41 protein-coding genes and 6 pseudogenes are annotated in these 42,873 nt (G+C 69.2%); 28 read left to right on the top strand and 19 right to left on the bottom strand.

Annotation, left to right across the window (positions count from 1 at the left end):
• The 3 genes and pseudogenes from GNX96_RS42710 to GNX96_RS42720 form a co-directional block, all read left to right on the top strand.
• Nucleotides 1-1,156: substrate-binding domain-containing protein (locus tag GNX96_RS42710; protein ID WP_279583003.1), on the top strand; the 1,156-nt coding region annotated here is incomplete at its 5' end.
• 239 nt (nucleotides 1,157-1,395) lie between these two features.
• A pseudogene (locus tag GNX96_RS66415) lies at nucleotides 1,396-1,866 on the top strand (MFS transporter); the annotation flags it as partial.
• An 88-nt stretch (nucleotides 1,867-1,954) separates the two neighbouring features.
• Complete coding sequence (locus GNX96_RS42720; RefSeq protein ID WP_163573245.1) at nucleotides 1,955-3,211, top strand: MFS transporter; 1,257 nt, start codon at nucleotides 1,955-1,957, stop codon at nucleotides 3,209-3,211.
• On the opposite strand, the gene GNX96_RS42725 is transcribed toward GNX96_RS42720, so the two are convergent.
• On the bottom strand, nucleotides 3,208-3,477 hold the full coding sequence (locus GNX96_RS42725; RefSeq protein WP_163573246.1) for a helix-turn-helix domain-containing protein: 270 nt from the start codon (nucleotides 3,475-3,477) through the stop codon (nucleotides 3,208-3,210). The two genes, GNX96_RS42720 and GNX96_RS42725, sit on opposite strands and share 4 nt — an antisense overlap.
• Nucleotides 3,478-3,542: 65 nt before the next feature.
• On the opposite strand from GNX96_RS42725, the pseudogene map reads away from it, so the two are divergent.
• The 3 genes and pseudogenes from map to GNX96_RS66420 form a co-directional block, all read left to right on the top strand.
• Nucleotides 3,543-4,309: pseudogene (gene map, locus GNX96_RS42730) on the top strand (type I methionyl aminopeptidase).
• Nucleotides 4,310-4,391: 82 nt separating this feature from the next.
• The gene (locus tag GNX96_RS42735) at nucleotides 4,392-4,769 is read left to right on the top strand and encodes a VOC family protein (protein WP_163573247.1); all 378 of its coding nucleotides are present in this window, start codon (nucleotides 4,392-4,394) and stop codon (nucleotides 4,767-4,769) included.
• A gap of 16 nt (nucleotides 4,770-4,785) precedes the next feature.
• Nucleotides 4,786-5,559 (top strand): annotated as a pseudogene (locus tag GNX96_RS66420) (helix-turn-helix transcriptional regulator); the annotation flags it as partial.
• A 151-nt stretch (nucleotides 5,560-5,710) separates the two neighbouring features.
• On the opposite strand, the gene GNX96_RS42750 reads toward GNX96_RS66420, so the two are convergent.
• Complete coding sequence (locus GNX96_RS42750) at nucleotides 5,711-6,034, bottom strand: ArsR/SmtB family transcription factor (RefSeq protein WP_163573249.1); 324 nt, start codon at nucleotides 6,032-6,034, stop codon at nucleotides 5,711-5,713.
• A gap of 98 nt (nucleotides 6,035-6,132) precedes the next feature.
• Here GNX96_RS42750 and GNX96_RS59600 point away from each other — a divergent pair, with 98 nt between their 5' ends.
• The 4 genes from GNX96_RS59600 to GNX96_RS42765 all read left to right on the top strand — a co-directional run bounded on the left by GNX96_RS59600 (nucleotide 6,133) and on the right by GNX96_RS42765 (nucleotide 8,459).
• Nucleotides 6,133-6,381, top strand: coding sequence for a hypothetical protein (locus GNX96_RS59600; RefSeq protein ID WP_279583006.1), 249 nt, complete (start codon nucleotides 6,133-6,135; stop codon nucleotides 6,379-6,381).
• Nucleotides 6,345-7,571: an MFS transporter gene (locus GNX96_RS42755; RefSeq protein WP_279583007.1), complete on the top strand. Its 1,227-nt coding sequence runs from the start codon at nucleotides 6,345-6,347 to the stop codon at nucleotides 7,569-7,571. Before GNX96_RS59600 ends, GNX96_RS42755 begins: the two co-directional genes overlap by 37 nt.
• A gap of 70 nt (nucleotides 7,572-7,641) precedes the next feature.
• Nucleotides 7,642-7,815, top strand: coding sequence for a hypothetical protein (locus tag GNX96_RS42760; protein ID WP_163573250.1), 174 nt, complete (start codon nucleotides 7,642-7,644; stop codon nucleotides 7,813-7,815).
• 131 nt (nucleotides 7,816-7,946) lie between these two features.
• Complete coding sequence (locus GNX96_RS42765; protein WP_163573251.1) at nucleotides 7,947-8,459, top strand: hypothetical protein; 513 nt, start codon at nucleotides 7,947-7,949, stop codon at nucleotides 8,457-8,459.
• Here GNX96_RS42765 and GNX96_RS42770 read toward each other — a convergent pair.
• Both GNX96_RS42770 and GNX96_RS42775 read right to left on the bottom strand, forming a co-directional pair.
• On the bottom strand, nucleotides 8,456-8,893 hold the full coding sequence (locus tag GNX96_RS42770; protein ID WP_279583008.1) for a hypothetical protein: 438 nt from the start codon (nucleotides 8,891-8,893) through the stop codon (nucleotides 8,456-8,458). The two genes, GNX96_RS42765 and GNX96_RS42770, sit on opposite strands and share 4 nt — an antisense overlap.
• Nucleotides 8,835-11,531, bottom strand: coding sequence for a helix-turn-helix transcriptional regulator (locus GNX96_RS42775; protein ID WP_163573252.1), 2,697 nt, complete (start codon nucleotides 11,529-11,531; stop codon nucleotides 8,835-8,837). The genes GNX96_RS42770 and GNX96_RS42775 overlap by 59 nt, the downstream gene beginning before the upstream one ends.
• Before the next feature lie 317 nt (nucleotides 11,532-11,848).
• Here GNX96_RS42775 and GNX96_RS42780 point away from each other — a divergent pair, with 317 nt between their 5' ends.
• The 9 genes from GNX96_RS42780 to GNX96_RS42815 are packed head-to-tail and all read left to right on the top strand — an operon-like array spanning nucleotide 11,849 to nucleotide 17,571.
• Nucleotides 11,849-13,168: a dynamin family protein gene (locus GNX96_RS42780; RefSeq protein ID WP_279583009.1), complete on the top strand. Its 1,320-nt coding sequence runs from the start codon at nucleotides 11,849-11,851 to the stop codon at nucleotides 13,166-13,168.
• Entirely contained in the window at nucleotides 13,153-13,407 is a 255-nt protein-coding gene (locus GNX96_RS59605; RefSeq protein ID WP_279583010.1) for a hypothetical protein, read from the top strand. Before GNX96_RS42780 ends, GNX96_RS59605 begins: the two co-directional genes overlap by 16 nt.
• A gap of 18 nt (nucleotides 13,408-13,425) precedes the next feature.
• Nucleotides 13,426-13,704 (top strand): hypothetical protein, encoded by a 279-nt coding sequence (locus tag GNX96_RS42785; RefSeq protein ID WP_163573253.1) that lies wholly within the window; start codon nucleotides 13,426-13,428, stop codon nucleotides 13,702-13,704.
• Nucleotides 13,631-14,080 carry a hypothetical protein gene (locus GNX96_RS42790; protein ID WP_163573254.1) on the top strand — a complete coding sequence of 150 codons (450 nt, stop codon included), beginning with the start codon at nucleotides 13,631-13,633 and terminating at the stop codon, nucleotides 14,078-14,080. Before GNX96_RS42785 ends, GNX96_RS42790 begins: the two co-directional genes overlap by 74 nt.
• Nucleotides 14,077-14,259 (top strand): nucleotide exchange factor GrpE, encoded by a 183-nt coding sequence (gene grpE / locus GNX96_RS42795; protein WP_163573255.1) that lies wholly within the window; start codon nucleotides 14,077-14,079, stop codon nucleotides 14,257-14,259. The genes GNX96_RS42790 and grpE overlap by 4 nt, the downstream gene beginning before the upstream one ends.
• Nucleotides 14,256-15,860 carry a dynamin family protein gene (locus tag GNX96_RS42800; RefSeq protein WP_163573256.1) on the top strand — a complete coding sequence of 535 codons (1,605 nt, stop codon included), beginning with the start codon at nucleotides 14,256-14,258 and terminating at the stop codon, nucleotides 15,858-15,860. The genes grpE and GNX96_RS42800 overlap by 4 nt, the downstream gene beginning before the upstream one ends.
• A complete protein-coding gene (locus tag GNX96_RS42805) occupies nucleotides 15,850-16,152 on the top strand; it encodes a hypothetical protein (protein ID WP_279583011.1) in 303 nt (100 codons plus the stop codon). Before GNX96_RS42800 ends, GNX96_RS42805 begins: the two co-directional genes overlap by 11 nt.
• 4 nt (nucleotides 16,153-16,156) lie before the next feature.
• Nucleotides 16,157-16,795, top strand: a complete 639-nt coding sequence (locus tag GNX96_RS42810) for a hypothetical protein (protein WP_163573258.1) — start codon at nucleotides 16,157-16,159, stop codon at nucleotides 16,793-16,795.
• Between the two features lie 17 nt (nucleotides 16,796-16,812).
• Nucleotides 16,813-17,571, top strand: a complete 759-nt coding sequence (locus GNX96_RS42815; protein WP_279583012.1) for an alpha/beta fold hydrolase — start codon at nucleotides 16,813-16,815, stop codon at nucleotides 17,569-17,571.
• On the opposite strand, the gene GNX96_RS42820 is transcribed toward GNX96_RS42815, so the two are convergent.
• Together GNX96_RS42820 and GNX96_RS42825 are read right to left on the bottom strand one after the other, a co-directional pair.
• Nucleotides 17,568-18,968 (bottom strand): Hsp70 family protein, encoded by a 1,401-nt coding sequence (locus GNX96_RS42820; protein ID WP_163573259.1) that lies wholly within the window; start codon nucleotides 18,966-18,968, stop codon nucleotides 17,568-17,570. The genes GNX96_RS42815 and GNX96_RS42820 overlap by 4 nt on opposite strands.
• A gap of 27 nt (nucleotides 18,969-18,995) precedes the next feature.
• Nucleotides 18,996-19,325: an Hsp70 family protein gene (locus tag GNX96_RS42825; RefSeq protein WP_279583013.1), complete on the bottom strand. Its 330-nt coding sequence runs from the start codon at nucleotides 19,323-19,325 to the stop codon at nucleotides 18,996-18,998.
• A gap of 34 nt (nucleotides 19,326-19,359) precedes the next feature.
• On the opposite strand from GNX96_RS42825, the gene GNX96_RS42830 reads away from it, so the two are divergent.
• Nucleotides 19,360-20,283, top strand: coding sequence for a glycerophosphodiester phosphodiesterase (locus GNX96_RS42830; protein WP_279583014.1), 924 nt, complete (start codon nucleotides 19,360-19,362; stop codon nucleotides 20,281-20,283).
• A gap of 13 nt (nucleotides 20,284-20,296) precedes the next feature.
• Here the strand turns inward: GNX96_RS42830 and GNX96_RS42835 are convergent, their stop codons facing one another.
• Nucleotides 20,297-21,157, bottom strand: a complete 861-nt coding sequence (locus tag GNX96_RS42835; protein ID WP_163573261.1) for an SDR family oxidoreductase — start codon at nucleotides 21,155-21,157, stop codon at nucleotides 20,297-20,299.
• 1,065 nt (nucleotides 21,158-22,222) lie between these two features.
• Between GNX96_RS42835 and GNX96_RS42840 the strand changes: the two genes are divergently transcribed.
• Together GNX96_RS42840 and GNX96_RS59610 are read left to right on the top strand one after the other, a co-directional pair.
• On the top strand, nucleotides 22,223-23,422 hold the full coding sequence (locus GNX96_RS42840; RefSeq protein WP_279583015.1) for an MFS transporter: 1,200 nt from the start codon (nucleotides 22,223-22,225) through the stop codon (nucleotides 23,420-23,422).
• Nucleotides 23,344-23,574 carry an MFS transporter gene (locus GNX96_RS59610; protein ID WP_279583023.1) on the top strand — a complete coding sequence of 77 codons (231 nt, stop codon included), beginning with the start codon at nucleotides 23,344-23,346 and terminating at the stop codon, nucleotides 23,572-23,574. The genes GNX96_RS42840 and GNX96_RS59610 overlap by 79 nt, the downstream gene beginning before the upstream one ends.
• Nucleotides 23,575-23,641: 67 nt before the next feature.
• Here GNX96_RS59610 and GNX96_RS42845 read toward each other — a convergent pair whose 3' ends face one another.
• Complete coding sequence (locus GNX96_RS42845; protein WP_163573262.1) at nucleotides 23,642-24,859, bottom strand: cytochrome P450; 1,218 nt, start codon at nucleotides 24,857-24,859, stop codon at nucleotides 23,642-23,644.
• A gap of 124 nt (nucleotides 24,860-24,983) precedes the next feature.
• Here GNX96_RS42845 and GNX96_RS42850 point away from each other — a divergent pair, with 124 nt between their 5' ends.
• From GNX96_RS42850 to GNX96_RS42860, 3 genes are all read left to right on the top strand, one after another.
• A complete protein-coding gene (locus GNX96_RS42850) occupies nucleotides 24,984-25,625 on the top strand; it encodes an acyl-CoA-like ligand-binding transcription factor (protein ID WP_163573263.1) in 642 nt (213 codons plus the stop codon).
• Between the two features lie 550 nt (nucleotides 25,626-26,175).
• Nucleotides 26,176-26,520: an RNA polymerase-binding protein RbpA gene (locus GNX96_RS42855; RefSeq protein ID WP_163573264.1), complete on the top strand. Its 345-nt coding sequence runs from the start codon at nucleotides 26,176-26,178 to the stop codon at nucleotides 26,518-26,520.
• 567 nt (nucleotides 26,521-27,087) lie between these two features.
• Complete coding sequence (locus GNX96_RS42860) at nucleotides 27,088-28,239, top strand: N(5)-(carboxyethyl)ornithine synthase (RefSeq protein ID WP_163573265.1); 1,152 nt, start codon at nucleotides 27,088-27,090, stop codon at nucleotides 28,237-28,239.
• A 42-nt stretch (nucleotides 28,240-28,281) separates the two neighbouring features.
• On the opposite strand, the gene GNX96_RS42865 is transcribed toward GNX96_RS42860, so the two are convergent.
• The 9 genes and pseudogenes from GNX96_RS42865 to GNX96_RS42900 form a co-directional block, all read right to left on the bottom strand.
• Nucleotides 28,282-28,428 (bottom strand): DUF6307 family protein, encoded by a 147-nt coding sequence (locus tag GNX96_RS42865; protein ID WP_163573266.1) that lies wholly within the window; start codon nucleotides 28,426-28,428, stop codon nucleotides 28,282-28,284.
• Nucleotides 28,425-29,501 carry a fatty acid desaturase family protein gene (locus tag GNX96_RS42870; protein ID WP_279583016.1) on the bottom strand — a complete coding sequence of 359 codons (1,077 nt, stop codon included), beginning with the start codon at nucleotides 29,499-29,501 and terminating at the stop codon, nucleotides 28,425-28,427. Before GNX96_RS42870 ends, GNX96_RS42865 begins: the two co-directional genes overlap by 4 nt.
• Before the next feature lie 196 nt (nucleotides 29,502-29,697).
• The gene (locus tag GNX96_RS42875; protein ID WP_163573267.1) at nucleotides 29,698-30,189 is read right to left on the bottom strand and encodes an FxsA family protein; all 492 of its coding nucleotides are present in this window, start codon (nucleotides 30,187-30,189) and stop codon (nucleotides 29,698-29,700) included.
• Nucleotides 30,150-30,455, bottom strand: a complete 306-nt coding sequence (locus tag GNX96_RS61880; protein ID WP_163573274.1) for a glycosyltransferase — start codon at nucleotides 30,453-30,455, stop codon at nucleotides 30,150-30,152. Before GNX96_RS61880 ends, GNX96_RS42875 begins: the two co-directional genes overlap by 40 nt.
• 48 nt (nucleotides 30,456-30,503) lie before the next feature.
• Nucleotides 30,504-32,099 carry an apolipoprotein N-acyltransferase gene (lnt, locus tag GNX96_RS42885; RefSeq protein WP_313885931.1) on the bottom strand — a complete coding sequence of 532 codons (1,596 nt, stop codon included), beginning with the start codon at nucleotides 32,097-32,099 and terminating at the stop codon, nucleotides 30,504-30,506.
• A 778-nt stretch (nucleotides 32,100-32,877) separates the two neighbouring features.
• The gene (locus GNX96_RS42890) at nucleotides 32,878-34,047 is read right to left on the bottom strand and encodes an amidohydrolase family protein (protein ID WP_279583017.1); all 1,170 of its coding nucleotides are present in this window, start codon (nucleotides 34,045-34,047) and stop codon (nucleotides 32,878-32,880) included.
• Nucleotides 34,025-34,408, bottom strand: a pseudogene (locus GNX96_RS59620) (amidohydrolase family protein); the annotation flags it as partial. The pseudogene GNX96_RS59620 and the gene GNX96_RS42890, both read right to left, overlap by 23 nt.
• Before the next feature lie 4 nt (nucleotides 34,409-34,412).
• On the bottom strand, nucleotides 34,413-34,853 hold the full coding sequence (locus GNX96_RS42895) for an Lrp/AsnC family transcriptional regulator (RefSeq protein WP_163573269.1): 441 nt from the start codon (nucleotides 34,851-34,853) through the stop codon (nucleotides 34,413-34,415).
• A gap of 159 nt (nucleotides 34,854-35,012) precedes the next feature.
• Entirely contained in the window at nucleotides 35,013-35,783 is a 771-nt protein-coding gene (locus GNX96_RS42900) for an LLM class flavin-dependent oxidoreductase (protein WP_279583018.1), read from the bottom strand.
• A gap of 184 nt (nucleotides 35,784-35,967) precedes the next feature.
• Between GNX96_RS42900 and GNX96_RS42905 the strand changes: the two genes are divergently transcribed.
• The gene (locus tag GNX96_RS42905) at nucleotides 35,968-36,894 is read left to right on the top strand and encodes a 5'-3' exonuclease (protein WP_279583019.1); all 927 of its coding nucleotides are present in this window, start codon (nucleotides 35,968-35,970) and stop codon (nucleotides 36,892-36,894) included.
• Between the two features lie 1,029 nt (nucleotides 36,895-37,923).
• On the opposite strand, the pseudogene GNX96_RS42910 reads toward GNX96_RS42905, so the two are convergent.
• Nucleotides 37,924-40,735, bottom strand: a pseudogene (locus GNX96_RS42910) (DEAD/DEAH box helicase).
• A 90-nt stretch (nucleotides 40,736-40,825) separates the two neighbouring features.
• Complete coding sequence (locus GNX96_RS42915) at nucleotides 40,826-41,335, bottom strand: MarR family winged helix-turn-helix transcriptional regulator (protein WP_279583020.1); 510 nt, start codon at nucleotides 41,333-41,335, stop codon at nucleotides 40,826-40,828.
• Nucleotides 41,336-41,774: 439 nt separating this feature from the next.
• Here GNX96_RS42915 and GNX96_RS66425 point away from each other — a divergent pair.
• Nucleotides 41,775-41,906, top strand: a pseudogene (locus GNX96_RS66425) (FAD-dependent monooxygenase); the annotation flags it as partial.
• A gap of 145 nt (nucleotides 41,907-42,051) precedes the next feature.
• Nucleotides 42,052-42,873, top strand: an 822-nt coding sequence (locus tag GNX96_RS42925; RefSeq protein WP_279583022.1) for an FAD-dependent monooxygenase, incomplete at its 3' end; no start/stop codon positions are given.

Genomic DNA, 42,873 nt, shown 5'->3' on the forward strand with positions numbered 1-42,873 from the left:
GGACAACGTCGTCGCGGTCGTGCTGCAGCGGGCCGGACCTGATCACCAGCTTCGCCGGCTTCATCCGGCGAACATTCGCCGCGGTGGGCGGGGAGCTAGCCACCGCCGCGGTTTCCACAGCGGCGCCCGGTCCGTCGGGCGGCAAGAACACTGGGAGAAAGTCGTGATCCGTATCAGCATCGGTCGCCTCGCCGTCGCGGCGACCGCCCTCGTGCTCGTGGCCGGTTGTGCGTCCACCACGGGCAGCAGTGGCGCACCCGCCAGCAACGGCGCCGGGCAGCAGTTCGTCGTCGGCTATTCCCAGTCGAACAACGCCGAGCCGTACCGGGCCCAGCTGAACCTGCAGCTGGAGCACTACATCAAGCAGTATCCGAACCTGAAGCTGCTGCCGATCGCGGACGCGGCACAAGACTCCGGCCGGCAGGTGTCGCAGGTGCAGCAGTTCATCCAGCAGAAGGTGAACGCGCTGATCATCTCGCCGAACGAGCCGGCCCCGCTCGCGGCGGCCGTCCAGCAGGCCTGCGCGGCGAAGATCCCGGTGATCGTGCTGGACCGTTCGGTCAACTCCGACTGCTACTCCGCGTTCATCGGCGGCGACAACTTCGCCGCCGGGCAGAAGGCCGGTCAGCTGGCCGCGCAACTGCTGCCCAACGGCGGCAATGTGGTGGAGCTGCAGGGCATCCTGTCCGACCAGCCGCAGATCGACCGCGACCGCGGCTTCCGGGACGGCATCAAGAGCAACCCGAAGGTCAAGATCCTCGCCAACCGGGAAGCCAAGTGGCTCAAGGACAACGCCACCACGATCACCAACCAGTGGCTGGCCCAGGGCCTGAAGGTCGACCTGGTGTACGGGCAGAACGACCCGATGGCGCTCGGCGCGTACCTGGCGGCCGCGTCCGCCGGCAAGCAGAAGTCCATCAAGTTCATCGGCACCGACGGCCTCGCGATCCCGGACGGCGGCATCCGCGCGGTCCAGCTCGGCCAGCTGTCCGGCACCTTCATCTACCCGACCTGCGCCAAGGAAGCCGCTGACACCGTCGAGGCGCTGATGACCGGCAAGAAGGTCGAGAAGAAGACCACCCTGTCCATCGAGGCGGTCACGCCGGCCAACGCGGCCACGCTCTACCAGCAGTACGACTTCTCCAACAAGAAGTAGGTTTCCCGTTCGCCCGAGGGTTGGCCGAGATGAGGCATCGCGGCCAACCCGGGACGTTGGGCGGCACTGTTAGGTTTCCTCTGTGAATTTCGTTGAGCCTGGCCGTACGACGTGCTGACAGCGGTTGTACGCAATACCCGGCCCATCCGGGATGTGCTGCGTACGGCCGGGGTGCCGCGGCTGCTGGCGGCCGACCTGATCGGGCGGCTGCCGACCGGAACCGCCGCGCGCTCGCGTTGGTGCTGCTGGCCCGCTACCGAGGCGCTGACTACACCCTCGCCGGGCTGCTGGCTGGCGGTTTCGCGGTCGGACAGGCGATCGGTGGTCCGGTGCTGGCGCGGCTGGTCGACGACCGTACGCGGCAGCCGCCGGTGCTGGTCGGGGCCGCGTTCGTGGCGGCGATCGCGTTCGGGGCGTTGGCATTCATCGATCTCGCCGGCCAGCCCATCGTCGCGATCGCGCTGGTGGTGGTGCTCGCTGGGGCCGCGACACCGCCGCTGGAGCCGTGCCTGCGTGCCCTTTGGTCGCTGCTGCTCCCGGACCAGCGAGCCGTGCACGCCGCGTACTCACTCGACGCAGCCGCCCAGGAGTTGCTGTTCGTCGGGGGCCCACTGGTCGTGGTCGCCTCGGTCTCGGTTTTCGGTGGTACGGCGGGGATCCTGGTCGCCGCCGCGGTCGGCCTGGTCGGTGCGGCCTGGTTCGCCACCGCGGGTCCGGCGCGGCGGTGGCGAGGCGCGCCGGGCGAGCGGCACTGGGCCGCGCGCGCTCCGGTCGGGCCGGCTCGCGCGGCTGCTGGTCATGCTGGTGTTCGCCGGCGGCGCGGTCGGCACCTTCACCGTCGCGGTCACTGCCTTCGCCGAGCAGGCCGGCGTACGGCCGGCCGCCGGTTGGCTGGTCACCGCGAACGGCCTCGGCGCCCTGATCGGCGGCCTGGTCTATACGGCGGTCCCGGCCGGCCGGGATCCGTCCGCTCGGTTGCGCCTCCTCGCTGGCTGCCTGGCGCTGGGCTTCCTGCCACTGGCGCTGACCCCGAACGTCTGGATCGGCCTGCCTCTGGCGGTCCTCAGCGGCCTGTTCCTGCCGCCGGTACTGGCCTGCGCATTCATCCTGGTGGATCAGCTCGCGCCGCCGGGTACGGTCACCGAGGCCTTCGCCTGGGTGGTGACGGCGTTCTCGGTCGGCTACGCCACCGGCTCGGCCGTCGCCGGTTATCTCGCCGACCACGTGGGCGCCGCGGCTGGCCTCTGGGCGGCGTCGTCGCCGGCGGCGTACTCGCCACCCTGGTCTCCGTCCCCCGGTTCGCCCCCGCGATGTCCCAGGAAGGCTAAACACGTGCATCTGTCCGAGATTCGAGCCAGGTCAACAGCGCTGCGACAGGCGGTCGCGGCAGCACCCGACCTGCAGGCGAGAGTGCCGGGCTGTCCCGACTGGTCACTGCGCAACCTGGTCGATCATCTGGGCCAAGTGCAGCGATTCTGGGCTGTGGTGGTCCAGCAGGGTACGAGCGACAGGCGCCCCACGGAGGACGCGGTGGACCGCCGTGAGCCTCACGGCGACCTCGTCGAGTGGTCCGCAGAGTCCACCGAGCTGCTCGTCGCGGCGCTCAGTACGGCCGAACCGGACCAGCCCTGCTGGTCCTGGTGGCCGGCCGAGGCCGCTCCGTTGACGGCCGGCGCGATAGCCCGCCATCAAGTCGTCGAAGCCGCGGTGCACGCGTACGACGCCCAGGAGACCATCGGCAAGCCGGAGCCGATCCCGGACGCGGTCGATCTGGTGGCCGAGTTCCTGGAGGTCTCGTACGGCTCGGCCGGCGAATGGCCGCATGAGCCGACGCGGGTTGCTGTTCGTACGACGCAAGGCCCGTCCTGGCAGGTCGGCCTAACCGCGACGGGCTCAGCGATCACCACCGACGATCACGAGTCCGCGAAGATGACGCTCAGCGGTTCGGCGAGCGACCTGCTTTTGGCTCTGCATCTCAGGATTCCAGCGGATCGGCTAAAAGTCGAGGGCGACGGTCAGGTGGTACGTGACCTGCTCGCCTGGCCCTCACTTTAGGCCGGAACCTGTCGTACGGGTGCGGGCTCGGCGCAGTGCTCGGCGAGGGTGTCCAGCGGGATGTCCAGGGCGGTCGCCAGCGCGGCCACGGTGAAGAACGCCGGTGTCGGCACCCGGCCGGTCTCGATCTTGCGGAGTGTTTCGGCGGACAGCCCGGCGGCCGCCGCGACCTCCGGCATACTGCGGTCTCCGCGAGCTTGCCGGAGCAGCGCTCCCAACCGCTCGCCGCGCTGCCAGTCGAGCCGGGTGAGGGGTGCGCGAACCATGACCGTGATACTAATACCGGTATAGTATTGGGTCCAGTGGTGACGGGTAGAAGGAGTGCGGCGACGTGGTCGAGCAGAAGACCGAGGCTGAGTTGGCGGCGATGCGCGAGGCCGGCCGGGTGGTGGCCAACGCGCTGGCCGCGGCCCGGGAGGCGGCCAGCATCGGCGTCAGCCTGAAGGAGTTGGACGAGGTCGCCCATGCCGTCATCAAGGACGCCGGCGCCACCTCGCCGTTCCTGAACTACCACCCGCAGTGGGCGCCGACGCCCTTCTCCGGGGTCATCTGCGCGTCTGTCAACGACGCCATCGTGCACGGCATCCCCGGCCACTACCGGCTGGCCGACGGTGACCTCGTCAGCATCGACTGCGGCGCGACCCTCAACGGCTGGACCGGTGACGCCGCGATCAGCTTCCTGGTCGGTACGCCCCGACCCGGCGACGCCGAACTGCTGGCCACCACCGAGCGCGGCCTCGCGGCCGGCATCGAGGCCGCGGTGGCCGGCGGCCGGCTCGGGGACATCCACACGCGATTGGGCAGGTCGGCCGGTCCGCCGGCTACGGCATCCCCTCCAACTTCGGCGGTCACGGGATCGGCCGGGAGATGCATGAGGACCCGTTCATCGCCAACGAAGGCCGCGTCGGCCGCGGTCTGCGTCTGCAGGTCGGGCAGGCCTTCGCGATCGAGCCGATGTTCATCGCCGGTGGCGTCGACGACTACACGATGGCCCCGGACGGCTGGGCGCTACACACCTCGGACCGCAGCCGCGCGGCCCACTTCGAGCACTCCATCGCCATCACCAAGGACGGCCCGGTCATCCTCACCCTTCCCTGACCCGACGAAGCGCTGGTAAGTGTTATCCATCTCGGATAGTATCCGCATGCGATAGTATCCACGATGGTTCTAGGAGCGACAAATGATCACGAGCATTGGCGTGCATGTCCACTACGTCTCCGACCAGGAGGTCGCCCGCGACTTCTTCGTCGACAAGCTCGGCTTCACTCCGCACACCGACGCGGAGATGAGCCCGGGCCGACGCTGGATCGAGGTGGCCACCCCGGCCGGCGACCGGATCAACCTGTTCCCGGTCCAGGACGGCTTCGAACACTTCCTCGGCAAGAGCTCCACCTTCACCCTGCTGTGCGACGATGCCCAGAAGACGTATGACGAACTCAAGGCCGCCGGGGTGCCGGTCGAAGGGCCGTTCAAGGAGCCGTGGAGCACGTGGGTGAAGGTCACCGACCCGGACGGGAACGACTTCGTCATCGGCGAGGTCTCCCAACAGAACAACTGACCCACGTGGGCCGGGGATGACGCCGGCGATCTTCGCCCTGCTGCTCGCCCTCGCTGGCGGCGAGCAGCACGGGTACGCGCTGATGTCGGACGTGGAGGCCTTGACCGGCGGCCTGATCCGGCTGGGCCCGGGCACGGGCACGCTCTACCGGTCGCTGCAGCGGATGCGGGTAGACGGGCTGATCGTGGAGATCGAGGACACCAACGACTCCGGGCATATCGACGGCGACTCGTACGACCGTCGCGCGGCGAGCGGCGCCGGTCATACCGACTCACGGACCGCGGCCGGGAAGCCGCCGCCGAAGAAGCCGGCCGGCTGTCCGTGCTGGTCGCGGCGGCCGAGTCCCGTGGCATCAGGGCGTTGGAGACCCGTACGGACCACACCGAAAGGCACGCCGGATGACCGCGCCGCCGACCTCGCGCCGGAGGAGTTCCCCGGCGTCACCCCGCACCTGGTCGTGCGTGCGCAGCGTCGCCGAGGCGGTCGCGTTCTACCAGCGCGCTTTCGGGGGGCGGACGAGCTGCAGCGCCAGTCCGGCCCGGACGGCCGGATCTGGCACTGCGAGCTGTTGGTGGCCGGCGGCCGACTGCTGTTGGTTGAGGAGTTCCCGGACATGGGGATGCTGGCTCCGGAATCGATCGGCGGCACCCCGGTCATGCTGCACATCTTCGTCACCGACGTGGACGGCACCTTCGACCGGGCTGTCGAGGCCGGCGCGGAGCCGGCGATGAAGCCGCTCGACACCTTCTGGGGCGACCGGTACGCGCAGGTCATCGACCCACTGGGACACCGCTGGTCCTTCGGTCGGCGTACTGACGACCTGTCCACCGAGGACACGCGGCCCCAAGCGCGCGCGCGGCCCAAGCGCGCCGGTGGAGCGCCGAGCGCGGTCACCCGGCGAGTCCCGCCGACGTGCCGGAATCCGACCGTCCCTGGAGCCGTTAAGCAGGCTCATCCCCGTCGGGCATGGCGTCAAGGTGCTGCTCGAGGGCGTCCAGGCGGTCCGACCAGAGCCGCCGGTACGGCGACAGCCACGCGTCGATCTCCTGCAGCGGCTCCGGACGAAGCTCGTACCAACGGCGTTGGGCCTCCTGCCGCACCCGTACGAACCCGGAGTCGCGGAGCACCTTCAGGTGCTTGGAGGTCCCCGGCTGGGTCAGCCCCAGCTGGTCCACCAGCTCGTTCACCGAGCGCGGACGCTCCAGCAGCAGATCCAGGATGCGTCGCCGGCTGGGCTCGGCGAGTACGTCGATTGTTGTCGGCACGACCAAAATATACTCTAGGGGAAATATATCCTCAAGGTCATGTTCCGGCGTGACGGGTTCATGCGCGTACGCGCAACCCCACCTGCCAAGCTGTCGCCATGACCTCGCTGCGCCTGTCTGACCGCGCCGGTCGCGGTGTGCTGTTGGCCACCGTGCTCGCGTCCGGCATGGCCTTCCTGGACAGCACGATCGTCAACGTGGCACTCCCCCGGATCGGCCACGACCTGACCGCCAGTCTGGCCGATCTCCAGTGGACGATCAACGCGTACACGCTGACGCTGGCCGCCCTGGTGCTGATCGGCGGGGGGTGTTGGGCGACCGGTATGGCCGACGGAAAGTCTTCCTGATCGGGGTCGTCTGGTTCACGCTCTCGTCCATGCTGTGCGGCATCGCCCCATCGGTGCCCCTGCTGATCGCCGGACGGGCCCTGCAGGGCATCGGCGCGGCCCTGCTCACGCCCGGCTCGCTCTCGCTGATCCAGTCGTCCTTCGTGCCGGAGGAGCGGGCCAAGGCGATCGGCGCCTGGGCGGGCCTGGGCGGGGTCGCCGGCGCGATCGGGCCGTTCATCGGCGGCTACCTGGTCGACACCTGGTCGTGGCGGTTCGCCTTCTACCTGAACGTGCCGCTCGCCGCGTTGGTCATCTTCGCGACCCTTCGGTGGGTGCCGGAAAGCCGCGCCGACGAGGTCGAACCAGGCGCTGGCGGCCGGTTCGACGTCGGCGGCGCGTTGCTCGGCGCGATTGGGCTGGGCGGCGTCACGTACGCGCTGGTGGAGGCACCGGGGCAAGCGGGAACGGTAGCCGTCTGGGCGGCCGCCGTCATGGGGGTGGCGGCGCTCGCCGGTTTCGTCTGGGTGGAACACCGCGAACGCCATCCGATGCTGCCGCCGCAGGTGTTCGCCTCCGCGCAGTTCTCCGCGATCAACGTGGTCACGCTGTTCGTCTACGCCGGCCTGTCCGGGGTGTTCTTCTTCCTGGTCCTGCAGTTGCAGGTGGTGGCCCGGTTCTCCGCATTGCAAGCGGGCGTCTCGCTGTTGCCGATGACCGTGGTGATGCTCGCTTTCTCGTCCCTGTCCGGCTCCCTCGCGCAGAAGATCGGACCACGGATCCCGCTGGTCGCCGGGCCGCTGATGGGCGCCGCCGCGGTGCTGCTGATGCTCCGGATCGGCCCCGGCGCCTCGTACGTCTGGGACGTGCTGCCGGCCGTGACGCTGATGGGCTTGGGCATGACCACGGTCGTGCCACCGCTGACCTCGACCGTGCTGGCGGTGGTCGCGGACCGCTACTCGGGCGTTGCCAGCGGGGTCAACAACGCCGTTTCGCGGGCCGGCGGGTTGTTGGCCGTGGCCGCGTTGCCGCTGGTCGTCGGGTTGTCCGGCGCCTCTTACCAGAACGCGGGAGCGCTCAACGGCGGCTTCCGGACGGCGATGATGGTGTGCGCCGCACTGTTCGCCCTCGGCGCGGTTATCGCGCTTGTTTTCGTCCGCGGAAAAAAGCCGCCCCCCCGCCGCCGGAGCGGCATCGCTGTTCGGTGCTGACACCGATGGAGCCGGGGGTACGTACCCAGCACTGACCGGTGGCACGCTGCCGGCCTCCGAGACATACCAGGTGGTCCGGGGCCTGATCGGCCGGCCGGTGCGCTCGGGCCGCCGGCCGGACTGGTCGCCGTTGGTCAGCCGGGCGTCCGGCGAGGCGATGAAGTCGATCACCGAGAGCAGCCCGGACATGGTCCGTTCGAAGCTGGGGCTCACCGTACCCACCGCACTCGCGACCTCGCCATAGTCGGCGAGCGCGGACGCCAGCGACACCTCGTCCAGCCGTACGGTCACCGGGAGCAGCCGCTCCAGGCCGCCCTGGCCGAAGTCGATCAGCAGCCGCAGCTCCGGTCGGTCACTGCGGAAGTTGTACTCGAGGTGGGCGTACGCGGCGTCAGCGCCGAGGTGCTCACGCAGGCCGGTGACGTGCACGCACCACTCGGGCAGGTTCATGAACCGGTCGAGCGTGGGCAGGTCGGCCCGCGCCGAGGTCCAGAGCTGGTCGACCAGCCGCGGTTCCAGCGTGTACACCGTGCGAGCGAACCGCCAGGAGTAGTACGCGGCTACCGCGCCAACCGGAGGCGGCGGGGCGTTGCGGCCATCGAAGTCGGCCGCTGGCTGCGCCACCACCCGGGCAGCCCCGCGAGCGATCGGCAGCAGGCACCATTTCGGCCAGTGACCGGAGTCCTCCAGCCGTACCAGGTCCAGGTCCCGCCACGCCCGCGGCCAGGCCGACACCACGTCGGCTTCCAGCTCGTCCGCGCGTTGGAGAGCAGTCTGCGTGTCCGGGTAGCCCATCGCCGAAATCTTGCCATCGCTACTCACCGTCCCCGCCCCACCCCATCGCGAACCGGACGTTTTCGCTGTGGTTCGCCGCGTGTCGACAGCTAAAACGTCCGGTTAGTAGGGGTGTTCAGTCGCGGCGGCGGACGTATTCGACGACGGCGGCGCGGTGCTGGCCACGTTGAAGACCTTGCGGGTGTGCGCGATCCGGCGGTTGGCCGTACGCAGGGGGACAGGAACTCGGCCTCGGCGGCGGCGGCGATCGACTCACCGTCGGCGAGGCGGTCCAGCAGAGCGCACTCCTCGACGGTGAGGCCGGGCACGGACGGCGTGTCGTCCTCGGTGGGCGCGTCGCCGACCGGGCCAACCCGGCGCAGGTCGTCGAGCAGGGCCCGGCCGGTGGTACTGCGCGGATCGACGATGGCGACCACGCCAACGCCCCGGGCGGCGGCCAGTACGACCGCGCCGACGTCGTCGGAGTCCTCAACCGGGCCGGAAAAGACCAGCTTCTTGCGAGTCAGGTCCCACGGCTCGGGCGGCATCACGAAGCCCGTACCGACTGTCCAGCCCTGCTTGGTGAGCCGGCGCAGCACGCCGGCCGCGGCCGACTGGGTCTCCACCACGTGTAGCGGTTGCGTCATGGCCGCTCGTCACCCAGTTCGGCGGCGACCAGCGCGGCGCGGCCGCCTCGGTGCGGGTACGGGCGCCGAGCTTGCGCATGCCGGACCGTACGTGCGTCTCCACGGTCTCCCGGGACAGTCCCAGCCGGGTAGCGATCCGGCGGGTCGACTCGCCCTGAGCGACCAGCTGCAGCACCTCGGTCTCGCGGGCCGAAAGCGGACTGCTGCGCGGGCCGAGCCGGGGACGTTCGTCCAGGTTGCGCTGTGCGACCCGGCCATGCGCGACATAGCGGCGAAGGGCCTTGCGGACCCGCCCCAGCAACACCACCAGGCCAGCCGTCTCGGCCGCGATCTCGGCGGCCAGCAGGGCTGGTACGGCCGCGTCCGGCGGGTCGGGAGCGACCATCACCCCCAGCAGCGCCCGGATCTCCTCCCGGACCACCCGCTGGTGCCAGGCGCTCGCAGCCTGGTTGAACTCCGACGACGACGGCCAGCCGCCGGCCGCCCGGTTCCACGCCCGCAAGGTCGCGGCGGCCGCCTCGGCCGGCGGCTGCAGCGCGGTGGCGAGGCGGCCGGTGTCCTTGGCGTGCGCACCGACCGCGCCGGCGGCTCGCTCGTACGCGGTCCAGTGTTCGGTGATCTCGGCGAGGCCCAGCAGCAGGGCGGACTGCCGGATCGCGGCGGCCTCCTGGTCGCCGGAGGGCTCCACCACTCCGTCCAGCCAGGCGACTTCCTGGCCCACCCACGCGAGCGCCTCCGCCGGCACTCCGCTGACCACCATGCCTTCGGGCAACCCGCCAGACAGCCGGCCACGGGCCAGTCCGAGAGCGCCCGAGTCCGCCGCCGCCAAACATCCAGCGGCCAGTGCGTACGCCCGCGCGCGCCCGGGCAGCGAACGATCCAGCAGGTCGGTGGCCCGACGTACCACGTCGTCCAGCGCCTCGCCGCGCAACGCCGACACCCACAGCCCCAGCGCGACGAACCGGGACTCCCAGCTGTACGCGCCGTCAACCGCACACCGCTGGGCGCCGGCTTTCGCGGCCGGGCCAGCCTCGCTGGTGTCGCCGTCGGCGGCCAGCGTCTCGGCCAGCACCCACCGGCACCACCGCTCATCCGCGGTCCGCCCGGCCACCTCGCAAGCCTTCGCGGCCGCGTCCAGCGCCGCCGCCCAGCCGGCCTCCCGGCCAGTCGCGGCGGCGATCGCCAGCGCGGCGGCCACCGCCGGCGGATGGGCGGTGGCATCGCCGAAATGGGCGTGCGCGGCCGCGGTGGCGGTGCCGACCGCGACGGCATCGCCCACCCCGACGGCCGCGAGGATGCGGACCCTGTGCAGGTCCGCGAGCAGGTCGACCGGCAGCCCGGCGGTCTCTCCGAGGGCGTTCCGGAACACCTCGGTAGCGGCCAGCGCGGCCGCCGGGTCGCCGGCCTGAAGAAAGGCCTCCGCCTTCAGGACGCCTTGTTCAGCGCGCAACGCCGGAGTCGTCAGGTTGGTCTCGGGCAGGCTCTCCAGCGCTCGTACGGCCGCGTGGTAGCGCCCAACAGCAAGCGCAGCAGCCACCGCGTCCAGTCGTACCCGAGGTGGCACGTCGACACCGGTCAGCCCGGCCGCCAGCAGCAGACTGGCCGCTCGTTCCCCGTCGGTGGTGGCCTGACCGGCGGCCACCACCGCTTGGTCGAAGGCGCTCTGAGCAGCACCGGCAGCGGCGTAGTGCCGAGCCGACTCGGCCGGTGCACAGAATTGCGCCAGCCGGGCGTGCAGAGCAGCGCGGTCCGCCGCGGGCAAGATACCGGCGGCGATCTCGGCGACGCAAGGCGCCACCGGAGCTACCATCATGCCGTCCTGGGCGACCGCGCCTTCTTGAGTGACCGTGCCTTCCTGGACGGCTAAGCCGGCCTCTACGAGCTCGCCGACGCCGGGTCCCAGCCGGCTCGCCAGCTCCGGCCGGCCGAGCAGGCCCAGGGCCGCGATCGCGGTACGGGCCGGGCGGCGGAGTTGGGCGACCGCGTCGGCGATGGCCCGCTCCAAGTCGTCGGCCCGGGAGGGCGCGGACCGGCCGAGCTCGGTTTGGGAGAGGTTGCCGCCGGCCCGTACGGCCCGCCGGGCCAGCACCTGGACCGCCAGCGGCATCCCGCCGGCTCGCTCGACCACCGCGGCGATCGCGGCCGCCGACAGCTCCGGCGCGGTCTTCTCCGCCAACCCCGACGCCGCCTCGTCGGTGAGCGGCGGGACGGTCACCCACGCCCGTGCGGCCGCCCGCAACGCTCTGAAGACTTCGGCGGGCAGGTTGTTCGGCGTCCGCAAGGCGGCCAGCACCCGTACGTGCTCGGTCAGCCTTGGTAGCACCGCCAGCGTGAGGCCGTCGGCCCACTGGAGGTCGTCCAGCACGAGCAGACCGTCCTTGACCCGCGCTCTCACGGCCTCCACGGCCAGGTCCACGTCGGACTCCGGCAGCCGGGCCCGGATCGCGCGGCTCAGAGCGACCCCCGGCACATGCCGTAGGCTGGCCAGCCCGCCGCCCCGGAACACCGTCCCGGCGGCGGCGGACGCCAGCGAGGTCAAGAGGGTCGTCCGTCCGTCCGACGCCTGGAGCGCCCGTCACCACGACGAGTCCGGGCTGCTCAGGAGCGGTAGGCATGGTTACGGGCTGTGGTGTGGTCGGCACGCCGGTCACCTACCTCCCCCCGGGTGGCACGAACATGGGATGGTGCCCGAGAAGGATAGTTCTAAGGTCGTATCCGTATCCCACCCGCACCACAGTGAGATCCACTTTCGTCGAGAGGCTCTGGCGGTATGCCGTACAACGTTGTTGATACCAGCTCGGTTCGTACGGACCGAGCCTCCCGCGCTGGCAGCGTCCCGGCGTCGCAGAACTAGCCGTGGCGACCGGACCTCTCAGCACCCGGGTGGCCGCGCTCTGCGCGGAGGTCGCCCCCCGGTTGACACCGCAGTCCCGCTCTGCCGTCGTCGACCTGCGCCAGCGGCTGGGCGAGCCACTCCGGGTGGCCATTGCCGGACGCCTCAAGGCCGGCAAGTCGACGCTGGTCAACGCCCTGATCGGCGGGCGGCGGGTGGCGCCCACCCAGGTGGGTGAGTGCACCCGGCTGGTGACCCAGTTCCGGTACGGCACCTCGGACCGGGTGGACGTGGTCCGCCGGGACGGCAACCGGGTCAGCCTGCCGCTGGACTCGAACGGGATGATCCCGCAGAAGATCGGCGTGCCGCGCGCCGAGGTCTCGTACATCGACGTGACCCTGTCCAGCGAGCGCCTACGCGACCTCACCGTGGTGGACACGCCCGGCCTCAGTTCCACCAACGAGCAGATCTCCGCGAGCAGCAAGGACTTCCTGCTCGGCGACACCGGCTCGTCCGACGAAGCGCAAGGCCTGCTGTCCGATGACATCGACGCGGACAGTGCCGGCGCGCTGACCGGCGCCGAGGCCATCGTCTACGTCTTCACCCAGTCCGTACGGCAGGACGACGTGGAGGCGCTCGAGGCCTTCCGGACAATGTCCGCCCGGCTGTCCAGCAACCCGATCAACTCGCTCGGACTGTTCAACAAGGTCGACAAACTGGTGGGTACGGGCGACCCGTGGCCGGTCGCTGGGCCGCTGGCCACCAGCCAGGCCGAGGTGCTGCGCCGGCAGGTCTCCGACGTCGTGCCGCTGGTCGGCCTACTCGCCGAGACCACCGAGTCCGGCCGGCTGACCGCGGCCGACTGCGAGGCGCTCCGGCAGATCTCCGGCATGTCCGCGATCGACCGGCAGGTACTGACCGCGTCGGTCGACCTCTTCGTCAACCGTGACTGCCCCGTATCCAAGCAAGAGCGTGAGCGGCTGCTGGTGCTGCTCGATCTCTACGGCATCCGGTTCTCGCTGTCCGCGCTGGAGGCCGAGCCGGATCTGCCGACCAACGAGCTGAGCCGCCGACTGTTCCTGGCGTCGGGCTTCCCACGCGTACGGCAGGTGCTGGATCGGGCCTTTCGCTGGCGCAGCGACGCGATCAAGGCCGGCTGGGCACTGACCGGCCTGGAACAGATCGCTCTCGCGCGGAGAACCTGCGGGATCGCGAGCTGCTCCGGGACACCGTGGAGCGGCTGCTCGCCGAGCCGGAGTATCACCAGCTCCGACTGCTCGACGTCGTACAGCAGGTCACCACCGGCGCGGTCGAGCTGCCGGACCAGATGGAGCAGGAACTGACCCGGCTGGCGCTCTCGGAGGACCCGCAGTCCATCCTCGCGATGCCCGGCGCCGGCGCCGCCGAACTCGAGCGGGCCGCTCTGGAGGCCGCTACCCGCTGGCGGCGGTTCGCGGTGGCCGGCGCGACCCCATCCCAAGCCCGGGTGGCGCATGTCGCGCACCGCGGGTTTCACCTGTTGTCCCCCAGCGGGTACGGCACCGGCCGACCGGGCCGCATCCCGCTGGCCGCCCGCGCGTAACTGGGGGTTACTGAGCCGATGTCGACCACCAATCTTCGGATCGTGGCGGCCGCGATCACGCTCATCATGGCCGTCCTGGTCGGGGTGCTGACCGGGGTAGCCGGTGGCATCAGTGGACTGGCCGCGAGTGGCTGCGCCAGCTCCGACACCCCACAGCCGAGCCAGAGCGGCGTCCAGAAGCCCGGCGGCGGCCAACCGGGCGGCGGCGAGTCCCTTCAGCCCGGTGACGGCACCGGGGGCACCACCGACCAGGGGCACCACCGGTCAGGGCGGCACCACCGACCAGGGCACCACTGACCAGCCCGGCACCAGCGGCAACCTCACCAACGACCCCGGCCGGACCACCGGAACCGGCACGCTGACCGCGGCCTGCGGTCCGGTGTTCTACGTACCGGCCGCGGTGATCGGCTTTCTGGGCACCCTGGTCACCGGCTTCGCCTGCGTACTGGTGATGTCCGCGGCCCGCCGCCGTACGCCGGTGGTTGGCCCAGTCGCCGCCGCTGCCGGCACCCGGGGTGGTAGCTCGCCACCGGTGTCGGCGCCGCCGAGTCGCACCGCGGGCAAGCCAGCCGATCGAGAACAGTTACTTGAGACGTTGATCTACGTACGGGACCGGGCCACAGCAACGCGCTGGGCGACCGCATCGTACGAGACCTGCAGGCCATCGGCGTGACCGAGATCCGCCCGGACGGGGAGAAGTTCGACCCGTCCCGGCACGAGGCCGGCGGCTCCACCGAGACCGCCGATGGCCAGCTCGACGGCCGGATCGCCGCCGTCGAAACCCCCGGTTACCTGGACCGGGGCCGGATCCTGAGACTGCCCGTCGTGACCGTTTACCGGAGGAAACCGTGAGCCAGCCCGCCGTCCAGACCGGCAAACCAGCCGGCCGGCCAGATCCCCAGCAGGCCGAGGCCGCGCTGATCAAGGTGGTCGGCGCCGCGGTCGACAACGGGCTGGCGCACATCCGCCGGGTCGACCCGGACGCCGCGTCCGACATCGACGCGGTCCGTCGGCGGGACGAGGGCCGGCCGGTGGTGGTCATCGTCGGAGAGACCAAGCGCGGCAAGTCCTCGCTGGTCAACGCCCTGATCGGGGCACCGAACCTGTCCCCCGTCGACGCTGCGGTGGCCACCAGCGCGTATCTGGAGTTCAAGCACGGCCAGACACCGTCAGCGCGCGCGTACGTGCCCGGTGACGAGATGCCGGTACCGTTGGACATCGCCAGCCTGCGCGACTGGGGTACGGTCCTCGGCCAACTCCCGGACGGTGTCCGGCCGCCGCGGCGGATCGAGATCACCTACCCGGCGCCGATGCTGGAGTTCGTCGACATCGTCGACACTCCCGGTGTCGGCGGCCTGGACTCCGCCCACGCCGAGATCGCCCTCGACGCGGTCGAGCACGCCACCGCGCTGCTGTTCGTGGTGGACGCGTCCGCGCCGTTCTCCCAGCCGGAACTGAACTTCCTGTCCGACGCGAGCAAGCGAGTCAACCTGGTGTTGTTCGCGCTCACCAAGACGGACATCTACCCCGGCTGGCGCACCGTGATGGACGACGACATCAAGCTGCTGCAGGCACACGCGCCGCGGTTCGGACAGGCCGGTTTCTTCCCGGTTTCCTCGGCCCTGGCCGAAGTGGCCGCGACGCTGCCGCCGGAGGCCGCCGGCGCGCTGTTGGAGGAATCCCGGATCGATCTCCTGCGCAAGGCGCTGTCGGACGGGGTCGCCGCCCGCGGCGAGCTGCTCAAGCGGGCGAACGTGCTGCGTACCGTGCGCTCCGAGCTGATCCGGCTCGACCAGGTCGCCGGTGACAAGATCCGTACCGCCGACCCGGACCCGGCCACCCTGGCCGAGCTCAAGGAGGAGCGCGGCCGAGTCGGCGCCAAGAAGCGCACGGACACCCGGTCCTGGCAGGTCAGCATGTCGAGCGAGATCAAGCGGTCCCGTACGGACATCACAGCCCGAGTCCGCACCGAGGTCAGCGGCCTGCAGGACCACTGGATGAACGCGATCGACAAGGCTGGCGCGGCCCAGATCAAGCAGTTGCCGTACGACGTGGACCGCTCGCTGCACGCGCTGGCGCTGCGGATGACCGCGGACATGCAGCCGGTTCCGGGTGGTCGGCGGCGGCCGGATCCTCAGCCAGGTGTTCACCCCGCAGGAGATCCAGCGGGTGCTCAGCCGGCTCAATTCCCGACTGCAGGCCCGGATCAGCACCAAACCGCAAAGGTCGAAGGGCAGCCAGGACAACGTGCTGCTGGTCCAGTCCAGCGTCATGTCGAGCGTCGGCATTGGCAGGTACGCGGCCCTGGGCGCCACGGCGTTGGTCGGTGGCGTCATCGCGTGGCCGGTGACGATCGGCCTGGGCATCGCCAGCGCCGCGTTCATGCTTTACCGCCGAAGGGTGTCCGGGAACCGTCAGGAGGCCAAGGTCTGGCTGCGGGAGGTGCTGGGTGAGGCCCGGGCGTCTCTCGGCGACGCGGTGTCGTACCAGTTCACGGACCTGGAGCACAACCTGACGCTGGCCCTGGAAGAGGCCATCGACCGGCGGATCAAGGAACTCGACAAGCAGATCGGCGACATCGATCGGGCGCTGGCCGAGGACGCGGCGACCCGCAAGCGCAAGCGGGCCGAGTTCCAGGGTGAGCGAGACCAGATCCGCGCCAAGCTGGGCCCGCTGGACGACGCGCTGATCAAGCTCCGGCGGGGCACCGCGGTTGCTGGCGCCGAGGGCACGGACGGGGGGTGACGAGGTGGACGAGGACATGGGTCACGACGACGATGGCCTCTACGGGGGCTTCGACTCGCACGACGAGATGGCGGACCACGACGAGTACGCCGCGGACCTGAGCCCTGCCGACGACCATCTCGACCCGGTGGACGGCGGGCATGACGAGTTCACCCCGGGGTACGAGGACCACGTCCCGGTCGACGGGTCGTACGACGACGGGTCAGACCCATATGTCGATGCGCCCGCCGGCCACGATGAGTTCACCCCCGCCGATGTCACTGTCGGCGACGACGGACATGACGACCTGGTCGGTTACCACGACGACGACACGGCCACGCCGATCGGCGCGCTGACCGACATGCCGTACGATCTGGACGACGGCACCTCAGGCTTCCCGCCGGCCCTCGACCTGGGCATCGACGCCCCGGCGGACGGCGGGCCATGGCTGGATCTCAGCCTGCTCGGCGACGGCTCGGACGTGGACGACGACGCCTCTGGTGCGCACGCGTACGCCGCGGAGATCCCGGACAGCCCGCCCGGCGGCCTCGTGGACCTTGCCAGCGTGGACGCGGCCGGCGACGGCACCAACTGGACCGAACTGGCCCAGTCCGACGACCTGGCCGTCCACTCCCTCGCCACCCTCTGGGCCCCGGCGGCCTGACCGACCGGAGGTTTGCGGTGGCCTGGCATGGCCGGGAAGGGCAGCGGATTCACTACCAGGACGACGGTCGCGGTGACACGGTCGTCCTGCTGCCCGGGTGGGGTGGCAGCGTCATCGAGCTCAACCAGCTGCGGAGCGAGCTCGCGGATGGGTTTCGTATCGTCGCCGTCGACCTGCCCGGGTCCGGGAGGTCTCAGCCGCAGCCGCGGCACTACACGGCCGGCTACTACCTTCAGGATGCGCAGACGCTGCTGGGTCTCCTTGACGAACTCGGTGTGGGCGCGGCCCACCTGGTCGGATTCAGCGACGGCGGTGAGGACGCGTTGCTGATGGCGGCGCTGCGGCCGGCTCGGGTGCTGTCCACGGTGACCTGGGGCGCGGCTGGGCGGATCGTGGCGTCGCGGGAACTGCTGGACGGGCTGACCTGCCTAGTTGACAAACCCATCGAGCCGCTTCTCACCTTGGCTGCCTACCTGGTCGAGGCGTACGGCGTGGAACCGGCCCGGATCATGGCCAGATCCTGGTCCGAGGCGATGAGCGCCATCATCGACGCCGGTGGCGATATCAGCCGGTCACAGGCATCGTCGATCACCTGTCCCACGCTCCTGATCGCGGGCACCGACGACCCGTTCTGCCCACCGGCACTGGTCCGCGAGATGGCCGACGCGATCCCGCGCGGCAAGTTCCTAGAAGTGCCAGGCGGCGGCCACGAACTCCACCGCTCACACGCCCGCTGGCTGGCCTCGACCATCGCCCATTGGCTCGGCGACCACTAGTGGTTGTTCAGCTGCGAGACGACCAGCACGACGATGAAGATGATCAAGAAGCAGACCGCGACGATCGACGAGATCACCACGATGCGCTCCTTGTACCAAGGGCGCAGCTCCTCGTCCTGCAGGGAGGGCATCAGCGGTGGCGGCAGCTGTTGGGCCGGCATCGGCGGCCTCTGCGGCGCGGGCTGATAGCCGCCGCCACTGGACGGTGCGGGCTGGTAACCGCTGCCGCCACTGGCCGGCGTCGCTGATGTCGGCGCGATCTGCTGCGGCCGCGGCGCTTGCTGGATCGGCGGCGGCTGGATCGGCTGGGGCGGCGGAACCGGCCGGGCAACTGGCTGGGGCGGCGGTGGCAGCGGACGCGCCGGCGGCGGGCCGGCCGGCGGCTGGTTCAGTGGCCGTGGCGGCACACCCGGGACGCCGGTGACCGGCCGGATGCCAGCCGGGCCGGGCTGCGGCGGGCCGAGCGGGCGGCCGGGCGGTGGAAACTGCCCCTGGCGTGGGCCGGCCGGTCCCTGCGGTGGCCGGGCCGGATACCCCTGCGGCGGACGTAGTCCGGCCGGCGGCGGTGGCAACGGCCGGCCAGGACCGGGACCAGCAGGCCCGCCCGGGCCCGGAGGCCGAGGCGGCTGGGTCGGTCGATAGATCTGCGGCGGGGTGGACACTGGCGTCGCGCCGGCGTCACCCTCAATGGCGCCGGCCCGCAGGCTGCCCTCGGCCACCACCGTCTCAGGCTGCTCCAGGGTGGTCGGCGCGACCCCGGTGGAGCTGTGGATCAAATGCGCGGCCATCGGGATCCGGCTGGAACCACCGACCAGGAAGATGCCGACCAGTTCCTTCGGATCCAGCCGAGCCTGCTGGATGGTCTGCGACAGGCACAGCACAGTCCGCTCCAGGTACGGCTTGATCAGCTGTTCCAACTCGTCGCGGGTGACGTGCGCGTCGACCTCGAGCGCGGCGGGCAGGTGGATATCGGCCGTCGACGTACGCGACAGCATCTCCTTCGCGCCCCGCACGTCCTCCAGCAGCATCCGCCGATGCCGCCGGTCGGCGCCGTCCTCCGGGGCGATCAGGTGCTTCCACATCTCCGCGTGAGAGTCCGCATAAGTGCTGCCCAGATGGCTGACCACGGCGTAGTCGAAGTCGAGCCCGCCCACGTCCCCGAGACCTTGCTCGGCGAGCACCTCGAACCCGTGCTGGGTCCGTCGTACGACAGTGGCGTCGAAAGTGCCGCCGCCGAGGTCGTAGATCGCCAGCGCGCGCGGCCGGCCGGCACCGACGTGCCGAGCACGGCGGTGAAATACGAAGCGGCGGCGACCGGCTCCGGGATGAGTTGTGGCCGCGGCAGGCCAGCCAGCTGGGCGGCCTGCACGAGCATGCCGCGGCGGCGCTCGCCCCACTGGGCCGGATGGGTCATCCGGACCTGGTCAGGCATCCCGCCGATCTGCCGGGCGGACCTCGGTGACGATCTGCTCGAGCACCGCGGCGGCGAGCCGTGGCACCTCGATCTCGCTCTCGCCGAGCAGCACAGTGACATCGTCGACGCGCCGCTTGGGGTTGGGCTCGAACCGGCCCGGGTCCACTCGCGCATTTCGTTCGGCGTCCCGGCCGACGAGTATTTTGCCGTCGACGCCGAGATAGACGGCCGACGGCAACAGCGGCGACCCGTCGAACAACAGCGGCCGCACCCGGCCGTCCGCGGTCCGCAGCATCGCCACTGTATTGGAGGTGCCGAAATCGACCCCGAGCACGCGCATTGACCACTCCCCTCGGCGACACCCTATCGATGGGGTGCGACCGCAGGCTCCAGCGGTCTGTCCGCGCCGAGCCAGCCGTACGCAGAGTTCACCCGCGATTAAGGGGCATAGCAAGTCTTATCCGGTCAATCCGATCCAGCGTGCCGGACCAGCCGGGGCCGGGCGATACTGCTGCGGTGGCACACCGGTTCCCTTATATCTGGACCATCCGCTCCCGCTGGCCTTCGCTCACCGCGGCGGCGCGCTCGCCGGGCGGGAGAACACCGCTGCGGCCTTCGAACGCGCCGTCGGCCTCGGCTACCGGTACGTCGAAACCGACGTACACCTGACCGCGGACGGCGTGCTGGTCGCCTTCCACGACAGCACCCTGGACCGGGTCACCGACCGCACCGGGGTGATTTCCGAGCTGCCGTGGGCGCAGGTGAAGCGGGCCCGAATCGGCGGCGCCGAACCGATCCCGCTGCTGGAGGACCTGCTCGGCGCCTGGCCGGACCTGCGCTTCAACATCGACCCGAAGGCGGACGCGTCGGTCGGGCCGCTGGTCGAGGCCATCCGCCGTACGAACGCGCTGGACCGGGTGTGCCTCGGCTCCTTCTCCGGCCGCCGGCTGGGGATGGCCCGGGCCGCGCTCGGGTCGCGGCTGTGTACGTCCACCGGCCCGCGCGAGGTGGCCGCCCTGCGGTTCGGTTCGTGGCTGCTGCTGCCGCCACCAGGCGCCAACGGACGCAGTCCGCGAGTGCCGTGCGTGCAGATCCCGACCGCACAGAACGGCATTCCCATCGGTGACGCCCGGCTCATCCGCCGCGCGCACGCGCTGGGTATGCAGGTGCACATCTGGACCGTGGACGACCCGGCCGAGATGCGCCGGCTGCTCGACCTCGGCGTAGACGGCATCATGACCGACGACCTGGAAACCCTGCGGTCTGTCTACCAGGAACGCGGCCTCTGGCCATCCTGAAGCGAAGCGACGCCTACCGGAAGTCGTCGGCGTGGTCGACGGCCCACTGCGCGAACGTACGGGCCGGGTGGCCGGTTACGGCCTCGATGGTACGGGTCATCGGCTCCGGGTGGGCCAGCATCCCGCTCCAGACCCGCAGCGCCTCATCGGCCATCGCGGCTGGCCAGCCGGCCTCGACCAGCTGCGGACGGGCCTGCTCGGCGGGGATCTCGTCGAACCGCAGCTCACGTCCGATTGCCGCCCCGATTGCCGCCACCTGCTCCCGCTGGGTTACCAAGGCTGGACCACTCACCGCGTACTTCGCGCCGATGTGCCCGTCGCCAGTCAGCGCGGCCACCGCGACCGCGGCGATGTCGGCCTCGTGGATCAGCGGCCGCGCCAGCTCACCGAAAGGCTGCCGGACCACGCCGGTCGCCCGAATCTGCTCGGCCCATCCGAGCGTGTTCCCGGCGAAGCCACCCGGCCGTACGAACGCCCATTCGGTCGCCGAGCGCTCGACCAGTCGCTCGATTGTGGCGTGGAACTCGGAGTTGTCGTCGGCCTGTTTCGCCCGCTCGTCATGCACACCCATCGAGGACAACGCCACCAGCCGCTGAGCCCGCTTCGCGACCGCCTCGACCACCGTCGACGCCGCGTCCACCGGCACACTCAAATACGGCCAGAGCAGGAATGCTGCCTCGACCCCGTCGGCCGCCGCGGCGATGCTGTCCGGATTGCCCAGGTCGGCCTGAACCACCTGCACGCCAGCCGGCAGGGCGGCCCGATCCGGATCGCGAACCGCGGCGCGTACTGGCCGTCCTGCGTCGAGCAACTGGCTGACGACCTGGCGGCCGACCTTGCCGGTGGCGCCTGTCACCAGGATTGGCGCTGTCATGGATTTGCTCCCTCTTGTCTGCTGTTGTCCGTACGATAGAACCTCAATATTGATTGAGGTCAAGCTCGGAAGCGTGTGAGGTGTGAGTGGTGTCCGCTGCGGGGATGGGCGCCTGGGGTAGGGGCGGTGTGTGGCTGTGGAGGTGAGTGCCCGGGTTAAGCGCGGTGTGGCTGTGGAGGTGAGTGCCCGGGTTAAGGGCTGTGTGGGCTGTGGAGGTGAGTGCCCTGGGTTAAGGGCGGTGTGGGCTGTGGGGATGGGCGCCTTGGTTAAGGGCGGTGTCTGTGAGGGTGCGGCGTCTCGTCTACCAGCCACCGGGAAATCCCGCCCCCGCCACCAAAGACCGGTGGTGGGGGCGGGATTTTCCGATGGTTACTGCCGATGCGCCCTGTGTTTCTGGCGCCTTCGGCGCGGGCGCCGTCGACTACGGCTACGAGCGTCGGTCTCTCAAGGCCCCGCAAAGACCGCGGGGCCTTGAGAGACCGACGCTCCTGCCGGAGGGGCGACAACATCGGCCTGGCGGCCGATGGCGCCGAACGGGGCTGGGTCCCGTCTAAGTTGACGAACTTTGGTTTAGAGGTGACGGTCCCGCGCGGGGTGAGGTCAGCGGGGTTGGGTGCCGTAGGAAGTTGACCAACTTTGGTTTAGAGGTGACGGTCCCGCACGGGGTGGGGTCAGCGGGGCTGGGTCCCGTCTAAGTTGACCAACTTTGGTTTAAAGGTGACGGTCCCGCACGGGGTGGGGTCAGCGGGGTTGGGTGCCGTAGAAGAAGTTGACCAACTTTGGTTTTAAAGGTGACGGTCCCGCGGGGGGGGGTGGGGTCAGCGGGGCTGGGTCCCGTCTAAGTTGACCAACTTTGGTTTAGAGGTGACGGGTCGCGCGGGGGGTGAGGTCATTGGGTTGGCTGGCTGTGGTTTGAAGGTGACGGTCCTGCGCGGGGTGGGGGCGATCTTGGGGGGAATCGGGGATCGGGGCGGTGGGGATGGGCTGGGGGCGGCATACTGCTGCCGTGCCGCGCACCTACGCTTCCCCAAGACCGATCGCAAACCCGCTACCGGGACATCGCGCGTGACCGCGGCGACGGTCGCTGAGACGCCGGGCTACGCCGACAAACGAGAGCGGACCGGCTGGTATTTCTACGAGTGGGCGAACCACGGCTTCTACACGGTTTGCGTGACCGTGTTCCTCGGCCCGTACCTCAGCTCAGTCACCCAGAAGGCGGCGGATGCGCACGGGCTCGTGCATCCGCTGGGCATTCCCGTCGCCGCCGGATCCTTCTTCTCGTACGTCGTGTCCCTGTCGGTCCTGCTCAGTGTCTTCGTCTTGCCAGTGATTGGGGCGATCGCGGACCGGTCGCCGCGCAAACGCGAGCTGATGGCGGTCTGCGCTTACCTCGGGGCCGCCGCCACCGTCCTGCTGCTCTTCTGTACGGGTGACCGCTACCTGCTCGGTGGCTCGCTGTTCCTGATCGCGAACATCTGTTACAGCGCCAGCATCGCCGTCTACTACTCGTTCCTCCCCCAGTTGGCGCCGCCGGACAAACGCGACTCGGTGTCCTCCATCGGCTGGTCGTACGGCTACATCGGCGGCGGTCTGCTGTTGGCCTTCGCGGTGGCTGCCGTGCTGCTCGGGCCGAAGTTCGGCTGGGAGACCGGCACCATCGCCCGGTACGCGCTCGCGTCGGCCGGCATCTGGTGGGCCGGTTTCACGATCATCCCGCTGGTGATGATCCGGAACCGGCCGCCGCTGGAGGGCGTCGCCCAAGGGAATCCGCTGATCTTCGGGTTCCGTCAGCTCGGTCGTACGCTCGCCGAGCTGCGCGCTTTCCCGCTGACGATCCTGTTCCTGGTCGGCTTCCTGATCTACAACGACGGCATCCAGACCGTCATCCTGCTCGCGGCTCAGTACGCGACCGACGAACTCAAACTGGCCCAGGCGGTGCTGGTGCCGACGATCCTGCTGATCCAGTTCGTGGCGTTCTTCGGCGCGCTGACCCTGGGTGCGGTCGCCAAGCGAGTGGGCGCGGTCAAGACGGTCATCGGCTCGCTGATCGCCTGGATCGTGCTGATCGTGCTCGCGTTCTTCCTGCCAGTCGGGCAGATCCTGCCGTTCATCGGGCTCGGCGTCGGCATCGGCTGCTGGTGCTCGGCGGCAGCCAGGCGCTCAGCCGGTCGCTGTTCAGCCAGCTCATCCCGCCCGGCAAGGAAGCCGAGTACTTCGGCATCTACGTCATCAGCGACAAGGGCACCAGCTGGCTCGGGCCACTGATGTTCGGCCTGGTCTTCCAGTTCTTCGGCAGCTACCGGCTGGCGATCATCTCGCTGATCATTTTCTTCGTGGTCGGCGCTTGCGTGCTCGCGTTCGTGCCGATTCGCAAGGCCATCGAGCAGGCCGGCAACATCCCACCCGACCTGCTCTAGAAAGCCGATGCGCTGGCCGGCACCGAGACCTGGCGGCTTCGGTGCCGGCTGCGCGAGGTCGATCCCGCTACCAGCTGACCGGCAGCTTGTGTACGCCGTAAATGGCCATATCCGACCGCATGGGCACCTCGTCGGCTGGTACGGCCAGCCGCAGGTTCGGGAACCGCTGGGTCAGTTTCGCGAACGCTGACCGCATCTCCATCCGGGCCAACTGCTGGCCAAGGCACTGGTGGACGCCATAGCCGAAGCCCACGTGTCGGATCGCGTCCCGGGTCACGTCCAGGATCTCCGGCGACGCGAAGTGCGCCGCGTCCCGGTTCGCCGACGCGAGCGCGAGCACCACCGATTCACCGGCCTTGACCTGCTGGTCCCCAAGCATTGTGTCGGCCTTGGCGATCCGTGGCAGGCCGAACTGGATGATCGACAGGTAGCGCAGCATCTCCTCGACGGCTCGCTCGATGGTGTCCGGGTTGTCTCGTACCATCGCCCACTGGTCCGGGTGCGTCAGCAGGGCCAGGGTGCCGAGGCCGATCATGTTCGCGGTGGTCTCGTGGCCGGCGACCAGCAGCAGGTTGCTGATCCCGAGCAGCTCCTCGTCGGTCAGCGGCACACCGTCTTCGGGAACCGCGGTGATCAGGTCGCTGATGAGTGCGTCGTCGGGGTTCCTGCGCTTGTCGGCGACGAGCCCACGCATGTACGTCGCCATGCCGTTCAGGGCGTCGAGCAGCTCCTCTTTGGACCGGTCCAACCGCAGCAGCGTGGAGGTCCGCCCCTGGAAGCTGACCCGGTCCTCGTACGGGACGCCCAGCAGCTCGCAGATGACCAGCGACGGGATCGGCAGCGCGAATTGCTGGACCAGGTCGGCCGGCGGGCCGGCCGCTTCCATCGCGTCCAGGTGCTCGTCGACGATCTGCTCGATCCGCGGGGTCAGCGACTTCATCCGGCGAACGGTGAACTGGCCGCCGGTCAGCATCCGGCGGTAGCGCGTGTGGTCTGGCGGATCCATGCCGATGAACGAAGCGGCGAACCCACTGTTCTTGCGCTCCTCTTCGGTGAGCGTCACGGTGTTCACCGCGCTGCTGTTGAACCGACGCTCGGAGCTGAAGACCGGATTGACCAGCGCAGAGGTCACGTCCGCGAACCTGCTGACCAGCCAGCCCTCACTGCCGTCCGGGAACGACAGCCGGCTGACCGGCGCCTCGGTGCGAAGCCGGTCGTACTCCACGGGCGGGGCGAGTGGGTCCTTCCGTTCCATGGGCAGCGGATGCGCGGTCGTCTGGGTCATCAAAGATCTCCCTCGGTGAAGCCGGACGTGCCTTTTGACCAAACTCTAACTCTTATTGCAGATCATGCAAAGTTCTCTAGCGTGCAAGCTTTCAGGCAATGCAATGGATGCTTTAATAGCGGGCATGGTCGAGAGGGTCGATGGGCTGCGTGAACGCAAGAAGCAGGCCACCAGAGTGGCGCTGGCCGCAGCGGCGGTACGGCTGTGTCTGCGCGACGGCGTGGAAAGGGTCACGGTCGACGACATCGCCGCCGACGCGGACGTGTCTCCTCGGACGTTCTTCAACTACTTCGCCTGCAAGGAAGAGGCGATTGTCGACGAGAGCCGGATGCGTGGTCAGCGGCTCATCAAGCAGCTGGGAAGCCGGCCGCATGACGAGGCGATCGCCGATTCGCTGCGGTCCGTGATGTTGCTACTAGTGCACGACGCCACGCCAGAGACCAAGCGTTGGATCGCTGAGATCCGCATGCTGCACCAGACGCCGTCCCTGCTGCCGTACCAGTTGGGCTCGTACGTCGCGATGGAGCGGTCCCTCGCCGAGGTGATCGCCGATCGGACCGGCACGGACGCGGAACGGGACATGTATCCCCGGCTGGTCGCCGGTCTCACTATCGCGGCCACCCGGGTGGCGCTGAGCCGATGGCTGGATTGCGAGGGACGAGCGGGCGCTGCGTGTGATTTCGTCGGCGAGGCGCTCGACCAGGTGGCGCCGGCTTTCGCTCTGCCGGCGGACCGGCCGGCGCCAGTACTGGCCGGCACCGACTAGTCGGCAGTTCGCGGTCCTCGACGGCTCGGAGTAATCGTCACCTCGGACGTTCCTCGGAAAACGTTCTCCGGCGTCCCTCAAGCTCACTCTCCGCACACGGCGGCCGGGGCCGAGGGTCGCTCTCCGGTACGACCGAAGCCGCCGCCGGACCGCTCGCGAGGCGCCCGCCAGCGGCGGTCGTGACGGCGGCCACGTCCAGTACGCCTCGACGCCGGCCGAAGTGGCGCAGGTCACCCGTCTTCCTGAGGACTCACTGAGAAGGTCCCTGCTCGATCAGGCAGGTGGGTAAATGCCGAAGAACAAGGCACTAAGCTGGGACAAACAGGACGACCATCCGCATTCATCCACCGCTCACATGAGCATCACGCAGGAGATGTGACCTCCACCACAATTAACGTGAGAAGTGGTCATGCCGATAAACGTCCGACGTCCTTCCCTTGAGTGGGCGGACTCCGGGACGATGGCGTACCGGATGCGAAAAATGGGAATCCTTTCGTCCCGCTCGTCGTTACTCAGAGCGAACGTTGGTTAATCAGGGAGGGGTGCCACCATGGGTGAGCGCACATTGCGCGGAAGCCGTCTCGGTGCCGTCAGCTACGAGACCGACCGCAACACCGAACTGGCGCCCCGGCAGGAGGGGTCATACCGCTGTCCACGCGGCCACGACTTCACCGTGCCGTTCGCCGCGGATGCGGAGATCCCACTGATGTGGGAGTGTCAGCGGCACGGCGACGTGGGACGGCTCATCGACGGCGCGGAGCCGGAGACGAAGAAGGCCAAGCCGGCCCGTACGCACTGGGACATGCTGCTGGAGCGGCGCAGCGTCGCGGATCTCGAAGAGGTCCTGGCCGAGCGCCTGGAGGTCCTCCGGGGCCGCCGGAGCAAGTCCGCCTAAGCCAGCCGGCGGTCGGTATCGGATCGCCAGCTTGATGGTTCACCCGCCGCCAGCGTCGCCGGCGGGTGGCTCGTTGTTCCTCATCGCCGCCTTCTCCGTACCCGGAGAAGGCTTTTTGTTGCCTGCCAAGCGGCCCGCCCGGCACGCCCGGTCACGGTAGAGTGAGGCCACGGCGACCCTTTGTTCTCGACCGCACCGCTGAGCGGGTTGATGGTCGGCCAGTCGCCACACTGCCGCGTCGCACCGAGTCCGGTGCCGCCCGGGTCACCGAGAGAACGGGTGTCGGCGCTCCCGCCGCCGCCTACCACAGTGCCCCGCGCGAATCGGAGACCCCGGACAGCGCGGAGAAGGTAACCAGATGACCATGCGTACGTACCACATCACCGGAGACCTGCCTTATTACGTGATCAGCTGCGGCGCCTGCGGCGACGCCTTCAGTTGCTACGACGATTCCTGCTACCAGCGCGACACGCTGGCCAACCGGGCCGTCCTCGCCGGCTGGTCCGTCGCCGCACCGGTGCCCGGGCTGCGGCACCGGCACCCAGCGCCAACTGGCAGCTGCTTACAGTGCCTGAGCAGCGACCGCTCGACCTCGGCGTTATCGGCCACTCGGCCAAGGAACACGAGCACCGGCTGCCGCTGCATCCGTCGCACCTCGACCGCATCGACGCCGAGCTGCGCGACCACATCTACCTCGAGTACGGCTACGGCGAGCGCTTCGGCGTCACCGACGAGCAGCTCGCGACCTCGGTGGCCGGGCTGCGGTCACGCGAGGAGCTGATCGAGGCCTGCGATGTCATCCTGCTGCCCAAGCCGCAGATACAGGACCTTGCCGAGATGCGTTCCGGGCAGGTCCTGTGGGGCTGGCCGCACTGCGTACAGGACGAGAAACTCACTCAGGTTGCGATCGACAAGCAGCTGACGCTGATCGCCTTCGAGGCGATGAACCACTGGAACAGCGACGGCTCGTTCGGACTGCACGTCTTCCACAAGAACAACGAGCTGGCTGGCTACTGTTCGGTGCTGCACGGGCTGCAGCTCTCCGGCGCGACCGGCGACTACGGCCGGCGGTTGACCGCGGTGGTGATCGGCTTCGGCGCGACCGCGCGGGGTGCCGTGACAGCTCTGAACGCGCTCGGCGTGCACGACGTACACGTCGTCACGGCCCGTCGAGTCGCGGCCGTCAGCTCGCCCATCCACTCAGCCCGGATGGTGCACATCGACCACGACGACGCGGACCCGCGCCGCAGCCGCGTCCTGTCCGATCGGGGTCCGGTCCCGCTGCCGGGATTTCTCGCCGGGCACGACATCGTCGTCAACTGCGTTCTGCAGGACACCGAGGCGCCGCTGACCTTCCTGGTGGAGGACGACCTGGCCGCCTTCCGGCCCGGCAGCCTGATCGTCGACGTGTCGTGCGACGAGGGCATGGGTTTCAGCTGGGCCCGGCCGACCTCGTTCGCCGAGCCGACCTTCGTGGTCGGCGACAACATCCACTACTACGGCGTCGACCACAGCCCGTCACATCTGTGGAATGCCGCCACCTGGGAGAACAGCGAGGCGATCCTGCCGTACCTGCGGACCGTGCTGGCCGGGCCGGGGGCCTGGGAGGCCAGCACCACGATCCAGCGGGCGATCGAGATCCGGGACGGCGTGATCCGCAACCCGAACATCCTCTCGTTCCAGCACCGATCCCCCGCCTACCCGCATCTTTCTCTTTGAGAAAACAAAAACGGGCCCTCCAGGGGCCCGTTTTTGTTTCGTCTAGCGGATGTCCTCCCGAATGCTGTCGAGCGCTTCGAGCACTTTCACCGCGACGTCGGTGAGCGACTTTCCCTTGCCGGGACTGACTTTCTGGGCGCTCAAAACCCCTTCGACCAGATCTCGGCGTTCGCTGTAACTGCGGCTCACGATGACTCCTCTTGGTGCTTAGGTGGAGCTTGACGCGCGGCGCAGTGGCGCCCCGACGGCGTGCAGATGCTGCAGCACATAGCCGTACGACCGCAGCGCGGCCCGCACTGACTGTATGCGATGTCGTGCCGGAGACAGAACTCGTGGACGATCTTCTGGGCCCGCCGCAGGTTCGCCCGCGGCATGTTGGGAAAGAGGTGGTGTTCGATCTGGTAGTTCAGGCCGCCGAGCGCGAAGTCGACCCACCGGCCACCGGTGACGTTGCGCGAGGTCAGGACCTGTTTGCGGAGAAAGTCCAAGGAGTGCCCAGCGGACAGAGTTGGCATGCCCTTGTGGTTCGGCGCGAACGAGATGCCCATGTAAAGACCCCAGAGCGCCTGGTGCACCGCGATGAACAGGACGGCTTTGAGCGGCGACAGAACCAGGAACACCGCGGCGAGGTAGCCGACGGTCTGCACGACTACCAGGACAGCTTCCAGCCCACGGTTCTTGACCGCGTCCGTCCACACGGCCTGGATGCTCACCCGGCGCAGGTTGATGCCCTCCAGCAGGAGCAACGGGAAGAAGAAGTACGCCTGGTGCTTGATCATCCAGCGCAGGAATCCGCGCTTTCCCATCGACTGCTCGACACTGAACGCCAGCACCGCCATGTCGATGTCGGGATCCTCGTCCTCGTGGTTCGGGTTGGCGTGGTGCCGGTTGTGCTTGCCGACCCACCAGCCGTAGCTCAGCCCGACCAGGCCTGCGTGCACGTACCCAATGGCGTCGTTGCTCCGTCTGGTCCGGAAGATCTGCTTGTGGCCGGCGTCGTGGCCGATGAACGCGAGCTGGGTGAAGACCAGCGCGAAGACGACCGCGACCAGCAGCTGCCACCACGAGTCGCCGATCACCAGGAACGCGACACAGCAGGCGAACAGCGCCAGCAGGTTCGAACCGATCCGGAGGGTGTAGTAGACCGGCCGGCGGCGCAACAGGCCGGCGGACTTGATCCGACGGGAGAGCTCGGCGAAATCGCTGCCTGTTCGGGGCGTCGCGAGGTCGAGTGTGGCCGCGGGGTCCGCGCTAGAGGTCAAATCAGTGACTCCATCCCAGACGTACGCAAGGGGAATGCGTCGGGTCTGGGGCGGCACCCAAGCTGCGAGCCGGACCGTCCACCCGCCGAAGCTCTCGACAGGTTCGCCGCAGCTTCCTTGAGAGTGTCAGCCGCGCAGCGGAGCAACAAGCTACCTGAGAGCTATCCGGCCGTTAACAGTCGATGGCAGTCGGACGCTACCGACGGATGTCGCCCTCGATGACGCGTACGTCCATCGGGGTGGCCGGCGGCATCGATCCGGGTGTAGTGGCGGCGCGACCCCGGCGCGCTCGTACGCGCATCGGCCCGATCATCGAGGCCGGCAGTCGTTGCGCGAGTTGCGCCAACGCCCGGTGATGCAGCGCGCGGCGAACGGGCGGCAGCAGCACGACCAGGCCAACGACGGCGGTAAGGAACCCGGGGACGACGATCAGCAGGCAGGCGGCCAGCCCGAGCACGCCGTCCACCGCCTCAGCGGCTGGTGGCCGCTGCTCGGCCATCGCCTCCCGGACCTCGCGCCAGGAACGCGGGCCCACCCTGGCAAGCAGCCAGATGCCCAGACCGCTCGCCGCCAGCAGCAACAGCAGGGTCGGGAGCAGCCCGAGGTAGTGCAGTGACACCACGACCAGCGCGATCTCCGCGATCGCCGTCACCGCGAGGGTGCCCACCGTGATCGCCAACCAGCGCATGGCGTCACCTCTTTTCTTGACTCTCCCACCGAGGCTAGGCGCTTGCGGCCACCGCCGACAGGAAACCTCAGCTCCCGCACAGTTGGCCGCCAAAAGGCCCACGTACGAACAGGGTCAACGCCGCTGGCGGCCGCGAGCTCGTTGGCGATCTCACCGGTGCCGTCCGGGCTCGAGTCGTCGGCGACCAACAGCTCGGCCTCCGGGACCGCCACGCGCAGCCGGCCGATGATCTGCCGGATGTTGGCGGCTTCGTCGTACGTCGGGATGACGACGAGAACGCGCCCGAGGCCGGGATAGTCCGCCCGGCGGACGGCTCACGCAGCCTTCTCCCGGCGGCGGCCGAGGCGGCGCTGCGGACGAGTCCACCACAGCAGGGCCAGCGCCACCGCGGTGGCGAGGCTGGCGAGGATCTCCGGCCACTCGCCGAGCACCGCCGCCACCGTGGCGATCTGGTGGCCCGGGGCCGCGATCTGCACCTGCTCGACCAGGATGGCCTGTTCGAAAAGGCCGCTGTGCTGGCTCACTGTGCCGTCGTGTTCCACCACCGCGGAGATGCCGGTGGTGGACGCCATCACCGCTGGCAGCCCGTACTCGGCTGCCCGGAACCGGACCATCGCGAGCTGCTGGGCGCTCTCCTCGGTCTTGCCGAAGGTGGCGTTATTGGTCTGCACGGCGATCATCTGCCCGCCGGCCGCAACCGCGTCGTGCACCAGGCCGTCGTACGCGACCTCGAAGCAGATCGAGTCGGCGAGCGTGTACTTGCCCATCGTCATCACCCCGACCCGGTCACCCGGGTAGAAGTCGCGTGGCACCAGGTCGACCTTGTTCGACACCATCCGCGCGATCGAGCGCAGCGGGATGTACTCGGCGAACGGGACCGGGTGCCGTTTCACATAACGCTCGCCCGGTCCGGTTGTCGGGCTCCACACGATCGAGGTGTTGCTGACGTGCGTCGGGCCGGGGCCGTTCATCATGCCGCCGATCAGAATCGGCACCTTCATGGCCTGCGCGGCCTGGGTGATCTCGGCGTACGCGTCCGGGTTCGCCAGCGGGTCGATGTCCGATGAGTTCTCCGGCCAGATCACGAAGTCCGGCTGTTTCGCGGTGCCGGCGGCGATCTGGCTGGCCAGCTTCATGGTGGCGTTCACGTGGTTGTCCAGCACCGCGCGGCGCTGGGCGTTGAAGTCCAGCCCAAGCCGCGGCACGTTGCCCTGGATGATCGCGACCGTCACGGTGGGACCGCCCGGCGAGGGCAGCGGCACGACCAGGCCAATCGCCATCAGGGCGATCGCGCCGGCCGCGGCGCCGACCACTTTCAGCAGCTGGCGCTGGTTGGCGGCCGGTGGCCGCTCGGAGAGCAGCCAGACCAGGGCGAGGGCGAGCAGTCCGCCGGTGGCCGCGACCGCGAAGGTGACACCCGGCGCGCCGGCCAGCGAAGCGAGCTTCAGCGTCGGCGCGTCGGCCTGCGAGAAAGCCACCCGGGCCCACGGGAAACCGCCGAACGGGATCCGCGACCGGAGCGCTTCGGACAGCACCCACGCACCACCTGTCAGGGCCGGTAGCAACGCCGGCCGCCGCCAGGTCAGTGGCGTGAGGGCACCCAGCAGTGCGGTGAAGGCCGCCTGCGACACCGGCAGGAACAGCCACACCGAGCCCACGTACGTACCGGCCCAGTGCAGCACAGCGGTGAAGAAGACCAACCCGAACAGGTAGCCGGCCCAGGCGCCTCGGCGCAGCCGACTGCCGCGCAGGGTGAGGGCGAAGAGTCCGAGCGCGATCGGCGCGGTCCACCACAGCCCGACCGGCGGGAACGCGAGCCAGAGCAGCGCAGCGCACCGACAGCACCGACCCGAGCGCGACCGCCCAGGCCGGCAGCCGATCTGGATACCGGAAGGAGCGGCCGGTCGCAGCGGCCGCCGGTTCCTCCGGCGGGCTGGTCACCGAGTCGCTGTCCACCGTTGTCGCCACGCGTCACTCCGTCCGGCCAGGATGCTGAATGCGGACGGCCGTCCGCCGGCCGGTGCAACCGGCCCGGCTGGAATGACCGTCTATGCATTGTGCAACGGCAAGCTACCCGCGGTCAGTCCACCCGGTCGCTTACACAGGTGGGCGGCGGGCAAACTTCTCAGAAACGTAATAAGGACGGCCCGAGCGGTCCTTTGTCGCGTACGGGAAAGGCGGCGGGCCGCCCCATGGTGTGGGACGGCCCGGCGACGTGGCGGTAGTGCGCTCGCAGCACGCTGTGCCTTGCGAAGGAGCGGTGCCGCCACACGACACAGCCCCCAGGTCACCCCAGGCGACGGCTCACACAGTGGTGGAAGTGGCCTTCGGTCCAAGTGCGCGCACCCTGGCCGAGTGCGCGAGCTTGTTGTCTAACGGTCCCCCCAAGCCTCCAGTGCTGTGCACCGCCAAGAACCGCCACGGGCGGGTCTGCCCTCCTGCGTCCCCACTGAGCCTGGCGTTACGCCGTTGTGCGCGCTGCCCAGGGGGTGCCGCGGAAAGGAGTCCCGGCAGGTCTGTTCCTGGAGTACGACGTGGAGCACATTAGGCATTTACGCAAGGCCCCGCAACACCGCTCTGACCTGGGTGTTTATCGCCTTTTCGCAGGTCATCGCCATGTCGTGTTCAACAGCATTTCACTACCGAATCTGGCCACCTTCGGCGTGTTGCTCCCGACGCACCGGCCAGTCATGGTAAAGGGTCAACTTGACCTTCACGGACGAAGATTTCGGCGCCATGGACCAACGTCCGCAGACACGTCGGCGCCTTGGCAGCGAACTCCACCAATGTTCGCGGATCGTCGTCCGTCTCGAACATCGCCAGATGCGCGGGAGCGACCGCGAGGACACCACCCGGCTCCCCCACGCACTCCCAGCCGGTCCTGGTGTGCGCGTCCAGGGCGGTCCGCCAGTCGAGCCGGTGCTCGCTCGTACGATGTGCGGCGGCGGCCCGTACACCGGCCCACGGGTCGATCGGCGTCACCGGCGAGTCCGAGCCGAACACCAGCCGGACGCCGGCGCTGTGCAGGCCAGCGAACGGGTTCAGAGTCGCGGCCCGCTCGGCGCCCAGCCGCTCGGCGTACATTCCGTCCGGCCCTCCCCAGGCCGCGTCGAACGCCGGCTGGACGCTCGCCGTCAGGCCCAGCTCAGCCGTCAACCGGATCGCCGCCGGGCTCATCATCTCGGCGTGCTCGATCCGGTGCCGCCCGGCCCGGATCACCGCGGCGCCAACTTGTCCGGTGGCGGCATGGAAACCAGCCAGCACGGTGTCGACAGCCGCCTCGCCGATCGCGTGGAATCCGGCCGGTACGCCGGCCGCCACGCAGCGCCGAGTACGTGGTCGCGGATCTCCACAGCGGACAGATAGGCGTGTCCTTTTTTTGTTGCGCTGTCGACATACGGCGACGCGAGCGCGCGCGGCGGTGTGCGAGCCGAGCGCGCCGTCGGCGAACAGGTCACCGCCGGCTCCGTGAGCACCGAGTTCGACAGCCTTCCGGGCGGCCCGCAACTCACCCCAGTAGCCGGTGACCAGCGGGCCGGGTTCGGTGGCCGCGAGCCGGAGCAGCCCGGTGAAGTCGTCCTCGCCGGCGATCGCCGGGCCGCCGCATTCGTGCAGAGCTGCGATGCCCAGCGAGGCCGCGTGCCGGCGGGTGGCCCGCTGCGCACCGGCACGTTGAGCCGCGGTGACAGATGCGTACGCGATCGCGCGAGCCTGGTGATGCGCGTCGACGCTCAGATGGCCGGTCGACGAGAAACCCGCGGAGTCGCGCGTCGATCTCGCGGAGCAGCGCGGTCGACACGGCCGCGGAGTGCACGTCCGTACGGGAGAGATAGACCTGCCGTCCACCGGCTGCCGCATCCAGATCCGCAGCGGTCAGCGCTCGGCGCTCCGGCCAGCGACTCTCGTCCCAGCCGTGGCCAAGCAGGACCGCACTCACCGGCAGGGTGTCCGCGTACGCCCGAATGGCCAGCAACACGGCCGAATGTGACGGCAAGCCGGTGAGATCCAAACCGGTCAGTGCCAGCCCGGTAGCGGTCGCGTGCACGTGCCCGTCCACGAAAGCCGGCAGCACCAGCGCACCGGCCAGCTCGACCGTACGGTCGGCGGCGAGCCCGGCGGCGCCGGTTTCGTCGCCGATCCAACCGATCCGGCCGTCGCTGACCAGCAACGCGGTGGCCGGATGGCCGTACACCCGGCCGTTCCGGTAGAGAGTGGTCATCGGCTCACAGGGCCGGCGGGCGCCGCTCGAACGGGGTCGACAGCACGACGGTCGTCCGGGTCGAGACGGCTGCCGACATCCGGATGTCCTGCAGCAGCCGCTCCAGGTCGCTCGGCGACTTCACCCGCACTTTCAGCAGGTAGAACTCGTCGCCCGCGACGCTGTAGCAGGACTCGATCTCGGGCAGGTGCTTCACCCGCTCCGGAGCGTCGTCCGGGGCTCCCGGGTCGATCGGTTTGATCGCGATGAACGCCGTCAGCGGCAGCCCCACGGACTCCAGGTTGACGTTCGCCGAGTAGCCGGTGATCACGCCCCGCTGCTCGAGCCGCCGGACACGCTGGTGCACGGCGGACACGGACAGGCCGACACGCTCGGCGAGGTCGGTGTAGCTGCACCGGCCGTCCTGGGCGAGCGCGGCGACGATCGTACGGTCGATGTCTTCCACGGCCGGGACGGTACCCGACGCCAGCAGCGGGAATGCTTAAGCACGCCATAAATAATCGCCGCCGATGGCGTCGGGTACCGCACAAAACGTTGCGTCAGGCCGTGATTACCGACGCGATTGCGGTGACCTGCTCGGGATCAGAGGCCCACACGTAGAGGATCACGTCTCGTCGGCGTCCAGCTTCTCGGCGTCCGCGACGATCGCGTGGATCTGCTCGGGCTGGTCGAGCATGCTGGCCGCGACATGATGGCCGTACGGTTCGCCGTAGTAGGCGAGCGCGTTGGCCCTCGCCTCGGTCGCCGCCGGCGTACCGAGCGCGGCGTTTACCTGGACGACGATCCGCGGCTCGCCGTCCCGGCCGGCCTGCCGCCACGACTCACGCACCGCGTCGATGGATCTTGGCCAGCCCTGCGGCGGGCCGGCCGCGAGCAAGCCGTGGCCCCATTTCGCGACACGCGCGAGAGCGGCCGGAGCGAAGGCCCCGAAGAGGATCTCCGGACCGCCGGGCGTCAGCGGAGCGGGTCCAACCGAGTCGCCCTTCCAGAGCTCGCGCAGCTCGACCATCTGAGCGTCCAGCCGCTGGCCACGGGTCTTCAGGTCCACTCCGGAAACCGTGTAATAATCGTCGTCGCGGCCACCGATGCCGAGCCCGAGGGTGAACCGGCCCCGACCGGACAGCCGATCGAGGGTCGCCACCTGCTTGGCGAGCAACGGTGTTTCCCGGATCGGCGCCAGCAGCACCTCGGTCTGCAGCCGGATCCGCTCGGTCGCACCAGCCAACATCGCGAGCGTGACCAGCGGTTCGGGGTTGTCGTAAACGAGCCGGTCGAGAAGCCCGAGGGTGGAGAACGGGCCGGCGTCGGCGCGGCGGGCCCACTCCAGCAGGGTGGCGCGGTCGGCGACGGGCGGTAGCCCAAGTCCGATTTTCATGGGGACAAACCTCTCAGAAGAGCAGCGAAACGGACAGCCGCCCCTCTGTCGCACCGGTTGGTACGACGATCCGCCGTCTGCGGATCTCTTGCGGTCCTCGTTGTCGACCGCCGACTCCTCCGTGTGCGGCAAGCGCGCGGGGAGCTTGTGTAGTTTATCAGCCGGCATCGGGCATCATGGGGCCGTGACTGGACCTTTGATGCTGCTGGACTCGGCCGGGCTGTGGTTCCGGGCGTTCTACGCTATTCCCGACAAGATCACCGCGCCCGACGGCACCCCCGTCAACGCCGTCCGGGGCTTCTGCGACATGCTCTCGACCCTCGTCCAACAGCGCCAGCCGTCCCGACTGGTGGCGTGCCTCGACCTGTCCTGGCGGCCGGCGTGGCGAGTCGAACTACTACCCACGTACAAGACCCACCGCCTGGACCTCGGCGGCCCGCCCGGCGCCGAGGACACCCCGGACCCACTGGCGGCACAGATCCCGGTCATCCTGGAGATCCTGGCCGCCTTCGGTATTGCCACCGCCGGTGCGCTGGACTACGAAGCCGACGACATCATTGGGACTCTGGCCACCCGCGGCCCGTCGCCGGTCGAGGTCATCACCGGCGACCGCGACCTGATCCAGCTCGCCTCCGATGCCGACGGCATCGCGGTGCTCTACATCGGCGCCGGCATCAGGAAAATGGTCGTGATGGACGACGCGACCGTGCAGGCGAAGTACGGCGTCCCGCCGTCCGGCTACGCGGATTTCGCCGCTCTGCGAGGAGATCCCAGCGACGGCCTGCCCGGAGTGCCGGGAGTTGGTGACAAAACCGCGTCGGGCCTGATCGCGAAGTACGGGTCGCTGGACAATCTGATCGCCGCCCTCGACGACGAAACCGACACAGCCTTGGGGCGTACGCACCGAGCCAAACTCACCACCGCCCGGGACTACCTGATCGCCGCCCAAAAAGTAGTGCGAGTCGTCCGCGACATCGACCTCCCCGTACTGGACGACGCCATTCCCGCCACGCCAGTCGACCCAGCCGCCCTGGCCTCGTTGGGCGAACGCTGGGGCGTAGCGAACTCCATCGGCCGGCTCGGGGTGGCCCTCGGCAGCGTCTCGACATAGGTGGCCTGGGTTGAGGGCGGTGTCTGCTGCGGGGTGAGTGGCCTGGTTGGGAGTGGTGCGGGCTGGGGGGATGAGTGGCCTGGTTAGGAGTGGTGCGGGCTGCGGGGGTGAGTGCCCGGGTTAGGAGTGGTGCGGGTGGGGCTGGGGGGATGAGTGGCCTGGTTAGGGGTGGTGTGGGCTGCGGGGATGGGCGCCTGGGTTAAGGGCGGTGTCTGTGAGGGTGCGGCGTCTCGTCTACCAGGCACGAGAAAACCCCACCCCGACACCAAAGGGCGGTGTCGGGGTGGGGTTTTCTCGTGCTTACTGCCGATGCGCCCTGTGTTTCTGGCGCCTTCGGCGCGGGGCGCCGTCGACTACGGCTACGAGAGTCCGCCTTTGTAGGCCCGCAAAGACCGCGGGCCTGCAAAGGCGGACGCTCCTGCCGGAGGGGCGACAACATCGGCCTGGCGGCCGATGGCGCCGAACGGGGTTGGGTGCCGTCTAAGTTGACGAACTTGATGGAAATGGTGACGGTTCTGCTCGGGGTGGGGACCGTGGGGTTGGGTGCCGTACGAAGTTGACCAACTTTGGTTTAGAGGTGACGGTGCCGCGCGGGGTGAGGTCAGTGGGGTTGGGTGCCGTACGAAGTTGACCAACTTTGGTTTTTTAGAGGTGACGGTGCCGCGCGGGGTGAGGTCAGTGGGGTTGGGTGCCGTACGAAGTTGACCAACTTTGGTTTAGAGGTGACGGTGCCGCGCGGGGTGAGGTCAGTGGGGTTGGGTGCCGTACGAAGTTGACCAACTTTGGTTTAGAGGTGACGGTGCCGCGCGGGGTGAGGTCAGTGGGGTTGGGTCCCGTACAAAGTTGACCAACCTTGGTTTAGAGGTGACGGTGCCGCGCGGGGTGAGGTCAGCGGGGCTGGGTCCCGTACGAAGTTGACCAACTTTGGTTTACAGGTGACGGTGCTGCGCGGGGTGAGGTCAGTGGGGTTGGGTCCCGTCTAAGTTGACGAACTTTGGTTTGGAGGTGACGGTCCCGCGGGGGTTTGGGTTAGCCCAGAGAGGACCAGGCGACGACGCCGCGGCGGACGGCGCCTACGGCCTCCCTGGCGGTGGCCGCGAGTGGTGAGCCGGCGGCGGCGGCTCCGGTGAGTTGGTCCAGGAGGTCGACTACTTGGCGGCACCAGCGGACGAAGTCGCCGGCTGGTAGTTCGCCGTCTGGGCCGGAGCCGGAGGTGGAACGCAGGACGCGCTCCAACGACTCGCCGCGGGCCCATCTGTAGACCGGCCAGACGAAGCCGTGCTCAGGTTGGCGGGTGAGGGACAGGCCGCGTTCGGATTCGTCCGCTTCCACCTCGGCCCAGACGCGAGCGGTGGCGGCGAGGGCGTCGGCGAGCGGTCCTCGTGGCACGGCGCCGGGCTCTTCGCCTGGGCCGCGTGCCTCGTACACGATCGCGGCAACCGCGGCGGCCAGCTCGGCCGGGTTGAGGCTGTCCCAGGTGCCCTGTCGCAGGCATTCGGCGACCAGCAGGTCCGACTCCGACCAGATCCGGGACAGTCGGCGACCGATCGCGGTGACTTCGTCCGCGGTGCCGGCGAGCTCGGTCGATGGTGAGTCGATCGCAGTCTCGCTCTCGTGCGGCAACAGATAGCCTCGCGACTCCAGCAGTTCGCAGACCCGGTCGAAGGTCCGGGCCAGCGTGTTCGTACGGTTCGACACCCGCCGCCGGAGGGTCTCGGTTTCCCGGCTCAGCCGGTGATAGCGCTCAGCCCAGCGGGCATGGTCCTCACGGTCGGAGCAGCCATGGCAGGGATGCCGGCGCATCGACTCGCGTAGTTCCAGCAGCTCGTCGTCGTCGCCGCCAGCGGCCCGGCGGCGCCGGGACACCGGCACCTCGACCCCGGCGTTGCGCAGCGTCGAGGACAGGTCTTTGCGAGCCTGCGGCGAGCGGTGGTCGAAGCTCTTGGGCACTTTCACCCGACCCAGCGGCCGCACGTCACCAGTGAAGTCGGCCGGGGACAGCCGGCCGGCCCAGCGCTGGTCCGTGAGCACCAGCGGGCGCGGCTCGTTCAGCCCGGACACGCCCGGGTCCAGGACCACCGCCAGCCCAGACCGGCGGCCGGTGGGCACGTAGATCACGTCCCCACTTTTTTTTGAGCGCCTCCAACGTTTTCAGGGTGGCAGCGCGGCGTTGCGCGCCGCGGTTGCGAGACAGCGCCTTCTCCCGGTCGCCAATGGTCGTACGCAGCCGGAAATAGTCCTCGAAGTCACCGAGGTGGCACGTCAACGCCTTCTGGTAGCCGGCCAGCGCCTCGACGTTGTGCTGGACCTGCCGGACCAGCCCGACCACCGACCGGTCCGCTTGGAACTGGGCGAAGCTGGACTCCAGCAGCTCCCGGGCCCGGGCCCGGCCGACCGAGCCGACCAGGTTGACGGCCATGTTGTACGACGGCCGGAACGAGGACTTCAGCGGATAGGTACGAGTGGAGGCCAGCCCGGCGACATGCCGTGGGTCGGTGCCGGGCGCCCAGACCACGACGGCGTGCCCCCCTCGATGTCGATGCCGCGCCGGCCGGCCCGGCCGGTGAGCTGCGTGTACTCCCCTGGCGTGATGTCGACATGTGCCTCACCGTTGTACTTCACCAGCCGCTCGAGCACGACCGTACGGGCCGGCATGTTGATGCCCAGCGCCAAAGTCTCGGTCGCGAACACCGCTTTTACCAGGCCGCGGACGAAAAGGTCCTCGACGATCTCCTTGAAGGTTGGCAGCATGCCGGCGTGGTGGGCGGCGAGGCCGCGCTCCAGGCCCTCCATGAACTCCCAGTAACCGAGCAGCTGCAGGTCCTCGGCGCCGAGATCGGTCGTGTGTTTGTCCGCGATCCGGCGGATTTCCATCCGCTCGTCGGTGGTGGTCAGCCGCAGCCCGGCCCGCAGGCACTGCTGGACGGCGGCGTCGCAGCCGGCCCGGCTGAAGATGAACGTGATCGCCGGCAACAGCCCTTCGCGGTCGAGCCGCTCGACCACGTCCGAGCGCGACGGCACCAGACCCCGGTGCGTACGACGGGAGGCCGGTCCACCCTGCCGGCGGCCCCGGGCCCGGCGCGAACGAGCCCTCCGAGCTGCGCCGGAGCAGGTCACGGGTGTGCCGCAGCAGGTTCTCGTCCACGTCCTTGGTGACCGCGCCGGACTTGGTGGTGAACAGGTCGAACATCCGGTTGCCGACCAGCATGTGCTGCCAGAGCGGCACCGGCCGGTGCTCGTCCACGACAACGGCGGTCTGCCCGCGCACGGTCACCAGCCAGTCGGCGAACTCCTCGGTGTTGCTCACCGTCGCCGACAGCGAAATCAGAGACACCGACGCGGGCAGATGGATGATGACTTCTTCCCAGACAGCGCCCCGAAAACGGTCCGCCAGGTAGTGCACCTCGTCCATCACGACATAGCCCAGACCGTCCAAAGTGGACGATCCGACATACAGCATGTTGCGCAGCACCTCGGTAGTCATCACCAGCACCGGTGCGCCCGAGTTGATGGCGTTGTCGCCGGTCAGTAGGCCGACGTTGGCGGCACCGTGACGGGCCACCATATCGGCGTACTTCTGGTTGGACAGCGCCTTGATCGGAGTCGTGTAAAAGCACTTGCGACCCTGATTGAGGGCCAAATGGACAGCGAACTCACCGACCACCGTCTTGCCGGCGCCGGTGGGTGCCGCGACCAGCACACCAGATCCGTCCTCGACGGCTTTGCAGGCCCGCAGCTGGAAGTCGTCCAACTCGAACTCGAGACCGGCGGCGAACTCGGCGACCTGCCGGTAGGCGGCCCGTTCCTGGGAGCGGCTGAACCGCTCGGCTGGGCTGCTCATATCACCAGGCTACGGCGTGACCGCGGCCGCCACGGCAACCGGCCGGGTGACCCCGGTCGCGCCGCCTGGATCACCGTCGGTACGCGACGGTCAGCACGTCGAGCTGGCCCTGCACTTCGCGGAGCAGGTCGGCCAGCGCCCGGCCGGTCGGCGCCGGCAGTCGACCGAAAAAAGCGCGGACTGCGCCGCGTTCGCGGCCAACACCGCCGCCTCAGCGGTTCGTACGCCTTGCGCTGTCAACTCCACCCACGAGCTGCGCCGGTCGTCCGGGTCGGCTCCCCTGGTCACCAGCCCAGCCGCGGTCAGCCGGTGCAGCACGTTGGTGGTGCCGCCGGACGACAGCGACAGCGACTTGGTCAGCTCGTTGGGCTTGCCCCGGAATGGCGCGCCGCTGCTGCGCAGCCGCGCGAGCACCTCGTACTCGGCCTTGGTCAGACCCAGTTTGTCCAGCTCAGCGAGGGTAACCGCGTCCACCAGCCCGGCCAGCCGGCCGATCCGCTTGCTCAGCTCCAGGGACAGGTTCGCCACCTCGGGCAGCTCCGTGCGCCACGCCGCGACGATGCCGTCGATCATGTCTGGCGAAGCGTTCCCGGAACTCACCCCGAAAGACTATCCGGTCGGTAACTAGCTTTACAGAAAGCTGTCCGCAGGGCCGAAGGTCCCGGCCGTACGAGCGTTCGGTTATTGAATCCTCACCTATTGTCAGAGCGGTTTTCCGGTTCAGTGGGCCGTACGCACGCCATCATTCGTTCGTCGGCGTACAAGAGTGCGCCTTTTCTCGGCCAAGTTCCTGGAGTTCGCCATGGCCACAGATCTTCTCGACGACGACGTCACTACCCACCGCGGCTACCGCGGCCGGCACCGCCGGACCGGCGCGCTGACAGCCGCCGTACTGGGTGTGTTCGCGACGCTGGTCAGTGCGCGGCGAAGTTCGGAAATCGCCTAGCCGCCACCGCCACCACTGGGTACGGTGTACGCAACAGAGTACGGCGTACCCAGTGGAGGATGTGTGCACGGCGAAACCACCTCGGTCCTGGTCGTGGGCGGCAGCAGCGTCGGCCTGACGGCCGCCCTGCTCCTGGCCCGCCAGGGCATCCGAACGACAGTAATCGAGCGGCGCGACGGCGTGTCGATCCATCCCCGGGCGCTTGGGCTCGGGTTGCGCGCCGCCGAGGTGCTGCAGGCAGCCGGCCTGACCGAACAACTCGCGGCGGTCCAGCGGCCGACCGGGGCCGCCATCGGCCGGATCGACGTGCAGCGGGTGGTCGGTACTGACTTCGCCAGCGGCGCCAACCAACCGACGCAGCCCCTTGAGCATGGGCGAGCAGACAGCCTTCGACACGTTCACGCCGGCCACCACCGGCAGTCTCAGCCAGGACCGGCTCGATCTGGTGCTGCTGACAGCCGCCGTCGCCGAGGGTGTGACCGTACGTTTCAACGCCGAGTTGGAAGGTCTCGACCAGGATGCGCGGGGCGTACGAGCGACTGTCCGTACGAGCGACGGACCGCGGCTGATCGAAGCCGACTATCTGGTGGCCGCGGACGGAGCCAACAGCGCGGCCCGCGACTTGGCCGGCATCCCCCGCTCCGGCGCCGGCAAGCTGGCCGCCGGCTATGTCATCAACACCCTCTTCGACGCCGACCTGAGCGAGCTGATCCCGGCCAACGCCTTTGGCATGTGCGGGATCCGCAACGACGACGTCGGTGGAATCCTGATCCCGATCGATTACCCGCATCGCTGGGCGTTCCACATCATGAACGCCGGCATCGAGACTGTCGATGACTACCCGGCCGAGCGTTGTGCCACGCTCGTACGGGCCGCGATCGGCGTACCCGACCTGCCGGTGGAAATCCTCAGCACGCTGCCGTGGCGATCAAGCAGGTGGCTCGCCGACCGGTATCGCGAAGGCCGCGTCTTCCTGGTCGGCGACGCCGCCCACGTGATGCCGCCGACCGGTGGTTTCGGCCTGAACACTGGGATCCCGGACGCCGACAACCTGGCCTGGAAGCTCGCACTGGTGGGTCGCGGGGTGGCTGGGGAAAGCCTGCTGGACACGTACGAGGCCGAGCGGCGAGTGCTCGCCGAATTCACCCAGGATCAGGTGCTGTTGCGGGCGCAGCACATGGAAATCCATTGG

Origin of the sequence: Fodinicola feengrottensis, from assembly GCF_010993775.1 — a bacterium.
Classification (GTDB): Bacteria; Actinomycetota; Actinomycetes; order Mycobacteriales; family HKI-0501; genus Fodinicola; species Fodinicola feengrottensis.

What these genes read in the sequence shown, in the direction of transcription:
- GNX96_RS42720 (WP_163573245.1), top strand. Translation starts at nt 1,955, where the DNA reads ATGCTGGTGTTCGCCGGCGGCGCGGTCGGCACCTTCACCGTCGCGGTC.
- GNX96_RS42725 (WP_163573246.1), bottom strand. Translation starts at nt 3,477, where the DNA reads ATGGTTCGCGCACCCCTCACCCGGCTCGACTGGCAGCGCGGCGAGCGG.
- GNX96_RS42735 (WP_163573247.1), top strand. Translation starts at nt 4,392, where the DNA reads ATGATCACGAGCATTGGCGTGCATGTCCACTACGTCTCCGACCAGGAG.
- GNX96_RS59600 (WP_279583006.1), top strand. Translation starts at nt 6,133, where the DNA reads ATGACCTCGCTGCGCCTGTCTGACCGCGCCGGTCGCGGTGTGCTGTTG.
- GNX96_RS42770 (WP_279583008.1), bottom strand. Translation starts at nt 8,893, where the DNA reads ATGCCGCCCGAGCCGTGGGACCTGACTCGCAAGAAGCTGGTCTTTTCC.
- GNX96_RS59605 (WP_279583010.1), top strand. Translation starts at nt 13,153, where the DNA reads ATGGAGCAGGAACTGACCCGGCTGGCGCTCTCGGAGGACCCGCAGTCC.
- GNX96_RS42785 (WP_163573253.1), top strand. Translation starts at nt 13,426, where the DNA reads ATGTCGACCACCAATCTTCGGATCGTGGCGGCCGCGATCACGCTCATC.
- GNX96_RS42825 (WP_279583013.1), bottom strand. Translation starts at nt 19,325, where the DNA reads ATGCGCGTGCTCGGGGTCGATTTCGGCACCTCCAATACAGTGGCGATG.
- GNX96_RS42835 (WP_163573261.1), bottom strand. Translation starts at nt 21,157, where the DNA reads ATGACAGCGCCAATCCTGGTGACAGGCGCCACCGGCAAGGTCGGCCGC.
- GNX96_RS42845 (WP_163573262.1), bottom strand. Translation starts at nt 24,859, where the DNA reads ATGACCCAGACGACCGCGCATCCGCTGCCCATGGAACGGAAGGACCCA.
- GNX96_RS42850 (WP_163573263.1), top strand. Translation starts at nt 24,984, where the DNA reads ATGGTCGAGAGGGTCGATGGGCTGCGTGAACGCAAGAAGCAGGCCACC.
- GNX96_RS42855 (WP_163573264.1), top strand. Translation starts at nt 26,176, where the DNA reads ATGGGTGAGCGCACATTGCGCGGAAGCCGTCTCGGTGCCGTCAGCTAC.
- GNX96_RS42875 (WP_163573267.1), bottom strand. Translation starts at nt 30,189, where the DNA reads ATGCGCTGGTTGGCGATCACGGTGGGCACCCTCGCGGTGACGGCGATC.
- GNX96_RS42890 (WP_279583017.1), bottom strand. Translation starts at nt 34,047, where the DNA reads ATGCGGCAGCCGGTGGACGGCAGGTCTATCTCTCCCGTACGGACGTGC.
- GNX96_RS42900 (WP_279583018.1), bottom strand. Translation starts at nt 35,783, where the DNA reads ATGAAAATCGGACTTGGGCTACCGCCCGTCGCCGACCGCGCCACCCTG.